Annotated in this window: 49 protein-coding genes (1 of these 49 running past the window's edge); 16 read left to right on the top strand and 33 right to left on the bottom strand. The window is 62.5% G+C overall.

Going from position 1 to position 57,671, the window contains the following annotated elements:
* From ACGKZZ_RS11685 to ACGKZZ_RS11640, 10 genes are all read right to left on the bottom strand, one after another.
* Positions 1–439, bottom strand: partial view of an HNH endonuclease gene (locus ACGKZZ_RS11685; protein WP_411223748.1) — the 5' portion only. Its footprint begins 146 nt before the window's first position; the window shows 439 of its 585 coding nt (coding positions 1–439); its start codon is at positions 437–439; the stop codon falls past the left edge of the window.
* A 168-nt stretch (positions 440–607) separates the two neighbouring features.
* The gene (locus ACGKZZ_RS11680; RefSeq protein WP_411223747.1) at positions 608–1,879 is read right to left on the bottom strand and encodes a LysM peptidoglycan-binding domain-containing protein; all 1,272 of its coding nucleotides are present in this window, start codon (positions 1,877–1,879) and stop codon (positions 608–610) included.
* 323 nt (positions 1,880–2,202) lie between these two features.
* The gene (rarD, locus tag ACGKZZ_RS11675) at positions 2,203–3,153 is read right to left on the bottom strand and encodes an EamA family transporter RarD (protein WP_411223746.1); all 951 of its coding nucleotides are present in this window, start codon (positions 3,151–3,153) and stop codon (positions 2,203–2,205) included.
* A gap of 34 nt (positions 3,154–3,187) precedes the next feature.
* Entirely contained in the window at positions 3,188–4,078 is an 891-nt protein-coding gene (locus tag ACGKZZ_RS11670; protein WP_411223745.1) for a dihydrodipicolinate synthase family protein, read from the bottom strand.
* A gap of 163 nt (positions 4,079–4,241) precedes the next feature.
* Positions 4,242–4,850, bottom strand: a complete 609-nt coding sequence (locus ACGKZZ_RS11665) for a superoxide dismutase (protein ID WP_411223744.1) — start codon at positions 4,848–4,850, stop codon at positions 4,242–4,244.
* A gap of 122 nt (positions 4,851–4,972) precedes the next feature.
* The gene (locus ACGKZZ_RS11660) at positions 4,973–5,545 is read right to left on the bottom strand and encodes a sarcosine oxidase subunit gamma (protein WP_411223743.1); all 573 of its coding nucleotides are present in this window, start codon (positions 5,543–5,545) and stop codon (positions 4,973–4,975) included.
* A complete protein-coding gene (locus ACGKZZ_RS11655; RefSeq protein WP_411223742.1) occupies positions 5,538–8,555 on the bottom strand; it encodes a sarcosine oxidase subunit alpha family protein in 3,018 nt (1,005 codons plus the stop codon). The genes ACGKZZ_RS11660 and ACGKZZ_RS11655 overlap by 8 nt, the downstream gene beginning before the upstream one ends.
* A gap of 67 nt (positions 8,556–8,622) precedes the next feature.
* A complete protein-coding gene (locus ACGKZZ_RS11650) occupies positions 8,623–8,952 on the bottom strand; it encodes a sarcosine oxidase subunit delta (protein WP_411223741.1) in 330 nt (109 codons plus the stop codon).
* A 36-nt stretch (positions 8,953–8,988) separates the two neighbouring features.
* Positions 8,989–9,153 carry a hypothetical protein gene (locus ACGKZZ_RS11645; RefSeq protein WP_411223740.1) on the bottom strand — a complete coding sequence of 55 codons (165 nt, stop codon included), beginning with the start codon at positions 9,151–9,153 and terminating at the stop codon, positions 8,989–8,991.
* 184 nt (positions 9,154–9,337) lie between these two features.
* Positions 9,338–10,582: a sarcosine oxidase subunit beta family protein gene (locus ACGKZZ_RS11640; RefSeq protein WP_411223739.1), complete on the bottom strand. Its 1,245-nt coding sequence runs from the start codon at positions 10,580–10,582 to the stop codon at positions 9,338–9,340.
* Between the two features lie 172 nt (positions 10,583–10,754).
* On the opposite strand from ACGKZZ_RS11640, the gene ccmI reads away from it, so the two are divergent.
* The 3 genes from ccmI to ACGKZZ_RS11625 are packed head-to-tail and all read left to right on the top strand — an operon-like array spanning position 10,755 to position 12,744.
* Complete coding sequence (gene ccmI / locus ACGKZZ_RS11635) at positions 10,755–11,996, top strand: c-type cytochrome biogenesis protein CcmI (RefSeq protein WP_411223738.1); 1,242 nt, start codon at positions 10,755–10,757, stop codon at positions 11,994–11,996.
* A 5-nt stretch (positions 11,997–12,001) separates the two neighbouring features.
* Positions 12,002–12,478, top strand: a complete 477-nt coding sequence (gene ruvX / locus ACGKZZ_RS11630; RefSeq protein ID WP_411223737.1) for a Holliday junction resolvase RuvX — start codon at positions 12,002–12,004, stop codon at positions 12,476–12,478.
* Positions 12,475–12,744, top strand: coding sequence for a DUF1289 domain-containing protein (locus ACGKZZ_RS11625; protein ID WP_411223736.1), 270 nt, complete (start codon positions 12,475–12,477; stop codon positions 12,742–12,744). Before ruvX ends, ACGKZZ_RS11625 begins: the two co-directional genes overlap by 4 nt.
* A 167-nt stretch (positions 12,745–12,911) precedes the next feature.
* Here the strand turns inward: ACGKZZ_RS11625 and ACGKZZ_RS11620 are convergent, their stop codons facing one another.
* The 4 genes from ACGKZZ_RS11620 to ACGKZZ_RS11605 form a co-directional block, all read right to left on the bottom strand.
* Positions 12,912–13,361, bottom strand: a complete 450-nt coding sequence (locus tag ACGKZZ_RS11620) for a hypothetical protein (protein WP_411223735.1) — start codon at positions 13,359–13,361, stop codon at positions 12,912–12,914.
* Between the two features lie 111 nt (positions 13,362–13,472).
* The gene (locus ACGKZZ_RS11615; RefSeq protein ID WP_411223734.1) at positions 13,473–14,579 is read right to left on the bottom strand and encodes a calcium-binding protein; all 1,107 of its coding nucleotides are present in this window, start codon (positions 14,577–14,579) and stop codon (positions 13,473–13,475) included.
* A 315-nt stretch (positions 14,580–14,894) separates the two neighbouring features.
* Positions 14,895–15,893 (bottom strand): tRNA dihydrouridine(20/20a) synthase DusA, encoded by a 999-nt coding sequence (gene dusA / locus ACGKZZ_RS11610; protein ID WP_411223733.1) that lies wholly within the window; start codon positions 15,891–15,893, stop codon positions 14,895–14,897.
* A gap of 267 nt (positions 15,894–16,160) precedes the next feature.
* Positions 16,161–17,204, bottom strand: coding sequence for a trypsin-like serine peptidase (locus tag ACGKZZ_RS11605; protein WP_411223732.1), 1,044 nt, complete (start codon positions 17,202–17,204; stop codon positions 16,161–16,163).
* A 158-nt stretch (positions 17,205–17,362) separates the two neighbouring features.
* Between ACGKZZ_RS11605 and ACGKZZ_RS11600 the strand changes: the two genes are divergently transcribed.
* The 4 genes from ACGKZZ_RS11600 to ACGKZZ_RS11585 are packed head-to-tail and all read left to right on the top strand — an operon-like array spanning position 17,363 to position 28,146.
* Complete coding sequence (locus tag ACGKZZ_RS11600) at positions 17,363–24,460, top strand: hypothetical protein (RefSeq protein WP_411223731.1); 7,098 nt, start codon at positions 17,363–17,365, stop codon at positions 24,458–24,460.
* The gene (locus tag ACGKZZ_RS11595; protein WP_411223730.1) at positions 24,441–26,279 is read left to right on the top strand and encodes a hypothetical protein; all 1,839 of its coding nucleotides are present in this window, start codon (positions 24,441–24,443) and stop codon (positions 26,277–26,279) included. The genes ACGKZZ_RS11600 and ACGKZZ_RS11595 overlap by 20 nt, the downstream gene beginning before the upstream one ends.
* Positions 26,276–26,854, top strand: coding sequence for an SCO family protein (locus tag ACGKZZ_RS11590; protein ID WP_411223729.1), 579 nt, complete (start codon positions 26,276–26,278; stop codon positions 26,852–26,854). Before ACGKZZ_RS11595 ends, ACGKZZ_RS11590 begins: the two co-directional genes overlap by 4 nt.
* Positions 26,851–28,146, top strand: coding sequence for a c-type cytochrome (locus tag ACGKZZ_RS11585; protein ID WP_411223728.1), 1,296 nt, complete (start codon positions 26,851–26,853; stop codon positions 28,144–28,146). Before ACGKZZ_RS11590 ends, ACGKZZ_RS11585 begins: the two co-directional genes overlap by 4 nt.
* Before the next feature lie 35 nt (positions 28,147–28,181).
* On the opposite strand, the gene ACGKZZ_RS11580 is transcribed toward ACGKZZ_RS11585, so the two are convergent.
* Positions 28,182–29,084: a LysR family transcriptional regulator gene (locus ACGKZZ_RS11580; protein ID WP_411223727.1), complete on the bottom strand. Its 903-nt coding sequence runs from the start codon at positions 29,082–29,084 to the stop codon at positions 28,182–28,184.
* A 123-nt stretch (positions 29,085–29,207) separates the two neighbouring features.
* Here ACGKZZ_RS11580 and xdhA point away from each other — a divergent pair, with 123 nt between their 5' ends.
* The 5 genes from xdhA to guaD all read left to right on the top strand — a co-directional run bounded on the left by xdhA (position 29,208) and on the right by guaD (position 36,943).
* On the top strand, positions 29,208–30,665 hold the full coding sequence (gene xdhA, locus ACGKZZ_RS11575; RefSeq protein WP_411223726.1) for a xanthine dehydrogenase small subunit: 1,458 nt from the start codon (positions 29,208–29,210) through the stop codon (positions 30,663–30,665).
* Positions 30,666–30,754: 89 nt separating this feature from the next.
* Positions 30,755–33,076 (top strand): xanthine dehydrogenase molybdopterin binding subunit, encoded by a 2,322-nt coding sequence (gene xdhB / locus ACGKZZ_RS11570; RefSeq protein WP_411223932.1) that lies wholly within the window; start codon positions 30,755–30,757, stop codon positions 33,074–33,076.
* Between the two features lie 4 nt (positions 33,077–33,080).
* Positions 33,081–33,896 (top strand): xanthine dehydrogenase accessory protein XdhC, encoded by an 816-nt coding sequence (gene xdhC, locus ACGKZZ_RS11565; protein ID WP_411223725.1) that lies wholly within the window; start codon positions 33,081–33,083, stop codon positions 33,894–33,896.
* 75 nt (positions 33,897–33,971) lie between these two features.
* On the top strand, positions 33,972–35,576 hold the full coding sequence (locus ACGKZZ_RS11560) for a xanthine/uracil/vitamin C permease (protein WP_411223724.1): 1,605 nt from the start codon (positions 33,972–33,974) through the stop codon (positions 35,574–35,576).
* Between the two features lie 65 nt (positions 35,577–35,641).
* Positions 35,642–36,943 carry a guanine deaminase gene (gene guaD, locus ACGKZZ_RS11555; RefSeq protein WP_411223723.1) on the top strand — a complete coding sequence of 434 codons (1,302 nt, stop codon included), beginning with the start codon at positions 35,642–35,644 and terminating at the stop codon, positions 36,941–36,943.
* 11 nt (positions 36,944–36,954) lie between these two features.
* On the opposite strand, the gene ACGKZZ_RS11550 is transcribed toward guaD, so the two are convergent.
* Positions 36,955–37,308, bottom strand: a complete 354-nt coding sequence (locus tag ACGKZZ_RS11550) for a hypothetical protein (RefSeq protein ID WP_411223722.1) — start codon at positions 37,306–37,308, stop codon at positions 36,955–36,957.
* A gap of 213 nt (positions 37,309–37,521) precedes the next feature.
* Between ACGKZZ_RS11550 and ACGKZZ_RS11545 the strand changes: the two genes are divergently transcribed.
* Entirely contained in the window at positions 37,522–38,262 is a 741-nt protein-coding gene (locus ACGKZZ_RS11545) for a Crp/Fnr family transcriptional regulator (RefSeq protein ID WP_411223721.1), read from the top strand.
* A 1-nt stretch (position 38,263) separates the two neighbouring features.
* Here the strand turns inward: ACGKZZ_RS11545 and ACGKZZ_RS11540 are convergent, their stop codons facing one another.
* From ACGKZZ_RS11540 to ACGKZZ_RS11490, 11 genes are read right to left on the bottom strand one after another with little or no spacing between them, the layout of a single operon-like run.
* On the bottom strand, positions 38,264–38,656 hold the full coding sequence (locus ACGKZZ_RS11540; protein ID WP_411223720.1) for a CBS domain-containing protein: 393 nt from the start codon (positions 38,654–38,656) through the stop codon (positions 38,264–38,266).
* Between the two features lie 19 nt (positions 38,657–38,675).
* Entirely contained in the window at positions 38,676–39,599 is a 924-nt protein-coding gene (locus ACGKZZ_RS11535; RefSeq protein WP_411223719.1) for a FoF1 ATP synthase subunit gamma, read from the bottom strand.
* Positions 39,583–41,109 (bottom strand): F0F1 ATP synthase subunit alpha, encoded by a 1,527-nt coding sequence (locus ACGKZZ_RS11530; RefSeq protein WP_411223718.1) that lies wholly within the window; start codon positions 41,107–41,109, stop codon positions 39,583–39,585. Before ACGKZZ_RS11530 ends, ACGKZZ_RS11535 begins: the two co-directional genes overlap by 17 nt.
* A complete protein-coding gene (locus ACGKZZ_RS11525) occupies positions 41,099–41,866 on the bottom strand; it encodes a F0F1 ATP synthase subunit B (protein WP_411223717.1) in 768 nt (255 codons plus the stop codon). Before ACGKZZ_RS11525 ends, ACGKZZ_RS11530 begins: the two co-directional genes overlap by 11 nt.
* Before the next feature lie 3 nt (positions 41,867–41,869).
* Positions 41,870–42,160 carry a F0F1 ATP synthase subunit C gene (locus tag ACGKZZ_RS11520; RefSeq protein ID WP_411223716.1) on the bottom strand — a complete coding sequence of 97 codons (291 nt, stop codon included), beginning with the start codon at positions 42,158–42,160 and terminating at the stop codon, positions 41,870–41,872.
* Positions 42,157–42,858 (bottom strand): F0F1 ATP synthase subunit A, encoded by a 702-nt coding sequence (locus ACGKZZ_RS11515; protein ID WP_411223715.1) that lies wholly within the window; start codon positions 42,856–42,858, stop codon positions 42,157–42,159. The genes ACGKZZ_RS11520 and ACGKZZ_RS11515 overlap by 4 nt, the downstream gene beginning before the upstream one ends.
* Positions 42,849–43,151, bottom strand: a complete 303-nt coding sequence (locus tag ACGKZZ_RS11510; protein ID WP_411223714.1) for an ATP synthase subunit AtpR — start codon at positions 43,149–43,151, stop codon at positions 42,849–42,851. Before ACGKZZ_RS11510 ends, ACGKZZ_RS11515 begins: the two co-directional genes overlap by 10 nt.
* Positions 43,148–43,435 carry an AtpZ/AtpI family protein gene (locus tag ACGKZZ_RS11505; protein WP_411223713.1) on the bottom strand — a complete coding sequence of 96 codons (288 nt, stop codon included), beginning with the start codon at positions 43,433–43,435 and terminating at the stop codon, positions 43,148–43,150. Before ACGKZZ_RS11505 ends, ACGKZZ_RS11510 begins: the two co-directional genes overlap by 4 nt.
* Positions 43,432–43,842, bottom strand: a complete 411-nt coding sequence (locus ACGKZZ_RS11500; protein WP_411223712.1) for an ATPase — start codon at positions 43,840–43,842, stop codon at positions 43,432–43,434. The genes ACGKZZ_RS11505 and ACGKZZ_RS11500 overlap by 4 nt, the downstream gene beginning before the upstream one ends.
* A complete protein-coding gene (atpD, locus tag ACGKZZ_RS11495; RefSeq protein WP_411223711.1) occupies positions 43,839–45,236 on the bottom strand; it encodes a F0F1 ATP synthase subunit beta in 1,398 nt (465 codons plus the stop codon). The genes ACGKZZ_RS11500 and atpD overlap by 4 nt, the downstream gene beginning before the upstream one ends.
* Positions 45,237–45,260: 24 nt before the next feature.
* Entirely contained in the window at positions 45,261–45,824 is a 564-nt protein-coding gene (locus tag ACGKZZ_RS11490) for an HdeD family acid-resistance protein (protein ID WP_411223710.1), read from the bottom strand.
* Between the two features lie 204 nt (positions 45,825–46,028).
* Here ACGKZZ_RS11490 and ACGKZZ_RS11485 point away from each other — a divergent pair, with 204 nt between their 5' ends.
* Positions 46,029–46,463 (top strand): hypothetical protein, encoded by a 435-nt coding sequence (locus ACGKZZ_RS11485; protein ID WP_411223709.1) that lies wholly within the window; start codon positions 46,029–46,031, stop codon positions 46,461–46,463.
* 21 nt (positions 46,464–46,484) lie between these two features.
* Positions 46,485–46,772 carry a hypothetical protein gene (locus ACGKZZ_RS11480; protein WP_411223708.1) on the top strand — a complete coding sequence of 96 codons (288 nt, stop codon included), beginning with the start codon at positions 46,485–46,487 and terminating at the stop codon, positions 46,770–46,772.
* Between the two features lie 58 nt (positions 46,773–46,830).
* Here ACGKZZ_RS11480 and ACGKZZ_RS11475 read toward each other — a convergent pair whose 3' ends face one another.
* From ACGKZZ_RS11475 to ACGKZZ_RS11455, 5 genes are all read right to left on the bottom strand, one after another.
* Complete coding sequence (locus ACGKZZ_RS11475; protein WP_411223707.1) at positions 46,831–48,030, bottom strand: acetate/propionate family kinase; 1,200 nt, start codon at positions 48,028–48,030, stop codon at positions 46,831–46,833.
* Positions 48,023–48,991 carry a bifunctional enoyl-CoA hydratase/phosphate acetyltransferase gene (locus tag ACGKZZ_RS11470; protein WP_411223706.1) on the bottom strand — a complete coding sequence of 323 codons (969 nt, stop codon included), beginning with the start codon at positions 48,989–48,991 and terminating at the stop codon, positions 48,023–48,025. The genes ACGKZZ_RS11475 and ACGKZZ_RS11470 overlap by 8 nt, the downstream gene beginning before the upstream one ends.
* Before the next feature lie 13 nt (positions 48,992–49,004).
* Complete coding sequence (locus ACGKZZ_RS11465) at positions 49,005–50,891, bottom strand: PHA/PHB synthase family protein (protein ID WP_411223705.1); 1,887 nt, start codon at positions 50,889–50,891, stop codon at positions 49,005–49,007.
* A 122-nt stretch (positions 50,892–51,013) separates the two neighbouring features.
* A complete protein-coding gene (ftsH, locus tag ACGKZZ_RS11460) occupies positions 51,014–52,852 on the bottom strand; it encodes an ATP-dependent zinc metalloprotease FtsH (protein ID WP_411223704.1) in 1,839 nt (612 codons plus the stop codon).
* A 119-nt stretch (positions 52,853–52,971) separates the two neighbouring features.
* The gene (locus ACGKZZ_RS11455) at positions 52,972–53,916 is read right to left on the bottom strand and encodes an aminotransferase class IV (protein ID WP_411223703.1); all 945 of its coding nucleotides are present in this window, start codon (positions 53,914–53,916) and stop codon (positions 52,972–52,974) included.
* Positions 53,917–54,093: 177 nt separating this feature from the next.
* Between ACGKZZ_RS11455 and ACGKZZ_RS11450 the strand changes: the two genes are divergently transcribed.
* Entirely contained in the window at positions 54,094–55,353 is a 1,260-nt protein-coding gene (locus ACGKZZ_RS11450; protein ID WP_411223702.1) for a 3-phosphoshikimate 1-carboxyvinyltransferase, read from the top strand.
* Here the strand turns inward: ACGKZZ_RS11450 and ade are convergent.
* Positions 55,343–57,046 carry an adenine deaminase gene (ade, locus tag ACGKZZ_RS11445; RefSeq protein ID WP_411223701.1) on the bottom strand — a complete coding sequence of 568 codons (1,704 nt, stop codon included), beginning with the start codon at positions 57,044–57,046 and terminating at the stop codon, positions 55,343–55,345. The genes ACGKZZ_RS11450 and ade overlap by 11 nt on opposite strands.
* Between the last annotated feature and the right edge of the window lie 625 nt (positions 57,047–57,671).

Below are 57,671 nucleotides of genomic sequence, written 5' to 3'. Positions count from 1 at the left end.
GGCTCTTGGACCCTTTGCGCAGATTGCACGGCGCACACGCGGCAACGACGTTTTCCCATGACGTGATCCCGCCCGACGCGCGGGGCACGACATGATCGAACGTCAGATCGCCGGTTGCTCCGCAATACTGACATTGAAATTCGTCCCTCAAGAAAAGATTAAAGCGCGTGAAGGCCACGCGCTTTTGAGGTTTGACATAGTCTTTCAGCACAACGACGCTTGGAATTCGAAGCGTCATCGAGGGGCTTCGGACCACCTCGTCGTATTCGGCCACGATATCCACCCTGTCGAGGAACGCCGCCTTCACCGCATCCTGCCACGGCCAAAGCGATAGAGGATAGTAGGAAAGCGGCCTGTAATCCGCGTTTAGAACAAGGGCAGGATGGTGCCGCAGCACCGCCGGCTCGCGCACGAATGCCGTTCTAAAATTGCCGTCCATCGAACGTTAGGTCTCCTGATCTGTCTGCCTGTTGCAGCGTCAGGACGGTAGCCCGCCCCGGCGGTCACAGCTCGACTATATATCGCGGAGGGCATCCGACAACCCCCCAAATGTGCAGGTGAATGCACTTGTGATCAGACAGTGCAGTGCACTCTGCCACGCATGGTTTCAATCGGGAATCGCAAAGACCTGACCGGGATAAATCAGGTCGGGGTCTCTGATGCGATCCCGGTTGGCGTCAAACACCCGGACATAGGCCGGACCTTCGCCATAGCGGTCGCGTGCAATGGCCCAAAGCGTGTTGCCCGGTTGAACCGTGACAACCTGCGCGCCGCCGCTGGCGTCAACGGTGGATTCGAGCGTCTCACGGTCGGCGCGTTGGAACGGGCTTTCGACGCGCGATGCGACCTGTCCACTCTGGCTGACGGCATCGATGCGCAGCGTGTAGGTTCCGCTGTCCACATTCGGCAAATCCGCGCGCCAACGACCATCCTCATCGATCTCGGTCGTCAGCACGGGTTGGTTGTCCAGATAGACGCGCACATATTCATCAGCCGCGCCGCGCCCGCTCAAGGTGACCGACTCCGCGCTTTCGTAAGTGATTGCATCAAGCGCGATCTGGTCGATCGTTTGCGGCGTGGTGCCTGCGGATTGCAGCACCTCGACCCCGTCTTGCGTCGACAGGATCACGGCCGGCGCGGACGCATCGCTCTGCGGCGATTCACTGGCACCCCCTGACACGCTGTCAGGGTCGGCGGGATCGTTCCCTGCGACGGCGGCGACGCGCGGGTCTTTCTCGGACTCGGCTGCCGACGGGATTGACGCGTCGGCTTCAGCTTCCGGCTCGCCTTCCATCATCGCCGCCGAACCCGCGGCGATTGTCAGATCATCGGCCAGACCGAAAACCGCAGGGAGGTCGGGCGACGCGACGGAGGGAGAGACAATCACCTGATCCATACTCTCGACCCGCCCGTCATCACCGGAGGACACCAGGCTGATGACACGGGGCGCATCGCTTTTCGGCAGGTCAAGAAATGCCACGAATTTTCCCGCGGCATCCACCACGGCAGAGCTTTTCTCTGCACCATCAACCATCACGAACACTTCGCTCCCACCGGGCGCGGTGCCGGCGATCAGCGCCTGACCGTCCGGGGAGATCCGGACAACATCAAAGCCCGGTGTCGGCGGAATCGGTGTGATGTTCTCGTCTTCGAGCGCATCGGGCGTGACGTCCGCGCGCGGCTCTACCGATGGTCCAGCAGCATCCGGTGATATCCCTTCGCTCCGTTCGACAGATGCGATTTCCGGCGGGACATCTTGCACAGAAGGCGATGGCGCGAACCGTCCGCTGAACGCAAGCGCGACCGCAATCGCTGCCAATGCGGCTGCGCCTCCAAGCATCAGCCCGGACTTTCCATGTGCCAACGCGAATTTGCTCATCACATCCCAGGCGATTGCAGGGCATACGGGAATAAGCCGATGCCGCGGTTGAGCGTCACTACCAACGCAGGTATCACGAGGCAAATCCCATAGCTTTGTCAAGGACAACGCCCATGCGTTCCAAGTGCATCTGTGTCAATTGTGGCTCACGCGCGGGGGCGGATCCGACAGTTGCCGATGTCGTCAAAGCAGAGCGGTCTCTTTGGAAGTGGTCCTCGACGTTACCACCTTGGCGGCAGATCGACCTGCAATCCGAACCGATCTTCCCGCTCGAGATCGGGGGTATTGCACCCATCCGACACGTGCCTGTCGCATCTGCTCGATCAGGGCTTTGCCGATGCCTCGCTGCTTGAACTCGAGGAAACGGCAACCTCGGCTTCGGACACCATCCTGGCCCTCCGACGCGCCTTGTCCTGGCGCACCGCGCTGGAGGAATAAAGCGCCAGTGCCGTCCAGATCAGCGAAAACGCCGCCAGATGAATGGTGCTGAACGGCTCGCCAAAGATCGCGACCGCGACGACGAATTGCAGCGTCGGATTGATGTATTGCAACAACCCCACCGTCGACATCGCCAAACGCCGCGCGCCGTAGGCGAACAGGATCAACGGCGCTCCGGTCACAACACCCGAGGCGCAGAGCAACAGGCTTTGTCGCAAATCGTCGCCGAACGCGCCGCCCTGCCCCAGGTGCAACATCAACAACCAACCCAGCGCAAGCGGCGACAGCAGGAACACCTCGGCGGTGACCGACACGACCGGCCCCAGATCAAGCCGCTTCTTCAACACGCCGTAGAGCCCGAAGGATGCCGCCAGACCCAGCGGGATCCACGGCACGATGCGCAATCCCACTGTCAACGTCAGAACCGCAGCGACCGCCAACCCGACCGCCACCCATTGCAGGTTCGAAAGCCGTTCGCCGAACATCAGACGTCCGAACACAACCGCCACAAGCGGAAAGATATAGTATCCCAAAGAGGCTTCGGTGGCGCGGCCCGAGTGAATGGACCAGATGAACAGGAACCAGTTGGACGAGATCATCACTGCCGCAAGCACGATGATCTTGAGCGAGGCGCGATGCGACACAGCGTGCCACAACGCCGAAATGCGTCCTTGAACAAGCAGAACGCCCGCGAAAAAGAACAACGACCACAATGTGCGATGCGCCAGAACCTCTGCCGGATCAACTCCGACAAGAGCCTTGTAGAAAATCGACGACAGCCCCCACGCGATGCACGCACTCACGAGCGCCAGAACACCTTTTCGGGTATCTGTCATACCAAACTCCTTCGCCGGCATCGGCGCAAACGCCTTACAGCGCGCCCACCCGCTCGAGAACGTGCCGCACGGCATCGACCTGTGCGTCAGACAACGGGGCCTGTGGTCGCGCCGGATCGCCGCAATCGAAGCCTTGCAACTTCAAACCGGCCTTGACCGCACCTGCAAGGTTGAACTTGGCAAACACCTGATTGACCGCCCAAAGCTCTTTCTGAAGCGCCATGGCGTCATCCCATTTGCGCGCCTCGCAAAGCTCGAAAAGGCGCACGCTTTGTTTCGGGATCAGGCAAGACGGACCGGCAAGCCACCCCCGCCCACCGATCAGCATCACCGCCGTGGTGATGTGCGACGAGGCTGCAAACACCCCGATCCTGCCTTCGGTCTGGTTGAGGATCGACAGCAGTCGCCCGGTGTTGGTCGAGGCATCCTTGACGAACAGGATATTGGGATGATGCGACAGCGTGTCGATAGCGTCCAATGACAGATCGGAGCGTTGAAAATTCGGATTGGTATACAGCGTGACAGGCAAATCGGTCGCATCGGCCACTGCGGTGAAATACGCCACAACGCCCGACTCCGGGATGGGAAAATAGGCTTCCATGACAGCCAGGATCCCGTCGGCACCAAGCTCTGCCCATCGCTTGGCCTGCGCGATCGCATCCGGCGTCGTGGTCGCCGCCACGCCGGCAATCACCGGAACCCGACCGCCCGCGGCCTCTATGGTTGCAGAAACCACCCGCTCCTTGGCCGCAAAATCGAGATATGCAAATTCTCCGGTCGAACCCAGCGGCGTGAGCCCGTGCACACCCGCGTCAATCAGATGATGGCAAAGGCGCTTCAAGGCGGCCTCGTCCACCGCTCCGTCAGACGTGAGCGGAGTGGGCAGATACGGCACCACGCCGCGCAGGTTCGTAAGGTCGATCATGGGGTTTCCGTCTCTCTCGTTTCGGGGTCTCTCAAGTGCGCAGATCACGTCATGCCCAAGCGTCAGGGATCAGGCAAAACAAATCTCTCCACAATATGAAAGTCCTATCCGCAAAAAAGCCCCACCGGAAACGGCGGGGCCTTTCTTGTGCCTAGAGTTGCAATTAGGCGTTGGACAGACGCTCTGCCACGTTTTCCCAATCGACCAGATTGTCGAGGAAGTTGGTCAGATACGCCGGGCGCTTGTTCCGGAAATCGATGTAATAGCTGTGCTCCCAAACGTCGCAGCCCAGAAGCGCGGTCTGACCGAAGCACACGGGGTTCACCCCGTTTTCCGTTTTCGTCACCTTGAGCGAGCCGTCCTTGTCAACGACGAGCCACGCCCAGCCGGACCCGAACTGTCCGCCGCCTGCGGCCGAAAACTCTTCCTTGAACTTGTCGACGGTTCCAAAGGCGTCCTTCACGCGGCTTTCCAGATCACCGGGCATCTTCTTCTCGTCGGGGGTCATCATTTCCCAGAACTGGTTGTGATTCCAAAGCTGGCTGATGTTGTTGAAAATGCCGCTTTGCGCCACGGCGTTGGGATCATAGGTGCCCTTGATGATCTCCTCGAGCGATTTGTTCTCCCACTCGGTGCCCTTGATCGCCTTGTTGCCGTTGTCGACATAGGCCTTGTGGTGAATATCGTGGTGATATTCCAAGGTTTCCTTGGACATGCCTTTGCTGGCTAGAGCGTCGTGGGCATACGGAAGATCGGGAAGTTCGAAAGCCATTGGGTGTCCCCCTGTTAGATACGTCAAATTACGCAAGAGCCATTCGTGATGCCGTGATGGCGTAAGGTCAAGCCCGCGCCGCATCGACCCGCATCACTGCGGCCCTCTTCCAAGACAACGCATCAAGATGCGAAATGGTTCACCGCAGAGTTTTCGTCAGCCGCAGCCCTCAGGATACCGAACATGTAGGCCGCAACAGAGCGAAAGCACACCACTCGCGCGCTGCCTGCATCGTCCATCCAGAACGCGGCGGCGACCTGCGCAAGCCGCGTGCGCCGCACCTCGCCCGGCTCGAAACCGCCGGGGCTCATGTCGACCGGCGCGAGCTTGGCCAGAACCTCGCGCAGTGCGCGGCCCTTGAGGCGGAACACCGACCGTGCATCCGAGGTGTTGACCACCAGCGCATGAACATCCGACAGCTTCGCCGCCAGATCATCGGCCAGCTTTTGCGCCTCGTCATAGTCGCAGAGCAAAAACGCCTCGTCCGGCGACATCCAGAGCGCGCCCTTGCCTTCCGCAAAAGCGGTGCCGCGCTGGCCGGGCAACGCGACGCCGAACACGTCTTTGACCGCCCCGGCGATGGCTGTGTCGCCCAGATCACCGCGCAGGGTAATCATGCCCTGCCCGGCCAGTTCCTCGATCTTCACCAGACCGTCGAAGCTCGCGCCGCCAAGCGCCAGTTGCACATCAGACATTCTGCTTTTCTCCTTCGCGGTCAAAGAACACCGGATCGACAATCTTCGCCTCGATCGTGGAGCCATCGCCCTTGGTGAAGTTCAGCACATCGCCCATCCGGTCCGGCCCGTTCAGCACCAGCCCCATCGCGATACCGCGCCCCAGCGTCGGGCTGTGATAGGTCGAGGTCACGCGGCCTTCGGTTGCCGCCTGCCCGTTGGCATTGGTGCCGGGCGCGACCGCATAGGCGCCATCGGGCAGCACCGAGCCGTCGAGCGTCTCCAGCCCCACCAGCTTCCAGCGGCGCGGATCGGTCATGTGGCTGCGGGCTTGCGCGCGTTTGCCGAGGTAATCCTCTTTCTTCTTGGAGATCGCCCAGTTCAGCCCCAGATCCTGCGGAATCACGGTGCCGTCGGTTTCATCCCCGATCATGATGAAGCCCTTCTCGGCCCGCATGATATGCAACGCCTCGGTGCCGTAGGGGGTGATGTTCCACTCTCCGCCTGCATCCAGCAACTTGTCCCAGAAGGCGCGTCCCAGATTGGCCGGCACGGCGATTTCAAAGCTGAGCTCGCCCGAGAAGGAAATGCGGAAGATGCGCACCGGGAAGCCGCCCAGCGTGCCGTCGGCCCAGCCCATGAAGGGCAGCGTCTCGGCGCTCACGTCCATACCGCCCAGTTTCTCAAGCAGCTTGCGCGCGTTCGGGCCGACCACGGCAACCTGTGCGAACTGCTCGGTCGCGTTGACGGTCCAGACCTTCCAGTCCCACCATTCGGTTTGCAGCCATTCCTCCATATGGGCATGGATACGGTCCGCGCCGCCGGTGGTGGTGTGACACAGGAACGTGTCCTCATCGAGCCGCGCGACCACGCCGTCATCGGTGAGAAAACCGTTCTCGGTGCACATGAGGCCATAGCGGCATTTACCGGGTTTCAGGGTGCTCATCATGTTGGTGTAGAGCATGTCGAGGAACTTGCCCGCGTCCGGCCCCTTGACGATGATCTTGCCCAGCGTCGAGGCGTCGAGCAGGCCAAGGCTCTTGCGCGTGGCATTCACCTCACGCTGCACGGCGTCATGCACGCTTTCGCCCTCGTTCGGGAGGGCATAGGGGCGGCGCCAATGGCCGACCGGCTCCCAATGCGCGCCGTGGGCGTCGATCCAGTCATGCATCGGCGTACGGCGGAGCGGCTGGAAGATGCCGCCGCGCGCCTCTCCGGCGATGGCGCCGAAGGAGATCGGGGTGAAAGGCGGGCGGAAGGTCGTGGTGCCGACCTGCGGAATGTTCTCACCCAATGCATTCGCAAGCGTCGCCAATCCGTTGATATTGCTGAGCTTGCCCTGATCTGTCGCCATGCCGAGCGTGGTGTAGCGCTTGGTATGTTCAACTGATTCATAGCCCTCATGCGCGGCCAGTTGTACGTCCGAGACCTTCACGTCGTTCTGGTAATCCAGCCACATTTTCGAACGCAGCTTGTAATCGGCCCCCTTCGGCATCATCCAGACTGGCGCAAGCGCTGCTTCCTCGGGCGCGTCGCCCTGTGCCACGTCGCCTGCCTCGGTCTCAAAGCCCGCGCGCTGTGCTGCACTTCGCCCGGCGGCGGCGGCGTTTTCAAGCACCTTCGCCAGCCCCATTTCGCCATCGGCGCTGCCTGCGGGAATCACGAACGGCTCGCCATCCGCACCGGTCGGCGCGCGGCTTGCGTCGGGGCGGAAGGCGGCCTGCGCCTCGTCCCAGGTCAGCTTGCCGCCGCAATGGGACCACAGATGCACCACTGGCGACCAGCCCCCCGACATGGCGACCGCATCGCAGAAGATCTCCTCCTCGACCGTGCCGTCGCCCGATTGCTTGCCGCAGAGCACGCTGAGCACGCGTTTCATGCCCTTGACCTTGATCACCGCGGCATCGCGCTCGACCCGGATGCCAAGGTCGCGGGCCTTCTCCATCAGTGCACCTCCGCCCTGTGGGCGGGCATCGAGGATCGCAGGCACCTTTTGTCCCGCCTCCACAAGCGCGATCGCGGTGCGGTAGGCATCGTCGTTATTGGTCACGACCACCGTGCGCTCGCCCGGACTGACACCGTAATTGACAAGATAGTCGCGCGCGGCCGAGGCCAGCATGACGCCCGGAACATCATTGCCCGAGAAACAGAGCGGGCGTTCGATCGCGCCTGTCGCGGTGACGATCTGCTTGGCACGGATGCGCCAGAGCCGATGGCGCGGGCCGGGTGTCTGCGGCGCGTGATCGGTGAGGCGCTCGTAGCCGAGCACATAGCCGTGATCGTAGACCCCGGCCCCCATGACGCGATTGCGCAGTGTGACATTCGGCATCGCCTCCAGCGCGGCGACGGTTTGCGCGACCCATGTGTCGGGTTCCAGCCCGTCGATCGTGCCGCCATCGACCGGCGCGCGGCCGCCCCAATGGGCGGTCTGCTCCAGAAGCAGCACCTTGGCACCAGCGCGGCCAGCGCTCAGCGCGGCCTGAAGTCCCGCCACGCCGCCGCCAATGATCGCCACATCCGTAAAGACGTAGAAATGCTCATAGGTGTCGGGGTCGCGGGCTTCGGGTTTGGGTGCCTTGCCGAGACCGGCGGAGTGCCGGATGATCGGCTCGTAGACATGCTTCCAGAAGGCGCGCGGCTGGATGAAGGTCTTGTAGTAAAAACCCGCCGGAAGAAAGCGCGACAGCTTGTTGTTCACCACACCGATATCGTGGTTTAGCGACGGCCAGTGGTTCTGGCTCGTGGCCTTGAGGCCCGCGAAAAGTTCGGTTGTGGTGGCACGCTGGTTCGGTTCCAGCTTGTCGCCCTCGCCCAGATTGACCAGCGCGTTCGGCTCTTCGGAGCCAGAGGCCACAACGCCGCGCGGGCGGTGATACTTGAAGCTGCGCCCCATCAGCATCTGGTCGTTGGCCAGCAGCGCGGAGGCGAGCGTGTCGCCGTCATAGCCGGTCAACCGGGTGTTGTTGAAGCTGAACGCGACCTGCTTGTCGCGGTTGATCAGGCGGCCCTGTGTGGAAACGCGATTGCTCATTGTCAGACCTCGGCGCTGGCGGAGGTGTCGGAGCCTCCGGCGGGGATATTTTCGGCAAGAAGAAAGATCACGCGATGTCCCTCCACTCGAAACCGGGGCGCTTGTCGCGGATCTTTTTCAGCAGGTCTTCGGGAGGCTCAAAGGTTTGGGCACTGTAGGTGCCGAAGACTTCAAGCGTCGCGGTATCGCGGGCGGCGTGAAACCACTTGCCGCAGCCATTGGCATGACGCCAGCGTTCGAAATGCACGCCATGAGGGTTTTCGCGCTGGAAGAGGTAGGTCTTGAACTCTTCATCGCTCGAGCCGGGGCCGAAGCGTTTGAGATGCGCCTCGCCGCCGCCATGCAGCTCGGTTTCCTCGGCGGTCACGCCGCAGCAGGGGCAGGTCAGGAGAAGCATGTCGCGCCTCCCCCGGCCTGTGTTGAGACGCGTGTGTCAGTCGGCAGCAGGTGCCGCTGGTTCAGGGGCTTCGGTTGCCGGTGTCTCGATTGCGGCGGGTGCGTCGGGCGTGGTTGCCACGCCATCACCGTCAGACGTGAACATCCAAATTCCGAGCACGACAACGACGATTGCGACAATGATCCAGACAGTCTTGCCCATGGGCCTCGCTCCTTTTGTTGCGATGCCGTGAGGGTGGGCCGCGCGGCGCGCGTTGACAACAGAGGCACATGGGCCATCGGCAGGGGTTCGCCGGAGGTGTAGGCGGAAACTTGCGACTGGCGGGCTCGGCTCATGGAAGAACGCTCCAATGGACGGGAAAATTGTGGGCGAATGGCAGAAATCATCAATGTGCCACCCCGGCGGCGACGGATTCGTCGATGAATCGGCCTTCGGCGAAGCGGTTGAGGCCAAATGCGTCCGTCAGGGGCGAATGGCCCTTGGCCATCAGTTCGGCAAAACCGAAGCCCGATCCGGGGATCGCCTTGAAGCCGCCGGTGCCCCAGCCGCAATTGATGAAGCAGCCGTCGAGCGGCGTTTTCGACAGGATCGGCGAACGGTCTCCGGTGACATCGACGATGCCACCCCACTGCCGCAGCATCTTGAGGCGCGAAATCATCGGGAAGGTTTCGACCAGCGCGCGCACGGTTTCCTCGATATGGTGGAAGGAGCCGCGCTGGGTGTAGTTGTTATATCCGTCGGTGCCGCCGCCGATCACCATTTCGCCCTTGTCGGATTGACTCATGTAGCCATGCACCGTGTTGGCCATGACGACCACATCCATGCAGGGCTTGATCGGCTCGGACACCAGCGCCTGCAGCGCGACGGATTCGATCGGGAGGCGGAAGCCCGCCATGTCGGCCAGCACGCCGGAATGCCCCGCAACGACGATGCCGAGCTTGTCGCAATCGATCTCGCCCTTGGTGGTGGTCACGCCCTGCACGCGGCCATCCGCCTGGCGGATACCGGTGACTTCGCATTTCTGGATGATGTCCATGCCCATGTCGGAACAGGCACGCGCATAGCCCCATGCCACCGCATCGTGCCGCGCGGTTCCGGCGCGCGCCTGCCACAGTGCTCCAAGAACCGGATAACGCGGGCCGTTGATCTCCATGATCGGGCAAAGCTGCTTGACCCGGCTTGGGCTGATGAATTCGGTCGGCACCCCTTGCAGCGTGTTGGCATGCGCCGTGCGCTTGTAGCCGCGGACCTCGTGCTCGGTCTGCGCCAGCATCATCACGCCGCGGGGGCTGAACATCACGTTGTAGTTCAACTCCTGGCTCAGCGTCTCGTAAAGCGAGCGCGATTTTTCGTAGATCGCGGCGGAAGGGTCCTGAAGGTAGTTCGACCGGATGATCGTCGTGTTGCGCCCGGTATTGCCGCCGCCCAGCCAGCCCTTTTCGATGATCGCGACATTCCTGATGCCAAAGCGCTTACCAAGATAATAGGCGGTGGCAAGCCCGTGGCCACCCGCGCCGATGATGACGACATCGTATTTCTTCTTCGGCTCCGGCCTGCGCCAGGCGCGCTCCCAGCCGGTGTGATGGCGGAAGGCTTCGCGGGCGACGGCAAAGGCAGAATAGCGTTTCATGGGGCGCGACTCGGGGCTAGGTTGCGATGTATGCTATGTGACCTGATACGGTCGGCGTACCGGTACCCTGAACGGCGTATTTCACCGGATTTGCGACATGGCGCTTTGTCACGGGGAATTGCCCTTTTTTCACCGGCCCCGGACCTGTACACGGCGGGGAAACAGTCTTTGGATGATGAACGACATGACGTTTTTCTGGATCGCAACCGTAGGTTTGGCCGTCGCGATGGCAGCACTTCTGGTGTTGGCGCTCATGCGGGGGCAGCGTGACACCGGCCCTGCCGAGGCATTCGACGTGCAGGTTTACCGCGACCAATTGAACGAGGTGGACCGCGATTTGCAGCGCGGTGTTCTGGGACAGGAGGATGCCGCGCGCCTGCGAACCGAGATCTCGCGGCGTATCCTGTCAGCCGATGCCAAGGCGCAATCGAGTGGTAAGGACAGCCGGCAACCGCGTGCACTGGGGGTGGCCACGTCGGCGTTGATCGCGGCGTCCATTCTGGGAGGTGGATTTGGTCTCTATGCGCTGTTGGGGGCACCCGGCTATGGTGATCTGGGCCTGAAATCGAGGTTGGAGATGGCCAAGGTGGCGCGCGAAAACCGCCCGACGCAAGCCGAAGCCGAAGCGCAATTGCCCGCGAGCGGTGATCCCGACGTCGCCCCCGAATATGGCGATCTGGTGGAACGTCTGCGCATCGCCGTCGCCGACCGTCCCGATGACATTCAGGGTCATGTGCTCTTGGCGCGATCCGAAGCGGCAATGGGCAATTTCAGAGCCGCCTACGCCGCACAGCAGCGCGTGCTGTCGCTCAAGGGTGATTCCGCGACCGCATCCGATTACGCCGATCTGGGTGACATGATGGTTCTCGCGGCCGGTGGGTATGTCTCTCCCGAGGCGGAAAACGTGTTTGACGCCGCGCTGTCGCGCGACCGTCAGAATGGTGTTGCGCGGTATTACAAGGGTTTGGCGATCGCGCAGACCGGGCGGCCGGATGTGGCGTTCCGCCTTTGGGACCAATTGTTGCGGCAAAGCGCGGCGGACGACAAATGGGTGCCGCCGATCATGGCGCAGATCGAGGAAATGGCGTTCCGTGCCGGTGTGAACGACTACCAACCGCCCGCGTTCGAAAACGCGCCCGGCCCGAGTGCCGAAGATGTGGAGCAAGCCGGCGACTTGAGCCCGCAACAACGGCAGGAGATGATTCAAGGAATGGTCGATCGGCTGTCGTCGCGCCTTGCGACGGAAGGCGGCCCGCCCGAAGATTGGGCGCGTCTGATCTCGTCATTGGGCGTGCTTGGCGATCAGGCGCAGGCGATTGCGATCTGGAACAACGCGCAGGAAGTCTTTGCCGACAATCCCGAGGCGCTTGAAATCGTGCGCGATGGCGCGCGCGCCGCCGGGCTGTCGATCTGAGCGCGATGATCTACGACGATATCACCGAGTTTGCCGCGGCACTGCCGCCGATGCGGGCCATTGCCGGGCTGGATCTGGGAACCAAGACGATCGGCGTCGCGGTCTCGGACGGAATGCGCAGCGTGGCGACCCCTTTGGAAACGGTGAAACGGCGCAAATTCGGTCTGGATGCGGAGGCCGTGCTGGCACTGTTTGCAGCGCGTGACATCTCGGGATGTGTGCTGGGCTTGCCGCGCAATATGGACGGGTCGGAAGGGCCACGGTGCCAGTCGACCCGCGCCTTCGCGCGCAATTTTGTCGCGCTCTGGAACCGGCCGATCACCTTTTGGGATGAACGCCTCTCCACGGTGGCGGCAGAGCGTGCGCTGCTTGAGGCGGATACGTCCCGAAAACGTCGCGCCGAAGTGATCGACCATGTTGCCGCGTCCTATATCCTTCAAGGCGCATTGGACAGATTGCGCTATATCGGAGCCGGATCGTGACAGACGACAAACAGGAGAAGGACGGCGTCTGGAAACGGGACGAGGTGGAAAGCCCGTGTGTCAGCATCTGCGTGATCCAGCCCGAAAGCCGCTTGTGCGTCGGCTGTCTGCGCACCATCGACGAGATCGGCGCATGGTCGCGGATGACACCCGAGGCGCGCCGCGCCGTGATGGCGGAACTGCCCGAGCGAGAAGGCACATTGACCAAACGTCGCGGCGGACGCGCGGCGCGGCTCAAACAGCGGGCAAGCGGCGGGCGGTCGTGATCAGCGGCTTTAAAGCGCAAGCCTGATGATCCTTGTGCTCTACCTCAGCCCCTTTTTTGCGGGCGCGCGCACGCCGTTAGGGTCGCCGCCGAAAATCGGCAAACGCCCCGCCGGATAGTCGGCGGAGCGCATATATCACAACCTTTGCAAAAGCCTGTAGCGGATCGTCAGTCCAGCTCGAGCACACAGGTGCAGAACTGCCGGGCCTTCCAATGCGCCTTGTCACTCACCGGCACGTTGTAGTGAATCTGGTATTTGTCATCCACGGTGACACAGCAGGCCGTGACCTCGGTCACGCCCTTTGGCACGGATTTACAAAAGTTGCGGCCCAGATAATACATGTCGGGCTGCACATCGGCAGTGAACATCGCTGTGGTCTTGCCGTGCTCGTCCGTCACGCACTTGACCATCGGCGTGCAGGCTGTCTGCTTGGGCTTCGGCGTGGCCAGCGGTTTGCGCATCTCTCGTGGCTCGTCCGGCTCGTCGGGCCTTTCCGGGGTCGTCGGCTTTTCGGGTTTTTCGAACGACGGCTTTTCATAGGTCGGCTCGTCAGGTGGCACATCACGCGCAAGCGCCGGAGCCGCAATCAGAGCGAAAATCAGCAAGGCAAGTCTCATAACATTTCCCTCATGGGACCGCATCTCGCGCGGCACTCTTCTTTATAAAGTTGGCGCGCACCTTCAAAGACCCCGTCTTCAAAAGCGCGCACTCATGTCAAGCGATGCCACTCAGGCAGCCGCCTGCGCAATTGCCACGCTCTCGACGACAAGGATTTGATCGAGCGTCACCGGACCGGCACCTGCTCCAACGATAACAACCGTTTGACCGTTGGCCTGAACCAGAGTGTCGCCAGTGTCTTCATCGGTTTCAAGGCTGATGGATGTATCGGCCGACATGCCCACCGGCACGGACACGATCACCACCTCGTCCTCGGCCAGATCGAACACAACAGGCGCGTTGGATGGATCAACCCAGGTTCCGGTATAGAAGATGTCGCTGCCACCCTCGCCATAGGCCATGTCACCAGACCCCATGTGGATCTCGTCATTGCCCTCGCCGCCAATCAGCGTGTCGGGATCGAGCATGTCCTGCGCTTCGATCGTGTCGTCGGTGTCGCCATCCCAGATGCCGAATAACTGATCGTCGCCCGCGTCACCGTCCATCACGTCCGAACCCGCACCGCCCACAAGGGAATCGTCGCCGTCACCGCCAGCAAGACTGTCATCGCCATCATTGCCGAACAGTGTGTCATTGCCGGCACCCGCAGTCAGGGTGTCATCCCCCAAACCGCCGACCAGCTGGTCTTCGCCGTCGTGACCGTCGATCACGTCGTTGCCGTCGTCACCGAACAGCGAGTCGTTGCCGTGGCTGCCCGACACGATGTCGTCACCGCTTCCGCCCGCGACGAGGTCGTCGCCGCGATTGCCGTTGAGCGTGTCATTGCCTTCGCTGCCGAAGACCTGATCGTTGCCGTCACCGCCCAGAACGCTGTCATCGCCGCCCTGGCCGTCAAGAATGTCGTCACCAGCGCCGCCGCTGATCGTATCGTCGCCGGCTGCGCCCACGATGGTGTCCGCACCGTCGCCGCCCGTGATGCTGTCCGGCCCGTCAGTGCCAAACACCACGTCTTCGGAGGTCACGGGACCATCGCCACCGTCAGCGCCGCCGTCAGAGCCACCACCTTCGGAGCCGTCTTCGCCGTCCGATCCGTCGCCGCCATCACCGCCACCGGACCCACCACCGCTATCGGACTCGTCGTCGTCATCGCCGGAATCGGCGAACACACTGGCGGAGACACCCAAGAGCATCAGGGCTATAATTGCTGCAATTTCCATGGCACGATCATCCCAAGACTACCGAATAGCCTTCAAACTACCCGTCGAGGGCGGCGCTTTCATAAGGAAATCGTTAATTTCAACGATATTGTCCGGGAATACCGAACAGTCGTTTTCCGGCAGGCCTCATTGTTGCGACCCTGGTCCGGGATTGTGGCGGTGCCCTATTTTTGCCGCAACAGAATCGGCGGCAATCGCCTCTCCAGACGAGGCCCTACACCGTTGCATCGACGGATGCTCCACCGTTCAACATCAACTAAAACGATCCCGACCCGCGATGTAAAGTGCAATTGCGCCGGCCATCCGTCGCCAGGATCAGCCAGCCACCCCGTCGGGCTGCTGCATCCGATCAAGCGCCTCGTCCAGAAGGTCCCCCCCCACACCCGGCTTGTTGGCCTGTTCCGAGAGCACACGTCGCCACGTCCGCGCACCGGGTTGGCCGGCAAACAGGCCCAACATGTGGCGCGTGATCTGATGCAATTTTCCACCGGCTGCGATATGCGCCTCGATATAGGGACGCATGGCGCACAACACGGCTTCGCGCGTTTGATTGACATCCCGAGCACCGAAAATGCGGCTGTCCACCTGCGCCAGAACATCCCAGGGCCGGTGATACGCCGCCCGCCCGATCATGGCTCCGGTCATCCCCTGAGCGATCAGCGCTTCGGCCTGCGCCAGCGTTTCGATGCCTCCGTTGACCGACATGGGAAGATCGGGGAACTGCTCTGCCATGCGCAGCACCAGATCGTAATCCAGCGGCGGCACATCGCGGTTTTCCTTGGGTGACAAGCCCTGCAACCAGGCCTTGCGGGCATGAATAATCAGGTAGTCGCAACCGGCATCGCGCACGCGCGAAATGAAGTCGGGCAGAACGTCCTCGGGCGTCTGGTCATCTACACCGATCCGGCACTTGACCGTCACCGGCACATCCACGCTCTCTTTCATCGCCGCCACGCATTCGGCCACCACGCCGGGAGATTTCATCAGGATGGCACCGAACGTGCCCGACTGAACCCGGTCGGACGGACACCCGACATTGAGATTGATCTCACCGTACCCCGCGTCAGCCCCCATCCGCGCGGCCTGTGCCAACTCGTCCGGATCAGACCCGCCAAGCTGCAACGCGACCGGATGCTCCGCACCATCGAACTCAAGCAAATGCACCGCCCCCCCACGCACCAACGCCGGCGCCGTCACCATCTCGGTATAAAGCAGCGCCTGACGGCTGATTTGGCGATGGAAAAACCGACAGTGCCGATCGGTCCAGTCCATCATGGGGGCGACGGACAATCTAGAGTTTTGAAATATTTGCATTTTTCCTGTTCGTTCAAACTCTTGCGGAGCAACGTCGCTGGGCAGGAACACGCCCCGCTATCCCCGATTTCGACGACTCAGCGCACATGATTTGAGCACTATAAGCAAGCTTCCCTCCGGTGGATACCGAGTCCGGAACAGACGCGCGGAGCAAGGGCGAGACAAACCATAGCGGGCTCCTGACATGGGCTCAATTCTGCCCAAACGGCCACTCCGCGCGGATGGTTGAACCGCTCGTCACGAAAATTGCCGGCGCGCGCAGATGCGTCAGGACACGGCCCAGGCCGTCTCCCAGGGGCCAGGTTGCGCGACCGCATCGCCTTCGAACGTGACGCCGGCGTCAACGACGCGGACGTCAGACGCAACTTCAGACGACGGCACCGCCCAGTTGAGCCCGTCCGTGTTGCCCCTGAAGTGCAGACCAACAACGTTGCCCGACACAAGATCGACCACCGGGGACCCCGAATTGCCGGTGAGTGTCGAACTGTCATGTCCAAGCACTCGCCCGGTCTTGCCTTCGAACGTCTTGGTTTCGACCGCGTCGATAAAGCCGGGCGAAATGTGCTTGCTGTCAAATTCGCTGATAATCTCACGCTGGATGTCGACGTTTTCGTCCGGGTTTTTCGAAGGATACCCGACCACGGCGATGCGTGTATCAAGAGCTGCGTCCGCATCCACGACGGACAGGGACAGAGGCTGAACGCCATCCGGCACATCGTCGATCCGAAGCAGGGCGAGATCGAACCACGGGTGCAACATGACGATCTCGATCACGTTTCTTGTGGAAGACGGATCACTGTCCCAACGGTCCTTTTCGCGACAGAAATTGATTCTTGCCGAGTAACCGAACTTGAGGAAATTCCCAATTCCGCGCACCGGCATGGAAAAGATATCCGCCACATGCCGGTTTGTCATGATCAGGTCGTCAGCAACGAGAAATCCGCTTCCATATGATTTGAACTCGGCTCCGGAACTGTATTCGATGCGCCCTGTGGCCTTGCACACCGCTTCAAGCACGCCCTGCGCCGCCGCCTCGTTCAAGGCCAGCCAGAGGGGATGGTCGGTCTGCTCGGGCCTGTTGTTCACCACCGGAATAGCCGGCCTCAACGCGGGCGAAATTATTGAAAACAACACGGTTTGTTCGGTCTCGTCGAGCGGATCACCGGCGCGAACACGCTCGACAATCTTGTTGATCCGGGTGACGTCGAGTCGGCTTTCCCGCAGCATCTTGCGCGAAACGAGCGCGTTCATCGGCCGATCGGAGAGTTTTCGGAGAATGCGTTTTTCGAAGGAAAATTTGCGCTCCGGCATCGTGACCTCCTTGGTGATGATAGAATGAATCTTTGACGCAAAAGCGTCTTCGCGTTAAGATTGCAGGGTAGCACGGACATCAAAAAAAATACATCGAGCAGTTTCAAAATGTGCGCCCAATTTCGGCGTTCATCACCTTGGCGCTCGGAGGTTATTTTATGTTCCGACACTCGCTTGCAGTATTCTTTGCTTTCATTTTTCTTCATATTTCGGCGGCAGTTGCAGTGGCCGCCGAGACCGAAACTCCCTCGCAGCTCGACTGCATTCCCTTGCATGAACAGTTTGCCGATCTGAACCTGGAACGGACGGTTTGCGCGGACGTCGTCGCGCTGGATCAGGTGCTGGTCTACAACCGTTTCGGGTCGTTCAATCCGTACGGCATGATCTATGCGCTCAGGCGCGATGTGGTGTCGATGGACACCGAGCCAGAACTCTACACAGCTGACGCTTGCGACGCCCTTCTGGGGACAGAGGGAGGGAGTGAAATTCTGGAGCCGGGCAAGGTTCGCCTGAAAGATTGCAAGCGACCCCGGCCGCTCACGCTGCGCGCCAATGTCGGCGATCTTCTGCACGTCCGTCTGGACAACCTCCTGCGTGAGGACGCACCCGGAATTTCCAAAACGTTTTGCCGCATTGAGCCGACGGACAAAGGCACTCTGCTGAACACTCTTCGCAGCTGGGTCGCTCGGGGCGACTCTGACCGGGTCGCGCATGGCGAGGCGCTTTGCGAGGAAACCACCGGCGGCGATAAAGAGGATGCCGGTGAGCAGACTGACGAGAGTGCCGACGAGGGCGGCGACTGGCCCCGCACAAGGGGTGTCAACTTTGCGATCCAGGGTTTGCGGGCGGTAACCCCCGAGGGCGGCATCGCAGATGATCGCTGCGTCGGCTTGCGACCAGTGACGCACGGTGACCCCGTCGATTGCTATTACGCCGTATTGCGCGAAGGCCCCTACTTTCTCGCGTCCACCGCTGCACCGGCGGGCGGAGAAGGCGACGGAGGGTCGCTGACCCACGGGCTTTTCGGCGCGGTGGTGGCCGAACCGACGGGAACGCAATGGTACCGCAGCCAAGTCACCAAAGCCGCTTTCGACACCGTATGGAACGTCAGCCGGTTGGACGATGGCCGACTGGAAGGCGTGGCGGACGCGGGCGAGATGGCCCCTTACGAAGCGCTGGATCCGGACACCGGAATTCCGATCCTCAACATGCTTCGCGACCATCAGGGCGGTGCGTACGAAATTGTTCACAGCGATCTGAACGCGATCATTCACCGTGCCCCCGGATACGGCGGCGACTCTGGTGAAGAGGGCATCGTTTACCGTGAATTTTCGGTATTTTTCCACGACGAATTGAAATCCTTTGTGACCCGCAACTACGAGGAGCTTGGCCTGTTCGCCGAAGGGCAGTTGGCCGGGGTCAAGGACGGTTTCGCAATCAACTACGGGGCCAGCGGCATGGGCGCGATGGTCGTTGCCAACCGCAAAGGCATCGGCCCTGCGGCGGATTGCGTCGAGTGCCTCTATGAGGAGTTCTTTCTGACGTCATGGGCCAACGGAGATCCGGCGCTTCTCGAACAGTTCAGCGACGATCCGTCGAATGTCCATCACTCCTACCTGAACGATCCGGTCGTCTTTCGGAACTTCCATGCCGGACCGAAGGAAACGCACGTCTTTCACCTGCACGCGCACCAGTGGTTCGGCGGCAATGATACGAACCGCGGTGCCTATCTCGATTCCCAGACGGTCGCGCCGCAACAGGGGTTTTCTTATCGCATTTATGGCGGCGGGATGGAGATTTACCGGCGTGGCCAGGAGGGTGAAGCCGGATGGTATGACACGCTCGGGTCGGGCAACCGCAACAGGACGGTGGGCGACTCGATCTTTCATTGTCACCTCTATCCGCATTTCGCCCAAGGCATGTGGGAGTTGTGGCGCACGCATGACACGCTGGAGGACGGCAGCCGCAAGTTGCCCGATGGCCAGTGGGAACCGTCGCTGGCGCTTGCCGAGATGACGGAAGAAGTGCGCAATCTGAGCCGGCCGGGTTCGGTCGATCCGATAACCGGTGCATGGAACGCTCCGGCAACCGATGCGGACGGCGACCCCGCCGGACGCCAGCTTGGCACTCCGATCCCGGCTGTCGTCCCCCTGCCCGGTCAGGCGTGGCCGGTGTTGCCGACCTATGGCGAGCCGGACGCGCCGGGCGATGGGCAGACGGTCGATGCGATGCCGGGCTATCCCTTCTACATCGCCGGTCGTCCCGGCCATCGCCCGCCCCAGCCACCGATGGACCTGGCCCGCGACACGGACGCTGGCGACGAATTCCTCGACGGAGGGCTTCCGCGGCATGTGGTTGCGTCCGGTGAACGCAAGTTCCCGTTCGAGATTCCCGATCTTTCCCCGCTTCCGACTGCCGAGAATATGACGGATGCACAAAACGGCGGTATTAAAACGTTGCGCGAGGTTCGCCAAGAGCAAGTCGTCGCCAAGGCGCTGGCGCTGGGGGACATGTCGATGAAGATCGACACGATGAGCCTCGATCTTCTGGACTATGACGGCACGCCGCTTGAGCGGGCCGCGATGGCGTTTCATCATGACGGCACCGGTCTGACACTGAAGGCCGCAGATGGATCACCGTCGATCTATGACGCGGTGCTTGGCGGCTACACATCGCCGGGCGGCATCTATGCCGTGAACGGCGCACCCGGCAAACCCGGCGCGCCCTTCGCCGACCCGTGCGGCGCACCGGACATGTTCGGCAATGTCACGGAGGCGGAAAACTCCTACACCCATCAAGGCCGGACCGTCTTTTTCGTTGACGGAGATGTTGACCTGTCCAGCACGGTGATCGCCGAAGCAGATCGACAGGAAGCGACCGCGCTGGAGGTGACGCATTGGGTCAGGCGGCTGAACCCGGACGCCAAGCCAGAGGACCGTCCGAAACTTTACACCGTCGACGCCGATGGCGTGCAGATCGAAATAACCGGTCCGATCCAGATCTCGGAAGCCGATCCACTGGTCGCGGGAACGAGCCTTGCCGGTGTCTTTACCGCCGATCCCGCAGTCGTCGGTTACCGGCGCTATGAAGCGTCGGCGGTGCAGCTCGATCTGGTGACGAACCGCGCCGGATGGCACGACCCTCAGGCGCGTATCAACGTGCTTACCAAGAATTCAGGTGGTTACAAGGACAACGGGCCTGCCAGCGCTGGCCGGATTTCACCGAAGATCAGCGCCAGCGAAGAGCCGTTTTTCTTCCGCGCCACATCGGGTGAATGTATCGAGTTCCGGCACACCAACGAGTTGCCGAAAGAGCTCGAGCTTGATGATTTTCAGGTCAAGACGCCAACCGACACCATCGGCCAGCACATTCATCTGGTGAAGTTCGACGTGACCTCGTCTGACGGTTCCGGCAACGGGTTCAACTACGAGGACGGCACCTTCGCGCCCGACGAGATCGCGCTGCGTATCTGCGCGGCCAAGAATGGCGGCATGAGCACCAACCCCGAGCGCCCGCCATCCGCGTTGGAACTGCGCGAGGTCGATGGGTTGTGCGTCGAGACAGACGGCGTGTGGCACGTATCGGATAGCTACAAGGACATCTGGCGCAAGGAGCTCCAAGCCGCCGAGAACCGCAAGCTGTTTCAGACCACGGTGCAACGCTGGTTCGCCGATCCGATCCTGAGCGCCACGCGCGCCGATGGCGATGGTGACGACGGCGGTTTGTCGGATCGAACGTTGAAGACTGTGTTCAGCCACGACCATTTCGGCCCCTCCTCGATCCAGCAACACGGCTTCTACACCGCGCTGGTGATCGAGCCTCAGCGCTCGCAGACCTGCCCGGCGGACAGCAGCGGAACAGGCGACGGATGTACCGTTCAGCGCAATGACCGCGCTCTGGTTGTTGCCGACGAGCGCGACGTCGGCGCGCGCAAGGTGATCTTCGACGAAGATGTCACCGACAGGTACAACGCCTCGTTGATCGACCCGGCGGTGGCAGCCTCGCTGAACGGCAGCGCCAGCATCGAGGACCGGACGTACCGCGAATTCGCGCTTGCCGTCGCCGATTTTGCGCTTCTTTACGACCCGCGCGACCAACTCGCGATGACCGATTTCGACGCGGCGCTGACCGATGGCGAAACCGGCCACAGCTTCAAGGGTATCGGCACACTGGTCTGTGAGGCGACGTACCAATCCGACGCCCAGAAACTCGCGGACATTTGCGGGTCGGCGATCGAGATGGACGAGACAGTCCCAAGCGCGAGTTTCGCGCCTGCGGGCAACGCACCTCCGGCCTGGATCGCGATGGGACGGCCCGGCGATCTTGCCGAACATGACACCAGCCCCGGAGCGGAAATCACCGCGGCCGAGCGGGACGGATTACGCGACCATATGGTTGCCTACCGGCAAAAGGCGGCAGGACATGTTCCCGGTGACACCGCGCCGCTTGCCAAACCCGTCGTCGCGCCGCAACGCCCCGAGAGTATTTCGGTCGATCATCACGACCCCTATCTGGTGAATTACCGTGGAGAGCCGATCCCGCTGCGGATCGGTGACAGCGGCGAGGGCGACGATTGCGCTCTGAAGGCACCCGAGGATTGGGTGTCGGATCTGGAGGCCGGCGTGACGGAGACCTGTACGGTGCGCAAGCAGCGCACCGGGGCGGCTGGCGATATGGCCAACGTTTTTCTGTCACAAGTGCATGGCGAACCGGCAACACCGGTGTTCGAGAGCCTCTCTGGCGACAAGATCCAGTTCCGCCTGATACAGGGTGCGCAGGAAGTGCAGCACACCTTCACGCTCGAAGGCTACACATGGCCGCGTCACATCGACCAGTCATTCCCGGCGGGCGGCCAGGTCATTGACGACATCACGCCATCCGGCACACTGACCCACGCCTGCGCGCGTCTGGACGAAGCACGGAGCGGACGCCCGGATCAGTATTCCACGTGGCTACGTCTGGGACCGGACGCCTTTGCGGATGCCGCCAACAGGGACTACTGGAATGCATACGAAGTGTTTCTTGCCCAGTGCTTTAACGCAACGGGCCGCATTCCCGCACAGGAAGTGGGCATCTCCGAGCATTTCGAGTTCCAGAGCGTCTTTCGGCAGGAAGCAGGCGGTCTTGAGGCGGTCTCCATCGCGGATCGTGATGACCTCAGAGAGCAGCCATCGGACACGCTGTTTCACTTCGGGTCGGTCGATTCGTTGTGGAATGGCGCTTGGGGGTTGTTGAGGATTCACAAGAAAGCCCCCGAATCCGGCATCTCGGCGCTCGCGGGCGGGCGCGAAGCTGTCGTCGGCCCAGACGCCTTTCCACCGACACAGGTGTTTGGCTGCGCAACCGACGCCCCGCGCATCTATGCCGCCGCCGTCGCCATCGAAGCCAGCACGGTCTTTGGCCAGCTTGCCGAGGCCGGCGACTGGGGCACGCCCTACGGTCCGGGCCACTATGATCGCAACGGCCTGTTCCTGGCTTTGGTTGATCCCCGAAGGTTACTCGCGCCAGATGCGCCCGAGAGCGTAACGCCGACGGACCTGACCAACACCGCGCTTTGGCAAGACATAAAGCTGTCGACCATCAGGGACGCGATCACCGACACCTACGCGCGACCCGAACCGTTTGTCCTGCCGGTGAATGCCGGTGAATGCGTCAAACTGGCCGTCCTGAACGCGCTGCGCGACACCGGCGAAGGCGACCCGAGCGGGCTTTGGGATGATCTCGGCGATGCGCGTATGCCGCCGATCGTTCCCTTGAACGTTGAACCGGTCTGGGAGCAAACGGGCGGCCACGGCAATCAACCGAAGATTTTTGATCAGACGGAGACCGTGAACATCCGTCCCTCCTCCCGTCTGGCGCTGAGCTTTCCGCTGCCGGTGCTCAACCATCGTCAGAACGTGGCCATGCCCTTCGGCGGCAACGGAACCTGGGCACTTGCGGGGATACCGTTCGCAGGAGACCCCGAACTGTCGCTCTGCGCGACCGAGGGAAGCGGCGGTGCACCGGGGGCGTGTTTTGACGCTCCACACGAACCCCGCAAGAGCCAGATCGAACTTTTGACATTCTATGCCGGTCGCGCCTCGGCCCCGAAGGATCTGGATTTCGATCCGCTCGGCAAGGTATCCGGGGCATTCGGGCCCGCCCTTGAATCAGCGGATGCCGACTGGACACAGATCAGGCTGGCGGCCGAAGCCGCAGGTTTTGTGGCCTTCGGTCAAATCTCGCTGAGCGAACAGCCAGACGCGGTGTTCAGCGTTGCCGGGCGTCCGGTGGACATCGGTGTGATTGTGAACGCGACACCTCCGCAACAGGTGATGCGCAACGTCCTGCCGGTTGATCGGCACCCGGCGCTTCAAGCCCTGCTAGACGGCCTGACCGAAACCGCGCAGGCCGAGATCGGGGAGGCCGTTCATTTCATTCCCTACGCCTATGGCGCTTTGCCGATCAAATCCATGGGCGACATCGTGGGGCACGTCGCGCACGGTCTTTTCGGTTCCATAAACGTCATGCCGCAAAGCGCGGCACTTTTGGGCGGGCAAACGAAAACGGAAATTGCTCCGGATCACTTCATTGTCACGCCCAGCGCGTCGGATCCCGTCTGGACAAGCAAGATCGAGACGACGCTTGGCGGTGCCTCACACCCGATCCGCCAGTTCACCCTGTTCTGGCAGGACGGGCTGAACCTGCGCGACAGTGACACCCAGGACCAATTCAACGGCTTCCTGCCCCCCGGCGATACCATCGCGACCTTGCCGGATCTGGTCGCTGAATGCGAGGTCTGCGACGACAGCTACGATCTCGGGGATCAGGGTGTGAACTATCGCAGCGCAAGCTTTGCGCGGGAGTTGCGCGGCCAGAACGGAAATGGCGATACGGTCGAGCGTCACTACAATCTGAACGCGCTGGATTTCGCAGACGGGGTGTTCCGCGCGAGCGCCGCGACACCGGTCCTTCGCGCCGAGGCCGGAGAGGAGGTCGTGATCCATCTCGTCCACCCCGGCGGACGGGCACGGCAGCGGGCCTTCGTGACCGTCGCGCAGGATTATGATGACCTGTTCCCCGGTTTCGGCTTTCCACATTCCGCGCTGCTTGCGCCGGGGAAATCGACCACGGCATCGGTAACGGAAACCATGCGTGAGGGCTGTTACGTGTGGTTCGATGGCCCGCTGCATCTTCGCTCCGGCGGGACATGGGGGCTGCTTGACGTGGTGCCGGCAGGAAGTATCGGGGACGCCGATGTGTCTCATTGCGAATAACAAGCTGCTGACTGTCGGTGTTGTTGTCGTCCTTGCCTTGCAGCTATTGTTCCCCGAGGGGCTCAAGGCGCAGGAGGCGCGGGCAAGCCTTGCCGCCGAGCTCTCGTTCTTTGACCACGCAACGCGCCGAAGCATACGCCCCGCTGACGGCAAGCCGATCGGGCTGCGCGTCGAACTGACCGATGTGACAACCGGGCGCGCGCCCCGCGGCCTGACACTGGCGGGATGGGTTCGGACAAGATCACCGCGCAACACCGGCTGCGAAGCGGCAGCGCAGGCGTTCCGGGTGACAGCGCAACCGGCACTCGGCTCGGTGGATTTGAATGGCATCCTTGCCGTCACATTGAACGAGGATGCCAGCGTGGGTGTCATCGATCCCAAGCTGAACCTCCAATCCTCCAACATGATCGCCGCTGCAAAGCTTGACACGTTTCCGTCAGCCATGACCGTCGATCCCAGAAGCTTTCGCGCCTTTTTCGTGACAGAGGGCGAAAGCGGCATAACCTCCCTCTCGCTTTTGACCGGCAAGACAACGCGGCATTTCGAGACCGGATCGGACCTGGCCACCATTCTCGGCAGCGAAAACGGTGGCCTTTGGGTCGGACGGGCGGACGGTCAGATATTTCCATTCGACAGCCCGAACGCCCTTCGCCGCGTCGGTGAGGGCGCCATTTCCTTGCGCATGTCGGCAGAACCCGAAAGCGCGCTGATGGCCGCATTCGCGTCGGCGGGCGGTCTGCTCATCTTTGACGGGGCGACGGGCAGTCCCATCCTCGCCCTGCCCAAAGCGGAAGCGGTTGTCGATCTTGCCGTATTGGCGGACGGAGCGGTAATCACACTGCCCATCGGCGCAGATAGTGCGCATGTCATCTACCCGGACGCTCCGGGCAATCCGGTCGAAATACCGCTCGGGTTCAGCGCGCAGCGTATCGTTGCCAGCCCAAGCGGTCGCCATGCCATCGCCTATACACCCGGCCAAGCCGCGGCCGTCGTGATCGACGTGGCGCGGGCCGAAGTGGTTCAGCCTCTGGAATTGACCAGAAGCGTGCTGAGCGAGGTCACCTTTACCGATGCCGCGGCGTATCTTCTGAGCCTCGATGGCGGGTTTGTCGGATTGATCGACCTGCGCTCGGTGGCGATCGGGAAACCGGCGCAGATCCTCAGGGTCGATCTTGCCAGAAAATCCAGCAGGCCGCTTGAAAATGGCGGCCTGCTCGTTCCTCTCTGGCCGTCGCCACAGGTCATTGCGGTGTCGCCAGAAGCCCAGACCGGCTGGCTCTTGCACGACGATCACGCGGTCGGGGACATGCCGCCGATGAACTCGATACGTCTGCGCGGCGGTGTTCCCGCGCGTGTCGCCGTCGTCGACCGGAGCTTCCGGGAGGTCGAACCGGGCGTCTTCGAGACGGTCGCGCTGGTTCAGGGTGGTGATCATGAACTGGTGCTGACGACGGGTATCGGCGGTTTGTCCGTGTGCCTTGGGTTCGCGGTACGCGGCGCATCCGATCAGCCCGGCATCGAGGTGATCTCTCTCAGTCTTGATCGGACCGAAGGCAGGATCGCCGCCGGTAAGGAGATCGACATCTCGGCGGTCTTTCGCGACAGCGCGGGCAGCATCATCCCTGTGCAACGCGCCGAATTCCAGATGTCCAGTCTTGCCTCGTCCTGGTCCGACAGAACAATCGCCCGCAGCGCGCCGGACGGCTCGCTCAGGGTGCGTGTCCGCTTTCCCCATCCCGGTCCGTTCGCGCTCCAGCCCGTCGCCCTGCCGGAGAACCTTTACCTGCAAAGCCCGGTCCTGCTTGAGGTGTCACGATGATCTTTAAAACCGCAACTTTCGCCGCACTTGCAGTCGCCCTGATGACGCTCGGCGGTTTCGGGCTGATGGCGGTCAACAACACAGGGCCGGAAAATTTCAGCGAGACAATGATCGACCTGCCCGATGCCGAAATGCAGGACGCGTCGTCCAACACGTTCCGTCTGCGGGGCGACATCGAACAGGATGCGCTGGTCGTGATCAACTTCAGCTACACGACGTGCAATTCGATCTGTCCCTTGGGCAATCAGATACTCCAGTTTGTCGATGTCCGCCGGGCCGAGGTGACGCGCCCGGTCCACCTGCTCACCATCACCATCGACCCCGCAAGCGACACGCCGGAAAAGATGCGCAGCGCAGCCGACGCATTCGACGCCAGCCGGAACTGGCATTGGCTGACCGCCTCGCCGGCGGTCATCTCGGACATCCTGACGGCAGCGGACGCGAATGTGACGGATATCGAGTTTCACGATCCGATCTTCCTTGTCGGTGAGATCAGTTCGGGCCGGTATTTCCGCTCCCTTTCGATGCCGAGCGCCGATGAATTGATCGCGATGCTTGGCCATTTCGATACATGAAACGCCTCTGGGCGGCGGTGCTCGTCAGTCTATGGTCGGGTCCGGTCACGGCCGATACAGATCAGGCCGGACGCGCCGTTTTCGAGGGTCTGCCAAACGCGTCAGGTCATGTCCTGATAGGAAGCGACACGGTCCCGACGTCGCGCTTTCCCTGCCGGTCCTGCCACGGTCGCGATGGGCAAGGCGGCACAGAGGGTGACGCCCCGGCGATCGACTGGACCTCACTGGCGCAACCGGTGGCGACGCGGCCCGGCTACGACGCCACATCCTTTGCGCGCCTGCTTGCAACGGGAAAAACGCCCTCCGGACAAGACGTCAGCCGCCTGATGCCGCGCTACGCGCTCGACGAACCCACCGTGCAATCCCTGATCGCGCATCTGTCGGCACTGACGGCAGAGCAGACAGCGGGGATTCACCCGGACAGGATCGTCTTCGGCGTTCCCCTTGCCAATCACGATGCGGGGCGTGGCGACCTCCTGATCCGGGCTCTCGAAACGGCCCTTGCAGAGGCGATGCCGGCAAACGGTCTGCATGGAAGACGGATTGCGATACGCGCGCTGCAAGGGGACGCCGCGTCGATACTTGAACAGGCAAAGACCGAGACCATCGCCGTCATGTCCCCGCCGCCGTCAAGTGGCCTTGACCGTTCGCTTTTCACAAACGCCGGCGTCCCGGTCATCTTTCCGATAGATGCGGTCTCCATGACCGACGATCCGGCGCTGGTTCAGAGTTTTTACGCCTCGCGCGAACGGGTGCTCGACCTCCTCCTTGCAAAGGCCGTCGCAGACGGGTGCGACCGGATCGCCGTGGCAGCAACACCCAAGGAGGAAGAGGCGGAAATCCGGTCCCGTCACACCTCACAGGACATGTCCGACAGGATATCATCAGAAGGATCCGCAGACTGCGTTCTGATCTCGGGAAAACTCGTCGCGCCCGATGTTCCTGCCTCCGTCGAAAGGCTCTACGTCGCATCCGGTGATCTAGGCGACCTTCATACCAGTCTCAGCAGTTTTCGCGGAACCATCATCGTCGGTCGTCACGAGGCCGCTGCGTTGACACTGGCCGCAGCCAGGCAGATCGGATCGCTAGACGCGCACGCCATGGTGATCTCTGCCACCCTTCACGACGCTCTTGCAAATGCCGGACGCGACCTGACACGCGCCAGCTTGATCTCGGAGATCGCCTCCATGTCCAAGCCGGATCTGGGACTGGCGTTTTCAAGCACCACCCCTGCCGCGTCGGGCAACGTCGTCTTTCAAGTGTTTGAAACCGGACAGAAAATCCCACCATAGCCGTGGCGGAATTTCATGACCAATGGCGGTTCCGATCATCCGCGCGAGAGGCTCGCGCGGCACCGATCCAGCAGAAAATCTATGAACAGGCGCACCTTGTTGTCCTGCAACCGCCGGTGCGGGTAAAGACAACCGAACATCGCAGGCTCCGGCGGCGTTTCGGGCAGGATTTCGACCAAAGCCCCGGATTTCAGATGTGTCGCGACATCGAATTTCGGTTTGTTGATGATCCCGCGACCGGCAAGGGCCCAGCCTGTCAACACATCGCCATCATCGGAATCGTAACTTCCGGACACATCCATGCGCTTGGGGCCTTCGGCGGTGATCAACGTCCAGAACCATTCCGGCGACCTGGGATAGCGCAACAGCAGGCAATTGTGTCGCGCAAGGTCACTCGGCACTTGCGGAACGCCGCGTTTTTCAAGGTAGCTTGGCGCGGCGCACAAGATACGCGGTGTGTCGAGGATCTTGCGCAGCTTGAGGTTTGAATCCGGTGGCTTGCCGATGAACAGCGCCACATCCAACCCGTCTTCCAGCAAGTCGACCTTGCGATCCGACAGCCGCAACCGCACCGAGACCTCTGGATACCGGTCAACGAATTCGGGGATGATTGGCGCGACCAACCGCTTTCCGACACCCAGCGGCGCGGTCACGTGGACGGTCCCGTGCGGGTTCTGCGAAAAATCGGAGATCGCGGCTTCGGCGTCTTCCAGCGATTGCACCACGAGCCGGGCGTGGTCATAGAACGCGCGGCCCACCTCGGTCGGGGACAGCTTGCGCGTGGTGCGGTTGAACAGGCGTACATCAAGGCGACGCTCCAGTTCCTTGATGCGGTTGCTGGCGACGGCAGGCGTCAGCCGCAAATCACGCCCACCGGCGGTGATGCTGCCAAGTTCAACCACCCGGACAAACACCTTGAGGCTTTCGAGATAGGGCATTCGGCCATCCGATTATCAACGATTCGTTGAAATAGCATACGCGACTGCGCTGTTTTTCGACTGCCCATTCTTCGTCATAAACAGGCGACCGCCGCTTTTCCCGGCGCGGTGAGGGAGAGAGACATGACAGCCAGATCCGAAATCCGCTTCGTCTTGAACGATCGTGACATCACACTGACCGATGTCGGCGCCAGCGACACGTTGCTCGATTTCCTGCGCATCGACCGCCGGCTGATGGGCACGAAAGAGGGCTGCGCCGAAGGCGATTGCGGGGCCTGCACGGTTCTTGTCGGGCGCCTGCAAGACGGCGTATTGCGCTATGAACCGGTGAACGCCTGCATCCGGCTGACCGCGTCGCTCGACGCCTGTCATGTCGTGTCGATCGAGTACCTCTCCGGCACAGACGGCAAGCTGCATCCTGTCCAACAGGCGATGGTCGATCACCACGGCAGCCAGTGCGGATTTTGCACTCCGGGCATTGTCATGTCGCTCTACGCGCTCTGGATGAAAAACCCCGACCCCACCGAAACCGAGATCGAAACCGCGCTTCAGGGCAATCTGTGCCGATGCACCGGCTATGAGCCCATCATCAAGGCGGCCAAGGCGGCCGTCACACTTGGCAGCCCGGCGAACGATGCGCTGACGCTTGAACGCGACGCGATGACGGCGCGTCTGGCTGAACTGAAGGATGGCCGCCGGGTTGACGTCTCGAAAGGTGCCAGCCGCTGCATCCTTCCGGCGTCCGTCGACGATCTGGCAGAGGTTCTGCTGGACACACCCGATGCGACACTCGTTGCCGGCGCCACGGATGTCGGCCTGTGGGTCACGAAATTCCTGCGCGACATCTCACCGGTCGTGTTCTTGAATCACCTTGACGAATTGCGCCAGTTGACCGTGACCGAAGACACCATCCGGATCGGCGCGTGCGTCAGCTACACCGACAGCCGCGCCGCGATGGCCGCGGATTATCCGCAACTCGGCGCGTTCTGGGATCGTATCGCGGGATGGCAGATCCGCAGCATGGGAACGATCGGCGGCAACATCGCCAACGGCTCGCCCATTGGCGACACACCGCCCGTTCTCATTGCACTGGGTGCCGAAATCACCCTGCGCAAAGGCGCCGCCCGGCGCACCATGCCGATCGAGGCGTTCTTTATCGACTACGGCAAGCAGGATTTGGCGACAGGCGAGTTTCTCGAAAGCATCACCGTGCCGCGCCCGGCCAGCACGTCCCTCTATGGTGCCTACAAAATATCCAAACGCCGGGATGAAGATATCTCGTCGGTCTGCGCGGCGTTCAACATCAGTGTCGAGCATGGCCGCATCACCAACGCGCGCATCGCGTTCGGTGGCATGGCGGCGACTCCGAAACGGGCGGCCCACGCCGAAGCCGCGCTGGTCGGCTCTGACTGGAGCGAAGCGAGCCTCTTGAAGGCGGCCAACGCTCTGGGCGACGATTTCAGCCCGCTGACAGACTGGCGGGCATCCTCGGAATACCGCCTGCAAGTCTCCAGGAACCTCTTCCGCAGGTTCTGGCTCGAGCAGCAAGACGGCGACGCACCCGTGCGGTTGACCGCGTAATGGAGGACCATGAGATGAGCGAAGATCAAACAATCGCCGCGCCGCTTGAGACAAACAAGCGCAAGGACCCGCCCGTCGCCCAACAGCTGATGCGCGCCGATCAGGAGCGTGACACGATCAAGGGCGGCGTCAATACCGACCTGCGCCACGACAGCGCCATCAAACACGTCACCGGCCGTGCCGAGTATTGCGATGACATCGCAGAACCCGTCGGCACGCTGCACGCCTATCTCGGTCTGTCGACCCGCGCCCATGCCCTGATCCGCGATCTGGATCTCGGTGCCGTGCGAACAGCGCCGGGTGTCGTAGGCGTGTTGACCGCCACCGATATTCCCGGTGTCAACGATGTCTCGCCCACCGGGCGCAGCGATGAACCGATCTTTGCCGAGAACAACGTCGAATTCTGGGGCCAGCCGATGTTCGCGGTGATCGCCGAAACCCGCGATGCCGCGCGCCGCGCCGCCAAACTGGCGCAGGTCACCTATGAAGACCTGCCGCACGCGCTTGACCCCGAAGCCGCGCAGGAAGCCGGCATGGGCTATGTCACGCCGCCCCTCACCCTCAAGCGCGGCGACACGACCAAGGCGATGGCGACAGCGCCCCACCGGATCAAGGGCAAGCTGCGCGTCGGCGGGCAGGATCACCTCTATCTGGAAGGCCATATCGCCTTTGCCATCCCGGGCGAGGACGAGGACGTGACAGTCCATTCCTCGACCCAGCACCCCAGCGAGGCGCAGCATATGGTTGCGCATGTACTGGGCGTTCCCTCCAACGCCGTCACGATCAACGTGCGCCGTATGGGCGGCGGGTTCGGCGGCAAGGAAACCCAGATGAACCTCTTCTGCGCGGTGGCCGCCGTTGCGGCCAAGAAATGGAACCGCGCGGTGAAAATCCGGCCCGACCGAGACGACGACATGTCGGCGACCGGCAAGCGGCATGATTTCGTGATCGACTACGAAGTCGGCTTTGACGATAACGGCGTCATACAGGCGGTAACCGGCGAATTCGCCGCGCGTTGCGGGTTTTCTTCCGATCTCTCCGGCCCGGTCACCGACCGCGCGCTGTTTCATGCGGACAACGCCTATTACTACCCCAACGTCCTGCTGAATTCGCATCCGATGAAGACCAACACCGTGTCCAACACCGCATTCCGCGGCTTTGGCGGGCCTCAGGGCGTTATCGCGGCCGAACGGATCATGGAAGAGATCGCCTATCACCGCGGCGTTGACTCTCTGGACATCCGCAAGCGCAATTTCTATGGCGACGCGGGCCGCGACGTGACCCCCTATCACCAGACGGTCGAAGACAATATCGCACCGCGCATCGTAAAGGAGCTGGAAGACAGCTCTGATTATCAAGCCCGTCGCCGCGCAGTACTCGACTGGAACGCCAGGGGCGGCACGATCCGCAAGGGCATCGCACTGACGCCGGTGAAATTCGGCATTTCCTTCACCGCGACCTGGTACAATCAGGCGGGTGCCTTGCTACACATCTACTCTGACGGGTCCATTCACCTGAACCACGGCGGAACCGAGATGGGTCAGGGTCTCAACACCAAGATCGCCCAGGTCGTCGCGGATGCGTTTCAGGTCGATGTCGACAAGATCAAGATCACCAAAACCACAACCGAAAAGGTGCCCAACACTTCGGCCACCGCAGCCTCGTCAGGCTCGGACCTCAACGGCATGGCGGCGCAGGACGCCGCGCGCCAGATCAAGGAACGCCTGGTCGATTTCGCCGCCGAGCGCTGGCAGACCGACGCCGCAAACGTCCGGTTCATCGCCAATGCCGTTGAGATCGGCACCGAAACCGTCCCCTTCGCCGACTTCATCCGCGAGGCGTATATGGCGCGCGTTCACCTGTCGGCGGCAGGCTTTTACAAGACACCGAAAATCCACTGGAACCGCGACACCGGGAAAGGCCGCCCGTTCTACTATTTCGCCTATGGCGCGGCGTGTTCAGAAGTATCCGTCGATACGCTGACCGGCGAATACCGGGTAGAGCGTACCGACATCCTGCATGATGTGGGCAAGTCGCTGAATCCGATCATCGACAAGGGTCAGGTCGAAGGTGCCTTCATTCAGGGCATGGGCTGGCTCACCACCGAAGAACTCTGGTGGGACCAGAAGGGCCAATTGCGCACCCACGCGCCCTCGACCTATAAAATCCCGCTGGCGTCGGATCGTCCGCGCGTCTTCAACGTCGAACTCGCCAAATGGTCGGAAAACCACGAACACACGATCAAGCGGTCCAAGGCCGTAGGCGAGCCGCCGTTCATGCTGGGGATTTCGGTGTTCGAGGCACTGTCACACGCAGTCGCCAGTGTGGCCGGTTACAAGACCTGTCCACGCCTTGACGCCCCTGCCACGCCGGAACGCGTCCTGATGGCAATCGAGCGTTTGCGGGGGTGATCGAATGCACCTCGCTCAATTCTTCGCCGCGCATCGGAACGTGATCCATGTCCGCCTGACCGAAGTGCGCGGCTCGTCTCCGCGCGACGCGGGGGCCGAGATGTTTGTCGCCATCGACGCGGCGTATGAAACCATCGGGGGCGGGCAGCTTGAATACATGGCCATCGACAAGGCCCGCGCCTTGCTGCGCAACGGCTCCGACACGGAGCGGATGGACGTTCCGCTCGGGCCGGAAATCGGCCAATGTTGCGGCGGCCGGGTTGTTCTGACGCTGGAGCGGATGAGCGAAACGGATCGCAACCAAGCCGTCGCCGCAGACACACGGCAACGCGCCGATTTACCGAGTGTCTTTATCCTTGGCGCCGGGCATGTTGGCCGCGCGCTTGCCGCGTTGTTCCAGCATCTGCCGGTGCGGTGCATCCTCATCGACAGCCGCGCCGAAGAACTGTCGATGTGTCATGCCGACGTTGAAAAGCGCCAGTCGGTGATGGCCGAAGCGGATATTCGCCACGCCCCTGCGCGCAGCGCCTTTATCGTGCTGACCCATGACCATGCGCTTGATTTCCTGCTAACATCGGAAGCGCTGGATCGCGGCGATGCTGCCTATGTCGGGCTGATCGGCTCTGCCACCAAGCGGACGAAATTCGCGCGGTTTCACAAGGATCATTCGTCGCGCTCGGGCAGCGCCGGCCTGACCTGTCCGATCGGAGCCTCCGCCAGCCGCAACAAGCGCCCCGAAGTGATCGCGGCACTGGTTGTGGCAGAGGTGATGACCGCGCTGACCGCACCGGCGCACAGCTTCGCGTTGGCGGAAAATTAACCAAGCACAACGCAATCCACACAACCGCCAGGAAGAGCGGCGTGGGCACCGATACCTTAAGGGAGGAAACCCGAAATGTCAGACACGACCTACAGTTACCAACTCTTTAAAAGAAGTGATTTCAATGCCTTCTGGGCGTTGTTCACCGACAACCTCGTCAATCTCCTGATCCTGTCTGGCGTGTGCCAGTTTGTCTTTCAGATGCCCGCAGACATCGTGTTCGGGCGCATCGTTCCGGGCGCCGCCATGGCCATTCTTGTCGGTGTGGCGGTCTACACGCTGATGGCCAAATGGACCGCCAACCGGCAGGGCAAGGACGTCACCGCCCTGCCCTACGGCATTTCCACGCCGGTGATGTTCGTCTATCTGTTTGGCGTCATCGGCCCGATCTACTGGGCGACGAATGATCCCGTTCTGGCCTGGCAGGTCGGCATCGGCGCGGGCTTTATGGGCGGCATCGTTGCCGCGATGGGCGCGATCGTCGGTCCGTTCCTCAAGCGGATCACCCCGCGCGCAGGCATGTTGGGAACGCTCTGCGGCATCGCGCTGGTGTTCATCGGATCGGTGCCGCTGGCCGAGATTTTCGAGCATCCGATCATCGGCTTTACATCGCTGCTGTTCATTCTCTGGGGTCTCATCGGCCGTTTCCGCCTGCCGGGCAACGTGCCTGCCGGTCTTGTTGCCATCGCCGTCGGCACGATCATCGCGGTCTTTCTGGGAAAGTCCTCGTTCAGCACCGAAGGCATCGGATTCTATCCGCCGATCCCCTATTTCGGTGACATGATTGCCGGCATTCAGTACCTGTTCGCCAATCCCGAACTGTTCCTCGTGCTGATCCCGGTGCAGATCTACAACTTCATCGAAACCATGAACAACGTCGAATCCGCCGAAGCGGCGGGCGACCACTACCCTGTCGGTGTCTGTCAGCTGACCGATGGCGCAGGCACCATGATCGGCGCGTTGTTCGGCTCGCCCTTCCCGACCACGGTCTATATCGGGCATCCCGCCTACAAGCGCCTTGATGCGCGCGCGGGATATATCATCGGCGTGGCGCTTGTGATTGCGGCGGCCGCCTTCCTTGGTTTCCTGTCGTTCCTCGCCGGACTGATCCCGATTGCGGCAGCAGCGCCGGTTCTGGTGTTCGTCTCCGTCAGCCTCATCACCAACACCGCCTTTGCCGTGAAACCTGCACATATGGCGGCGGTTGCCTTCGCGATCCTGCCCCACATCTCGGCCTTCCTGATCACCAAATGGGGATCGTTGATGAACGCGATGCGCTCGGTTGGTGTTGAAGGGTTGCCGGCCCTCGGAGACAGCGAGTTGACGGCTGCCCTGTTGATGGAAGGCGCGCATTACGAAGGCCACCTGGCCCTGTCTCAGGGGGCCATCATCACCGGCCTTGTCTGGGGTGCCATCGTCGCCGACGTGATCGACGGACGCTTCAGATATGCCGGCGGCTTCGCCATCGCTGCGGCCATCATGTCCTCTGTCGGCATCATTCACAGCTACACGCTGCAAATGCCGCAGCTTGACGGGATCACCCTGGGGTATCTTGTGATCGGTGCCTTTATGATCCTTTATCCGATGTTCGCGCCCAAGGAAGACCTCGATCATCGCATCATCGTACCGGACGAGCCGGATTTCCTTGATGACGACTCCCCGGCGCTGGATCGGGCATAATGCAAAATCGGCGCGGCGGTTCGTGACCGCCCGCCGTTCCCCTCTCTCCCAAAGGCAAAGAACCCATGACCGATACCCTGCTGCGCGGACGTCTTCTCACCTTCCACCGCGAACCTCTGGGTGCCGAAGACACCGAGGCTTACAGCTTTATCGAAGATGGCGCGATCCTGATGCGCGATGGTTTGATTGCCGCGCAGGGCGCCTACCCGGACCTGTCGGAGTCAGCCGACGGTGTTCCTGTCACCGACCATCGCCCACATCTTCTGATAGCCGGTTTCATTGATCCGCACATCCACTTCCCGCAGGTTCAGATCGTGGCAAGCTGGGGCCGCCAGCTTCTTGACTGGCTGAACGGATATACGTTTCCCGCCGAGGCGGAATACTGCAATGCGCAACACGCCCGCGCGATGGCCGGACGGTTCTGCTCGTTGCTCACCGATCACGGCACCACGACGGCGGTTGCCTTCTGCTCGTCGCACAAAACGTCCGCCGAAGCGCTCTTCGCCGAAGCCTCCGATCGCAACATGCGCATGATCGCCGGCAAGACGATGATGGACCGCAACGCGCCCGACAATGTGCTGGACACGCCGCAGACGAGCTATGACGACAGCAAGGCTCTGATCGCCGCATGGCATGGCAAAGGCCGCGCGTCCTACGCCATCACGCCGCGCTTCGCGATCACCTCATCGCCCGAGCAACTGGAAATGGCCGGCAGCCTCGCGTCCGAACATCCCGAGTGCTACATCCAGACCCATCTGTCCGAGAACCATGACGAGATCGCGTTCACTGGCGAACTTTACCCCGACGCCCGCGACTATCTGGATGTGTACGAAACCTACGGCCTGCTGGGCCGCCGCACCTTGCTGGGCCACGCCATCCACCTGACAGAGCGCGAGATCGGCGCGATTGCGCAAAGCGGCGCACATCCGGTGTTCTGCCCGACCTCAAACCTGTTTCTCGGCAGCGGCCTGTTTGACGATGCCGGACTGCGGGCGCGCGGAATTACCAGCGGCATTGCCACGGATATCGGCGCGGGCACCAGCTATTCCATGCTGCAAACGCTGAACGAAGGCTACAAGGTGCTGCAACTCCAGGACCAGAGCCTGCACGCTCTGCGGGCTTTCTACTGGATCACCCGTGGCAACGCCGACGTGCTGGGGCTGACCGACAAGATCGGCACGCTCGATGCAGGAACCGAAGCTGACGTTGTGGTTCTCGACTCAGCAGCAACCCCGGCGATGGCCCTGCGGATGGAAAAGGCGCACTCCCTGTCAGAGGAATTGTTCGCCCTGCAAATGATGGGCGACGACCGAGCCATCGTGCAGACATACGTCGCGGGCGTACCCCGGAAGGGCGTTGAGGCATAAGCGGGACGTGATCACTGCGGCAGCGGTCTTTGCGCCGAAATCGCACAAACCTTACCCGCACTTGCATCGCAGTGGCCCGCTTCGACCGGTCGGATGTCAAACCCGTCCTCAAGTGACGTGCCCTTCACACTGACCAGATAATGCCACTTCAGATCCTCCGGACCATGGCCGTGCTCGTAGGGCGACACGGCCAGGTCGGTCTCGCCACAGCGCATCGCCTCGATCTGCTCTCCGGCGCCGCTCAGGATTTGCCCGACGACATCGGCCCGCGCCATGCAATCTTCCAGCGAGTCCGTTTCGGTTAGAGCCAGTTGCATGGCGCCACCTTGGCCAAGTGTCAGGATGATGAGGATCGTTTTCAGCATGTGGCATCTCCAAAGGGGTCTCGCGGGCTTTGTGCCGCAGGGGCCAGACTGCCGGACACTGGCGCGGGGTGCTTGGACACAGATCAAACTTCCATAGAAATCGCATGGATGTCAGACTATCGGCGGAACTCCGCGCATGTGCGAATTCGCGTTCCTGCGCAGCCCCTTGCGTTACATTAGACTCGATCCAGCCATCATGTCCGGGGCGGTCTCATGCCATTACAAGAATTGTCGGCCATCAACGCGGCGACAGACGCAAGCTATCCGTCCATCGTCGATGAGTATCTGGCGCTGTGGCCGCAGCATCTGACCCTTCAGGCGGCAAAAGGGAAAATGGTCACTCAGGAGGGAGACCATGCCGACCATTCGATCCTCTTGCTCAGCGGCTGGATGGCGCTCAGCAAATCCTTGCCCGATGGCGGCACACAGATCATCGACATTATCCTGCCGGGCGATTTTGTCCTGCTGGGCGCGACAATCGCGCCCGTGGCCGCCTGTTCGGTCGAGGCGCTGAGCGATGCAAGCTACACAATCGTCAAACCCGACCGGGCCAACGGTCCCGATCCGGTCATGGCGCGGATGAGGTTGCTCATGGCGGCGGTTCTCGTCACCACGCAGGCCCGCACCGCCGAACTCTTGCTGCGGTTGGGCAAAAGCAGCGCTGCCAGTCGGATCGCTTATGCACTGATCGAACTCTACACCCGTCTGGAGCCGCTCAACCTCGCCCATCGCGGTCGGTTCAATCTGCCGATGACACAACACAAGATCGGCGAGTTTGTCGGCCTCAGCAACGTCCATGTCTGCCGCACCATGCGCCGCTTCGAACGGGCCGGAATCATAACGAATCTTGACCATCAGGATATCGTCATCAACGACCTGTCCGCCCTGGCCGAAATCGCAGAGATCGACCTCGACGTCTTCCGCCGGGAAATCCTGCTGCGCCGGCCGCAATAGGCTATCGCATCTCCACAATCTCGCCCAGCGTCTGACCGGCGATTTCCTCGCTGGCATCGTTCGCGATGTCGCCAAGACTGATGATCCCGACAAGCGCATCCTCGGCGTCAAGCACCAGCAGACGCCGCAGGCGCAAATCGCCCATGCGGTTGGCGACCTCCTGAATGGTCTGGTCGTCGCGGCACGTGGCGACCGATCTGGTCATGATTCCCGCCACAGAGGTGTCCGAGCGCACCCGAGGGCACCAACGGGTGACGATATCGCGGTCGGTCACCACGCCGACAAGCTGCCCACTGTCGCTGACAGGCACAATGCCGATGTCGAGCTTGCTCATCAGCGCCGCAACCGCGCGCACCGAGGTGTCCGGGGTGACGGTCGTTACAGGTTTGCGCATTATGTTTCGTACCAACATCTCATGCCCCTCCCGAGCGGTGGCTGCCGTCATCGGTTGCGGTGGTCGTTCGACGGTCATGTTTGAGCGCCTCGAAGCCGATGATGACGTCTAGTAATTCGGTTGTGATCTCGCTCTGTCGCAGCGACCGCATGTCGCCGGTCAGCGCCTCGAGCCGGTCGTCGATCGACCGCTCGGCCTGTTGCATCCGCGCCAGACGCGCCGCGTTTTCGGTCACCAGCGCCTCGGCGGCGGCGCGGAAAATGCCGGCGAACAGATAGGCACGGATCAATGCCGACAGGAGTTGCTCCGGCGGCAATCGGAAGACCGGCAGGCTGCGCGATGACCACGCGCGCTGGGACAGCGATTTGACCAATTTAGCGTCGAACGGCAAAAGAGCTTGAAAAACCGCGCTTTGCTGCCCGTGGCTCATGCGCTGCATGAACACCAGTGACACAGCCGCAGCGTCCCCATCCTTGGCGGCGCGGATCGAATCCAATGTCGTGATCAGCCGCCCTGACAGACGGCCCAGCCCATCGACGCTGGCCGGAGGCATCAGCGTCGTTTCCGGCACGATGTCCTGCCCGTAAAGCGCGTCTTCCATCTGCGCGCCAACGCAGATCACCCGACCGGGCCGCGCCGTGAGCGCGCGTGTCACCTCGAGCGCGACAATTTCGTTGTAATTGCCGCACAAGCCGTGATCGGACCCAAACGCGATGACGATATGAGGGCCGTCATCAGGCGTGTCCGATGGCAGCCCGCCTTGCGCGACGACATAGCCATGCAGCCCGTCCAGAACGGTCTGGCGGTAGCCGTCGATGGCCTGCGCGGCCTGCTCGTATGGCAGGGCGTTGATGGCCGACATGGTCTTCATCGTCCGCACGATCCCGCGGATGCTGCGCATGGTGCCGGTGCGGCGCGTCAGGACTTCAAGCGTCTGGGTCATCGCCCGCCTCCGCCTCGTCAATCGCCCGGCGCGCAGCCGTGAGAACCGCCGCGCGTTGCGCATCGCTCAATGCTTCATCCTTCGCGATACTTTCCGCCAGTCCGTGATCGTCCTCGGCCACGCTTTGGCGCACGGCCTGCATCGCGCGAACGGCCCTGGCGTCGTCCATATTGTCCAACACCCCTTCCATCGCGCCAAGCAGCACCGCCAGCTGTTCATTGGCCGGGATCGGATCGCGTTCTGGCTGGCGCAGCGCCGCGCGTACGGCCGCGCCGCGGGCCAGCCGCGCCCGCGTGGTGTCGTCAAGCCGGGTGCCGAACCGCGCGAATTCCTCCAGTTCCTCGAACTGCGACAAGGTCACGCGCAGGTTGCCCGCCACCTCGCGGAACGCCCGCGATTGCGCCTTGCCACCAACGCGGCTGACCGACACGCCAAGATCCACAGCCGGAAACTGGTTGCGCCGCACAAGACGCGGGGAAAGGTAGATCTGCCCGTCGGTGATCGAGATCAGGTTCGTCGGGATATAGGCCGACAGGTTCTCGGCCTGCGTTTCAACCACCGGCAATGCCGTGATCGACCCGTGACCTTCGCTGAACTGTCCCGCGCGTTCAAGCAGCCGTGCATGGACGTAAAAGATGTCACCGGGAAACGCCTCGCGTCCGGGCGGGCGGCGCAGCAGCAGCGACAATTCGCGGTAGGCGTGGGCGTGATGGGTCAGATCATCCAGCACCACCAGCACATCGTGCCCTTTGGCGGCAAAGCTCTCGGCGATGGACATGGCGGCGTAAGGCGCGACATAGGCCAGACCGGGCGGATCCTCGTCACCGGCGGCAACGATCACGGTGCGCTCCATCATGCCGCCGTCACGGATCGCGCCGATGACCTTGGCGACTGCATCGCCGCGCTGTCCGATGGCGCAATAGATGCAATGCACGCCTGTCTCGCGCTGGTTGAGGATCGCATCGACCGCGATCGAGGTCTTGCCGGTCTGCCGGTCCCCGACGATCAACTCGCGCTGGCCCAGCCCCACCGGAACCGCCGCATCGACCGCCTTCAGCCCGGTCGCCAGCGGACGCGCCACCGCGCGGCGGTGCCGGATGGCGGGCGCTTCGGCCTCGACAGGCCGCAGTGGCGCGGCATCAAGCGGCCCCAGCTCGTCCCGGGGGCGGCCCAAGGCATCGACAACCCGGCCCAGCAAGGCCGGACCGACCGGCACGCTGGCGACACGGTTGGTGCGGCGCACATCCTCGCCCGGACACACCCGCTCCGACGGGCCGAGCAGGACCACGCCCAGCCGATTGGGCTCCAGATCAAAGACCACGCCCTGCACGCCGGAGGCAAACTCCAGAACCTCGTCCGACAAGGCGCGCGCCAGCCCGGTGACGATGGCCACGCCATCCGCCACTTCGCTCACACGCCCGATCTCGCTGATGCGTGGATCAGGTGCCGGGCTCTCAAGCAGCGCCTGAAGCAATCCGGATGTGCCGGTCAATGTCAGGTCAGGCCGCATCCGACACCTGCCCTTCTGATCCGCCCTCGGCCAAGGCGTCCAGCTTTGCGTCCAGCCCGTCGAGATAGCTGTCGATGTTCCAATCCACCTGCGCCGCCCCCAGCTTGAGGCTGAGGCCGCGGGCCATCTCCGGATCGGTCTTGAAGCGCAAGTCAACGCCGGGCAATATCCGCGCCACGGCATCGCGCAACAGGGATTGCGTCTCTGTCGGCAGCGCGTCGCGGGTGAAGGCGACGGCATCGCTGGTGTCTTTGGCCGATTGCGTCAGCTCGGCGGCTATAGCCTCCAGCTGTGCCGCGCCCTTGGCGACGATCCTCTGCTCGAGCGTTTCATCCGCCAGATCGGCGAGCGCCTTGCGGGTCAGGTCCAGCAACGCGGCCGCGCCGGTGCGGTGCAGTTCAGCCCGAACATCCTGTTCGGCCTTTTCAATGTGGCGCGCGCGTTCCTGTTCTTCGGCCAGCAACCGCGCGCGTGCGTCCGCGAGAAGCGCCTTGCGCTCGTCGTCGGCCTTTGCCCGTGCCGCATTCAGCACGTCCGCACGGCTGGCGCTCAAAGCGGCGATCTCGGCCTGATACTCGGCCTCGCGCGCGTCTGCGTCTTCGCGGATGCGCGCCGCCTCTCCCATGCGGGCGGCAATCTCGGCCTCGCGGGCGTCGATCCCGTCAAGGATCGGGCGATAGAGAAACCGTTTCAGCAACCAGACCAGAACCAGGAAGTTGAGGATCTGCGCGCCGACCGTGATCCAGTCGATCGACATGGCTTATCCCCCCACACCTTGCCCCGCAGCCTCGATTGCGGCGTTCCAGAACGGGTTGGCGAAGATCAGGATCATGGCGACGACGAAACAGTAGATCGCCGTCGACTCGATCATCGCAAGGCTGACGAACAGGGTCCGCGACAGGGTCGAGGCGGCATCGGGCTGTTGCGCGATCGCGCTGAGAGCCATGGCCGCCGCGCGCCCTTCTCCCAAGGCCGGTCCCAACGCGCCGAACGACACGGTCAAGCCAGCGGTAAAGATGGAGATGGCGGCGATGATCGAAAGATCGGTCATGGCATGTCCTTTCTGGAAACGGATGTATCGGGCGGCGGCGTTGCCGTGGCCGACGAGATGTAAACGGTGGCGAGGATGGCGAAGATGTAGGCCTGAATGACGCCTGTCAGCAGCCCCAGCATGTCCATCAGCACGGGAAAGAAGAACGGCGCGATACCGAGCAGGATCGCCGCGATGACGGCGCCGCTCATGATGTTGCCGTAAAGGCGGATCGCCAGCGATATGCCGCGCGATATCTCACCGATGACGTTGAACGGCAGCATGATCGCCGACGGTTCGATATAGGTTTTGAGGTAGCCGCCGATCCCCCGGTTGCCGATACCGAACAGCGGCACCGCCACCAGCACCGAGAGCGCCAGAGCGGCCGTTGTGGAGAGCGACGCGGTCGGCGTGTCGAACCCCGGCACGACCGTCAGCAGGTTGGCGGTCACGATGAACAAAAACAGCGTGCCGACAAAATAAAGGATACGCGGGTCGCGATGCTGGGTGACGTCGGCAATTTGCCCGACGATGCCGTTCACAATCACTTCAAGTGCCGTGCGCCAGCGGTTCGGCGGCACATCGGGGCGCAGGTTGCGGGTGACAAGCGCCGAAACGCCCGTCAGCAGCGCCATGATGATCCACGTATTGACGATGGTGGCGTTGATCGCAACGCCCCACAGCGTGAAGATCACAACCTCGTCCGGTGTCAGTTGCACGGCGCTGCCTCCTTTGAGCGTGGCAGGCGGGCGATGACAAGAATGCCGAAGCGGGTCGCCAGAAAGGCGACCACGAACCCGGCAAGTGCCGACGGCCCCTGACCCGCCACCAGCCAGCCGACGCCCAGCAGCGCCGCGATCCTGACCGCGGCACTCAGCAACAGCACCGGAGTGGCATGATCCGAGCGCAAGGCAAGCCGCAGCCCGTAGGCAAGGCCTGCAAAGAACAGCGCCGCGGCCACGGCTCCCGCAGCCGCGCCCAGCCCGACAAGTGTCCAGTCCAAAACGATCATTTCCCGTCTCCTTCCTTGCCGATCCAGCCCCAGGCAATCGCCGCGCCCAGAACGACGCCGGCAAGCAACAGCGCCAGCGTCCAGGAAAACTCCTGCGGCGCGACGCGATCGAGCCAGAGCCCGAGCAACGCACCACCCACCGTCGGCACGGCAACCGACCAGCCAATCATGCCGAACGTGCCAAAGCCGCGCAGCGGGCTTGGCCCTGGGTCGTCGCGCGCCGTCTTCATGCGCTTTGCATGATGGCCGATGCGGTTGGCGCGGTCGTCGTCGTCATCCGTCATGGCTGCACCTTTCTGAGGCTGGCAAAGCGGCGCACCATGTCCGCCTCCAGCCGCGACAAGGCCGCACGCGCCACCCGCTCCTCGTCCTGAAGCGATGCAAAGCTGTGCGCGACCGTGTCTTGCAGACTGTCCAGATCATCGCTCTCGACCGCCCGGCGCACTGCGATTTCAACGCGGTGGCCCTTCTTGACCAGCACCCCCTCGTCGATGCCGAAGATGCGCTCCTGCCCGTCCGTCTGGGTCAGCAAGAGCACCGAAGGCACCAGAGCGGTGACAAAATCGACATGGTTCGGCAGGATGCCGAACGCGCCGTCCGCCGCCTCTGCGCGCAGTCGCGTGGCATCCCCCTCGAAGAGGACCGAGGATGGCAGGCGCAGGTACACCTGCATCTCCGACGCCGTGCTCATGCCGCGTCCTCCTTGAGATCGGACAAGCCGCCGATCATGTAATACGCGCTTTCGGGATGATCGAACGTGGTCTGCGACAGGATCGCTTCGCACCCCTCCAGCGTCTCGTCGATGGGCACCAGCCTGCCCGTCGTGCCAGCCGAGGCACCGACGGTGAAAAACGGCTGCGTCAGGAACCGCTCCAGCCGCCGTGCCCGCGCCACCACGGCGCGGTCATGCGCGGACAATTCCTCGATCCCCAGCATGGCGATGATGTCGCGCAGATCCTCGTATTCCGCCAAGGTCCGGCGCACCGCGCGCGCGATGTCGTAATGCCGCTGGCCCACCACGCCGGGCGTCAGCATCACCGAGGTTGACGCCAAGGGATCGACCGCCGGGTACAGCCCCTCGGACGCCCGCTTGCGCGACAACACGACCGAGGCCGACAGGTGCGAAAAGATATGCGCCGCCGCCGGGTCGGTGAAATCATCCGCAGGCACGTAAACCGCCTGGATCGACGTGATCGCCCCGCTGCGCGTTGAGGCGATGCGCTCTTCCAAGGCCGCCAGTTCGGTCGCCAGGGTCGGCTGGTAGCCCACACGGCTTGGCATCCGCCCCAACAGCCCCGAGAGTTCCGATCCTGCCTGCACGAAGCGGAAAATGTTGTCGATCAGCACCAGAACGTCCTGCCCGCGCGTGTCGCGGAAATACTCGGCCATGGTGAGGGCAGATTTGCCCACCAGAAACCGCACGCCCGGCGCTTCGTTCATCTGGCCGAACAGCATCACCATCTGGTCACGCACCCCGGCCTCGCCCATCTCGCGCCACAGCTCTTCGGCCTCGCGCGACCGCTCGCCGATGCCGCAGAACAGGCTGACGCCGTGATGGTGTTCGACCGTGTTGTGGATCAATTCGCTCAACAGCACGGTCTTGCCGACACCCGCCCCCCCGAACAGGCCGGTCTTGCCGCCGCGTTCGATGGGGGACAGAAGGTCGATGGCCTTGATGCCGGTTTCCAGCACCTCGGCGCGCAGCACTCGCTCCGACAGCGGCGGCGGCGCGCGGTGGATGGTGTGGCGGTCCTCGCCCTCGGGCGGCGGCAACCCGTCAAGCGGCGCCCCGAACATATCGAGCATCCGGCCAAGCACAGCCTCGCCTACCGGAACGGTGATCGCCGCACCCGAATTGGTGACGCGTGCGCCCAAGCCCAGCCCGCGCACCGGTGCGAGCGCGATACAGCGCACCACGCCATCGCCCACGATGGCGGCGACCTCCATCGGCACGTCGCCCGCATGCAACAGCGTTTCGATCTGCGGACAACCTTTGGCAAACGCCACATCGACGATCCCGCCGCGAATGGCAGAGATGGTGCCGCTCGGCAAGCGGTCGGTCCCGGAGTTTACGATCTCGGCCATATGTCAGGCTCCTACGTGACCGCTTTAGATCGGATGTGACGACGGAAGGTCGATCTTGCGCAGACGAAAGGCCAGAAACAGGAACAGAACGCCAAACGCGATGGCATAGATCCCGATCAGCCAGATCACCGAGATCAACCCGGCGGCAGGCATCGCGATGAGCAATCCGCCAAACAGGATCGACAGTACGCCGCTCAGGATCAAAATCCACTCGCCGGTGATTTCCTTGCGAATCTGGAACGCCAGAACGATCCGCAGCAATCCGCCGATCACCGCCCACGCGGCGATAAACATCAGCAGAACGATCACCGTCACACCGGGCATGAGCAGCGTCAAGAGGCCGAACACGATACCCAGGATCGATTCCAGAACCAGCGGCCAGACCCGTCTCATCCTGTCGCGGTATCGAACCGCGTCGATCAGGCCGAAGATGCCATCCACCAGAACATATGCCCCGAGCAGTAATGTCAGCACAGAAACGGTCAGTGCCGGCCACATGAATGCAGCCACACCAAAGGCAATCGCCGCGAGGCCGCGCAACAGGAAAACCCACCAACTTCGTTGTAACAACTCCAGAATTGGCTCCATGAGACTCACTCCTAATCAATAAAAACGTGCAATGATGCCTTCTGTCTATCCCGCCCCCGGCTTTCGACATTAACCGCAGTTAAACATGACGCGGCGGCGCTTTGCCGATCACCGAGAGCCGAGGTTGACGGGGGTTAATGCGCATAGGACGCAGGGCGTGCATATTTGGCTCAAGCGAAACGCTCTCAATGGAAGGAATTCGATATGGCTGGAGTGAAATACCAAAATCTGAGTACCGCGCAGGATAATGCCCTCAACGCCGCGCAGGTGATGTTCAGCATGAACCCGGCTTATACGCCTCACGTGACCCGTTTCTGGGAAGCGCAGGACCATTTTCTGAAAGAGACCGAAAAATACATGGCGTCATGGTTCCAGCGTCGCCACGAAGCGACGCAAGCCGCGTTGGAAGCCGCAACCGAAGCCGCCGACGAGGACATGCGGAACCCTGCAACGGCGATGAAAACAATCACCGACTGGCAGACGCATTCCATGGAACGGATGGCGGAAGACATCACGGAACTGGCCGACCTGATGACGCGTTGTGCTTCAATCTGGTCTGAAAACGAGACCGAGGCGGTCGAGGAAACGGCCGAGAACGCAAACCGCGCAACCAAGGGTGCGAAATCGACAGCCGTCTGATCCAGAACAAAGGAAGCGAACATGGACAACAAGCAAGACTACCAAGCCAAGCTGAACGCCCAGCTTGATGAGTGGAAAGCAGAGATCGCCAAGCTTCAGGCCAAGGCCGAAGCGGCTGGCGAAGAGGCCAAGGAAGACTATCGGGAGGCTGTCGACGGGCTGCAAAAGCGCCGCGAGACACTGAAAGTGCAACTGCGCGAGATGGCCAAGGCGCAAGACGCCGCCTGGAAGGACATCAAGACCGGCGCGGATGCCGCTTGGGATGATCTTGAAGTCGCGATGAAACGCGCCTGGAGCCGCTTCACCTGACGCCAATCCCGCAAGGTTTCAATGACAAGGCCCCGGCACATCCGGGGCCTTTTTTTTGTCAGGTCGCTATCCGCCCCAGCAACGCCGACGCACTCTGGGCCAGCACCTGCTCCTCGTCGGTGCGCAGCATCCAGACCGGCAGGCGGCTTTGCTCCGTCGTCAATCGCGGGCCGTGCGTATCATTGGCCGCCACATCAAGTTCAGCGCCCGCCCAGCGGATCTCATTGATCAACCGCGCGCGCAGTGCCGCGATATGCTCTCCCATGCCGGCGGTCAGAACCACGCCATCGACCCCGCCCAGCGCGCCCATCAAAGAGCCAAACGTGCGCCCGAACCGGTAGACAAAGAAATCCACCGCCTCTTGCGCCTCGGGTCGGTCGCTGGCGAGAAGATCGTTCATCTCGCCACTGATATCCGACACGCCGAGCATCCCCGAGCGTGTGTAGAGCATGTCACGCACCGCTTCCGGGCTGTGCCCCCGGTCGATGATCAGATGAAGCACCGCACCGGGATCGAGCGCGCCACTGCGCTGTCCCATCGGCATCCCGTCAAGCGCGGTCAGGCCCATCGTCGTGGCGATGCTCCGCCCCGCGTTCAGGGCGCACATGCTCACACCATTGCCAAGATGCGCGACGATCACCCGCTTGTCCGCGATCTCGGGGCAGGACTGGCGCAACGATCCGGCAATGGACTCGTAGGACAGGCCGTGAAATCCGTAGCGCAGGATGCCATCCTCTGTCAGATCGCGCGGCAAGCCATAAAGCTGCGCCAGTCGCGGCTGGGTCCGGTGAAACGCGGTGTCGAAACAGGCGATCTGCGGCACGCCGGGATAATGGTCCCTCAGCTTGCGGATCGGGCGCAGGTTGTGGATCTGGTGGCTGGGTGCCAATGGCGCGAGCTCCGCAAGGCGCTCCAGCACCGCGTCCGTCACCTCGACCGGAGCGGCGAACTCCGCGCCGCCATGCACGACGCGGTGGGCAAAGCCGGCAATCCGGCCCCCTTGCGCCACATCGTTCAGCCGCTCGACCATGTGTTCGAACGCACGACGATGCGCCGCCTCAGGGCTGTCCGGCGTGCCCAGCGCGATTTCGTCGTGCGCGCCGGTCACCAGATCACGCTCGCTCGCCACCATGTCGCCGGTCAGGCCACGGATCGACAGCCTGCGGATCACCTGAGGCGCGCCGCCGCCAAGCCGGAACACCCCGCACCGCAGGCTCGACGATCCGGCATTCATCGTCACGATCAAACCGTCAGCCATTAACGCTGGCCTTCTCCCGGTTCGCCGCCGCGACAAGACGCACCAGCGCCGCCGACGCGCATCGCTGGTCGACCGTGTCCGACCGGCTGGTCAGCGCGACCGGGACCGCCGCGCCCATGACGATGCCAGCGGTTTCCGCATTGGCCAGATAATCCAGATCCTTGACCAGAATGTTACCCGACACCAGATCGGGCACGATGAGAATATCGGCCTGCCCGGCCACATCCGATTTGATGCCCTTGATCGCCGCCGCCCTGGGCGAGATCGCAAGATCCATCGCCAGCGGACCATCGACATCGGCCCCCTTGATCGTGCCGCGATCGGCCATTTTGCAGATCGCAGCGGCAAAGATCGTCGATTCAATGTTCTCGTTGATGTTCTCGGACGCCGACAGAAGCGCAACCTTGGGCCGCTCGATGCCCAGCGCATGCGCCAACTCGATCGCGTTGGCGGTGATGTCGCGCAGGGTGCCGAGGTCGGGGCGGATGTTGATGGCTGCATCCGACACGAACAACAGCCGGGCATAGCTTGACACATCCACCGCAAAGACGTGGCTCATCCGCCGCTTGGTGCGCATCGCCTTTTCCGAGATGATCTCCTGCATCAGAACCCGCGTTTTCAACGCACCCTTCATCAGCCCGTCAACCCTGCCCTCCACCGCGAGCGCAACGGCGGTCTTGGCCGACTGCTCGGGCGTTTCGGTGTCGATGACTTTCGTCTCGCCCAGCTCGACACCGGCCTCTTGCGCGGCCTGACGGATTGCGTCTTGCGGTCCGACCAGAACGGCTTCGATCAGACCGCGGCGCTGGCTTTCCAGCGCCCCCATCAGGCTTGGCCCGTCGACCGGATGGATCACGGCGATCCTTACCGGCGCGGCGTCATGCGCCATCTGCTCGAGCCGGTCGAGACGGTCGGGCCGCCATTCCCCGCCCGCTTGCGGGTGTGTTGCTGGTTCTGTCATTCTGGCCGTTCCTTCAACGTTGAAAGACATAGGTGCCCGGTGCGTCGCTGGACGGCAAGCCCCGGCTTTCGGCAAGTCCCATTTTCGGCGGCTTTGTGGCCGTGCCGGATTGCTCCTGTAGCCAATGCACCAAATCGACCCACCATGACCCGTCCTTCATCGGCGTCTGCGCAAGCCAGTCCTCGGGCGGAGTATAGGCATCTCCGTCACGCGCATGCGCGATCTGGTAGCTGCGCCCCTTGTGGCCCGGTTCGCTGACAATGCCTGCGTTATGCCCGCCAGACGTGAGCACGAAGGTGATGTCGGTGTCCGACAGCAAATGCAGCTTGTAAACCGACTGCCACGGCGCGACGTGATCGCCCGTTGTCGACACGCAGAACACCGGCACCTTGATATCGCTGAGCGCCACCGGCTTGCCGTCAACCTCGTACTGGCCTTGCGCCAGTTCGTTGTTGAGGAAGATGTGGCGCAGATATTCGCTATGCATCTTGTAGGGCATCCGCGTCGCATCGGCGTTCCATGCCATCAGATCGAACATCGGCTGACGCCGGCCCATCAGGTATTCATGCACATAGCGCGACCAGATCAGATCGTTCGAGCGCAAGAGCTGGAAGGCGCCCGCCATCTGCTTGGTATCGAGATAACCCTGATCCCACATCATGTGCTCAAGGAACGAGACCTGGCTTTCGCTGATGAAGAGTTGCAATTCGCCCGGATCTTCGAAATCGGTCTGCGTGGCGAACAGCGACATCGTCTTCAGCCGGTCGTCACCATCACGCGCCATCTGCGCCGCCTTGGCCGACAAGAGCGTGCCACCAAGGCAATAACCAACGCCATGAACCTTGGTGTCCGGCACGATCCCGTTCACCACTCCCAGCGCCTCATCGACTGCTGCCAGATACTCTGCCATCCCCAGATCGCGGTCGCCCGCATCCGGATTGCGCCAGGAGATCATGAACACGGTAAAGCCCTGCTCGACCAGATAGCGCACCAGCGAATTGTGGGCCGACAGATCGAGGATGTAGTATTTCATGATCCACGCCGGCACGATCAGGATCGGCTCTGGCGCGACCGTTTCGGTTTGCGGCGCATACTGGATCAGCTCCAGCAAGTGTGATCGCCACACCACCTTGCCCGGCGTGACCGCCACCTCTTGCCCCGGCTGGTAGTCTTCCGCCCCCACCGGCGGCTGGCCCGACATCGTGCGCTCCCAGTCCTCGATCAGGTTCTGCACACCCCGAACAAGGTTGACACCGCCCTCGCGCGCGGTGTGGGCGATCACTTCCGGATTGGTCCAGAGCCCGTTGGACGGTGACATCATGTCGAGCATCTGGCGGGCCGCAAAAGACACCACCCGTTCATCACGGCGCGACATGCCGTCGATGTTGTTGGTCGCGTGGTACCACCATTGCTGGGTCAGCAGGAAACTCTGGTAGAGCAGATTATACGGCCAGCGCTGCCATTCCGGCGCATCAAAGCGCTTGTCGTAATCCAAGGGCAGAATACACGGCGCCGCGCTGCCGTTCAGGGCGTGCATGCTTGTCGCGGTGGCAAAGCGCGCGGCCTTGCGACCGGCTTTTTCCACCAGTCGCAGCTGCTTGCCAGGCGATCCGGCCAGATGAATCCACCAGTTGAAAAAGCTCGATGACAGACCGTAGGGCGTGATCCCGAGCGTCAAGCGCGCCAGATGCGCCTTGATTGCATGATCCAGCGTTTCGGTGCTGTAATTGTCCGGCACCGTCTCGTTACAGCGCAAGCGCAGTTCCGGCGACATCGGATCGCGCGGCGTCCGCTCGGATGTTGCGGGTGGTGTCGCAACCGGAGCCTCGGGCACCGATTGGGTCGGCGCGACGGTCTTGCTCTTGGATTTCGACTGCGGCTTCCTCTTGGCGTCAGCCATGACTTGTCCCTTTCCGGCATCGCCGGCCCAACGCGCAGTCGGACCGGTATCTCGATTCAACCCGTTCCTAGACCGATGCGTCCGCGCGCACATTAACGACGGTTAACCACGCAATGCACACGTCACTCAGCCTGAACAGCCCGCGTGTCTTCGCCGCGCATATCGCCCGCGACCTCGCGCAGCGCCGCCTCGTCCAGGGTTTCCAGATCAAGCAGCTTTTCAGCCGTTTCGTCCAGAATATCCCGATGCGCCGTGAGGATCTGCATCGCCTGGTCAAACACCTCCTGCAACACGTCCCGCACCGCGCGGTCCATCGCCTCGGCCGTCGCCTCGCTATAGCTGCGCTCGACATAGCGCGGGGTCTGGCCGTTCAGGAAATTGGATCGCTCGGCCTCGTAGCTGACATTGCCGAGATCGGCGTCCATCCCGTAACGCGCCACCATCGAGCGCGCGATATCGGTCGCCCGCGCCAGATCGTCGGCGGCGCCTGTGGACAGGTGATCGAACACCAGCTTTTCCGCAGCGCGCCCACCCATGAGCACCGCGATCTTGTCGCGCAATTCGCGTTCGGTCATCAGGAAGCGGTCCTCCGTCGGCCTCTGGATCGTGTAGCCCAGCGCTCCGATGCCGCGCGGAATGATCGACACCTTGTGAACAGTGTCCACTCCCGGCAGCGCCATGCTCACCAACGCATGTCCCATCTCGTGATACGCCACGATCCGGCGTTCGCGCGGATTGATCAGCCGGTTGCGCTTTTCCAGACCGGCGACGATGCGTTCGATGGCGTGGGTGAAATCCGTCATCTCGACCACATCGGCCCGTCGGCGTGTTGCCAAAAGCGCGGCTTCGTTCACCAGGTTGGCCAGATCGGCACCGGAAAAGCCGGTGGTCAGCGCGGCGATGCTGTCCAGTTCCAACCCCTCGGCCAGCACGATCTTCTTCAGATGCACCTTCAGGATCTGGATTCGCCCCTTGCGGTCAGGACGATCGACCAGCACCTGCCGATCGAACCGCCCCGCACGCAACAGTGCCGGATCAAGGATCTCGGGACGGTTGGTTGCAGACAGCAGCACAACGCCCTCGCTCGGATCAAACCCGTCAAGCTCTGACAGAAGCTGGTTCAGGGTCTGCTCGCGCTCGTCATTGCCGCCCTGGATCGCGCCGGTGCCACGGGCGCGCCCCAGCGCGTCCAACTCGTCGATGAAGATGATTGCCGGAGCCGCAAGCCGCGCCTGCTCAAAAAGATCGCGCACCCGCGCCGCGCCGACGCCAACAAACATCTCGACAAATTCGGACCCGGAAATGGAATAGAACGGCACCCCCGCCTCCCCCGCCACGGCTCGCGCCAGCAACGTCTTGCCGGTGCCCGGAGGGCCGACCAATAGAATGCCCTTGGGCATGCGTGCGCCAAGACTGCCATAGCCTGCGGGATCCTTCAGAAAGTCGATGATCTCCTGTAGTTCGGTCTTGGCCTCATCGACGCCCGCAACGTCGGCAAAGGTGACCTTGGTGTCTGTCTCGACATAGACCTTGGCCTTGCTCTTGCCGACCGACATGAGCCCGCCAACGCCTTGCCCGCCGCCCATCCGGCGGATTGCGAACATCCAGATCCCGACAAAGAACAGCGCCGGCAGAACCCAGGACAGCAGCGTGGTGAACCAGGTGTTCTCAACCGCGCCGGTATAGGTCACGTCCGTTTCGCTCAGTCGGTCGGCCAGATCGGGCGACACTGCGGTGGTGACAAACCCGGTCTTACCGTCCTGCGGCTCTGCGAAGGTTCCCTTGATCGTGTCCGAGCCGACGATCACCTCCTGGATCCGTCCCGCTTCGAGGTCTCGCACGAAGGCACTGTAGGGGATGGCCTCGATGGTCTGGCTCTGCACCCACAGATCGCGGATAAAGACAACGCCCATCACCGCGAGCAGGATGTACCAGACGTTGATTTGTGTTTCGCGTTTCATGCCGGTGCTCCGATGTGGCCAGATGGCTTCCAAACGGCAGGTTAGCGCACGCGGATCCGAGATGTATTGATACGGGTCAACATCACGCCAAGACCGTCAGCACCACGGTCGCGTAAGGTTCACTCCGTCAGCGCGGCAGCCTGCCGGGCGATATCCTTGGCGATGGCCTCGTGATAGAGCGCGCGCAGATGCGTGGTGAGCGGACGCGCCCCGGTGCCGATCTCCTTGCTGTCGATCGACGCGACCGGTGTCTGCGCCCCGAACGATCCGGTCAGGAACGCTTCGTCGGCGGAATAGGCCTCATAGAGCGAAAAGTTCTTTTCCCGACACGGAATGCCATTGGCGCGGCACAGCTCGATCACGTTGGCGCGGGTGACGCCGTTCATGCAGTAATCTCCCGTCGATGTCCAAACCTCGCCCTTGCGCACGATGAAAAAGTTGCACGCGTTGGTGGTGTTCACAAACCCGTGCGGATCAAGCATCAGCGCCTCATCCGCGCCCGCCGCCTCGGCCTGCATACAGGCGATCACGCAGTTGAGCTTGGAATGGCTGTTGAACTTGGCGTCCTGGGAATGCGGCAAGCCCCGCACCTGCGGCACCGACGCCAGTCGGATGCCGTGGCTTTGCAAACTGTGGGCCGGTTTCGAATGCTCCATGATGATCACCAGCGTCGGACCGGACCGCGACAGGCGCGGATGCTGGAACGGCTTGTCCTTGATCCCGCGCGTCAGCATCATGCGGCAATGCACATCGGTGGTCATCCCGTTCGCCTCGGCCGTCATGCGCAACGCCTCGGCAACGCTCGCACGGTCCATGCCGACGTCAAGGCCGACCGCATGGCAGCTATCGAAAAAGCGATCCATATGTGCGTCGAAAAACGCCCAATGCCCGTCGTACAGCCGCATCCCCTCCCACATGCCGTCGCCCAGCAGGAAGCCGGAATCATAGACCGAGACCTTCGCCTCATCGCGGTGAAACAGTTCGCCATTGATATAGATCCGGATATCGCGGTTGCGCGCATCCTCTTCGGCGTCATGTGTGGTGTGGCTGGTGTCTGTGGTCATCGCTTTGCCTTATCCCTGCGCAGGACCGCGCGCGCTCATTAGGCCGTCTCGCTCCGGTGCGGTCAAGCAGCGTCCTGAAGGCGGTCGCCCGATCAACGACGTGCTCCGAGACTTTCCGATTGCGACCTGCGGCAAATGCCGTAAACCCACCCCGACCATCCGCCCGGAGCCGCGACCATGACCCTGCCGATTGCCACGATCACCCCCGTCACTACACCCCTGACCGGAGAGGTCACCTTGCCGGGGTCGAAATCCGTCACCAACAGGGCGCTGCTTGTGGCAGGGCTGGCACGCGGCACCAGCCGCTTGAGCGGCATTCTGCGCAGCGATGACACCCGGTACATGATGACCGCCCTGCGCGCGATGGGTGTGGAAATCACCGAAACAGACGAAACGACGGTCAGCGTGACCGGAACCGGCGCGCTGCGCCCCGCGTCAGAGCCGCTGTTTCTCGGCAATGCCGGAACCGCCATGCGCTTCCTCACCGCCGCTGTTGCGCTTGTGGACGGCACCACAGTCCTGACAGGCGACGAGCACATGCAGAAACGCCCCATCGCGCCGCTTCTCGACACGCTGCGCGCAATCGGTGTCGATGCGACCGCGCCGACCGGCTGCCCGCCTGTCACGGTGCACGGCACAGGCCGCTTCCAGCCCGGCGAGATCGAGGTGAGCGGCACCCTGTCAAGCCAGTATATCTCGGCCATCATGATGCTCGCCGCGATGGGCGACGCGCCCACCCGCATCCGCATCGGCGGTGGCAAGATCGGCGCGGTCGGCTATCTTCACATCACCGCCGCCGTCATGCGCGCCTTCGGAGCGCAGGTGGACTTTCCGTCGGACGCCGAGATCACGATCCAGCCCACAGACTACACCGCGACCGATTACGCCATCGAACCCGACGCCAGCGCCGCCACCTATCTCTGGGCCGCCGAGGCGCTCACCGGCGGGCGGATCGACATCGGCACCGCGCCCGAGGACATGAACCAGCCCGACGCCAAGGCGCACGCGATCATCGCCGCTTTCCCCGACATGCCGCCCGAGATCCACGGCGCCCAGATGCAGGACGCCATCCCGACGCTGGCCGTTCTGGCCGCCTTCAACAATACCCTCGTCCGCTTTACGGGCATCGAGAACCTGCGCGTCAAGGAATGCGACCGCATCGCCGCCGTGCATCAAGGGCTGACGCGGATCGACCCCGATCTGGCAAGCGTCGAAGGCGACGACCTGATCGTCCACGCCCGCCCCGATCTGGCCGGGAAAACCCGCGACTGCCTGATCGACAGCCATGCCGACCACCGCATCGCCATGAGCTTCGCCCTCGCCGCGCTGCGCATTCACGGCGTCAAGATCGAAGACCCGGATTGCGTCTCCAAGACCTTCCCCGCCTACTGGCACGTGCTACGCAGCCTTGGCGTAGAGGTGGAGATCACGCGATAATCTCGAACTTCACCACATCGACCATCCCCCGGTCGGTGATCTTGAGCGCCGGAATGACCGGCAGCGCCAGAAAGGCCAGTTGCAGGAACGGCTCGTTCAGCGTCACGCCCAGCCCCCGCGCGGCGCGGCGCAGCTGTTCCAGCGATGCGCGCACCGTCTCGAACGGCTCAAGGCTCATCAGCCCCGCCACCGGCAGCGCCAGTTCCGCCAGAACCTCGCCGCCCGACGCGACGACAAAGCCGCCCTCGATCTCGCCCAGCCGGTTCGCCGCCAGCGCCATGTCCGCGTAATCGACCCCGACGCAAGCGATGTTGTGATGATCGTGGCATACGGTCGAGGCAATCGCCCCGCGCTGCAACCCGAACCCGCGCACAAAGCCCGTCGCGATATTGCCGTTTTTCCCATGCCGCTCGATCACCGCGATGCGGATCAGATCGCGCGCCGGATCGGGGCGCTTGTCGCCATCCTCCACCGCGATGTCCTCGCGCAGATGTTCGGTGAGGATCTTGCCCTCCATGATCCCGATCACATCCGTCTCCGCCTTATTGGCCCCGCTGCGGAAATCCTCCGCCTCCAACGCGCGCGCATGAACAGATCTCCGCGCCACCGGCGCCACCGTGCCGCGCGCCGCGAAGGCTTCCGCCGTCGCCTCGACCCCGCCACAGAACACCGCGCGCACATCGCACGCCTCCAGCGATCCGACCGCGACGATATCTGCGCGCTTGCCCGGCGCGATCAGCCCGCGATCCTTCAGCCCGAACGCCTCCGCTGCCGACAGCGACGCGGCGCGATAGGCCGCCAGCGCTGGCGTTCCCAGCCCGATCAGCGTGCGGATCATGTAATCCAGATGCCCCTCCTCACCGATATCCAGCGGATTGCGATCATCCGTGCACAGGCACATATACGGGGCGGTGCGCTCCGTCAGCAGCGGTTGCAGGGCGTGCAAATCCTTGGAAACCGACCCCTCGCGGATCAGCACCCGCATCCCCTTTTGCAGCTTCTCGCGCGCTTCCTCGGCGGTGGTCGCCTCATGCTCGGTCGAAATTCCGGCGGCGATATAGGCGTTCAGATCGCGCCCCGAAAGCTGCGGGCAATGGCCGTCGACATGGCCGCCCTCAAACAACCGCAGCTTGTCCATGACATCCGGGTCGCGGTGTATCACGCCGGGATAATTCATGAACTCGGCCAGCCCGATCCCCGAAGGATGCCCGCGCAACTCCGCCAAGTCAGCCGCCGACAACGCCGCGCCCGCCGTTTCCATATGGGTCGAGGGCACGCAGGAGGACAGCTGCACGCGGATGTCCATCAGCGTGTGTTCACTGGCGCGCTGGAAATAGCGGATGCCCTCAGCGCCGATCACGTTGGCAATCTCGTGCGGATCGCAAATCGCCGTCGTCACCCCATGCGGCGCAACGCAGCGATCGAATTCGAACGGTGTCACCAGCGAGCTTTCGATGTGCAAATGCGTGTCGATGAAGCCCGGAACAAGCGTCAGCCCCGACAGGTCGCGTGTCTGCACGCCCTCGTATGCGGCGCAGGTTCCCGCAATCATGCCATCGCAAATCGCCACATCGCCCTCGAGCAGGGCACCTGTCACGAGGTCGAGGGTTCTCGCCCCACGCAGAACCAGATCGGCGGGCGCGTCCCCGCGGCCAACCGCAATGCGGCGTTCGAGACCATCCTTGCCAGTCATACAATTTCCCTTGCGATCGTTCCGGACGTGACGTTATCCCAGACCACTGTGTCGGACCACAGTGGAAATTAGCGCTAACAACCCTGAGGCGACCCCACAAAGGCCCGGACCCGCCTGAGTCGCCACTGGCGGATCATGCGCGACAATAACGGCATACGATGGCATACCGGTTCACTATGTCACACCTTCCGTTTCGGTAACGCTGCGGCCCCGACAGGTCACAGGTACCCGATTTGAGCCTTTGCGCGCCGGATCAAAATTTGAGACTTTTGAGGACGTTACGTTGCGTCCTGTTAAATATTTTTCAGTTTTGCATGGATTATTGCAAATTTTTTACAGCTAAGTGCATGTTTTACAAATACTTATTTATTTGTTTTCACATTCCTCTATGATCACGACAAGTCGCGATAACACCGAAGTGATCGCAGTCTGGAGCGCCTGATCTGCATCGGGCGATGAGAGGGAGTTTGAAACCGATGACTGACAAATCCAACACCGACACGACGACAGGCCTCTACCCGCCATCCTCCGACATCGTATCGAACGCGCATGTTGATGCGGCGCGGTACGAGGAGATGTATGCGCGTTCGGTGTCCGAGCCCGAGGCGTTCTGGGCCGAGGCGGC

Origin of the sequence: Marivita sp. S2033, assembly GCF_046592965.1 — a bacterium.
Classification (GTDB): Bacteria; Pseudomonadota; Alphaproteobacteria; order Rhodobacterales; family Rhodobacteraceae; genus Marivita.
Note: the sequence above shows the minus strand (reverse complement) of the source record. Positions and strands in the feature narration are given on the sequence as shown.

Bases quoted from the DNA above. Each gene is read 5' to 3' on its own strand.
- ccmI (WP_411223738.1), top strand. From the start codon at position 10,755: ATGATGAACGACATGACGTTTTTCTGGATCGCAACCGTAGGTTTGGCC.
- ACGKZZ_RS11465 (WP_411223705.1), bottom strand. From the start codon at position 50,891: ATGGCTGACGCCAAGAGGAAGCCGCAGTCGAAATCCAAGAGCAAGACC.
- ACGKZZ_RS11505 (WP_411223713.1), bottom strand. From the start codon at position 43,435: ATGACGGATGACGACGACGACCGCGCCAACCGCATCGGCCATCATGCA.
- rarD (WP_411223746.1), bottom strand. From the start codon at position 3,153: ATGACAGATACCCGAAAAGGTGTTCTGGCGCTCGTGAGTGCGTGCATC.
- ACGKZZ_RS11535 (WP_411223719.1), bottom strand. From the start codon at position 39,599: ATGACCCAGACGCTTGAAGTCCTGACGCGCCGCACCGGCACCATGCGC.
- ACGKZZ_RS11550 (WP_411223722.1), bottom strand. From the start codon at position 37,308: ATGCTGAAAACGATCCTCATCATCCTGACACTTGGCCAAGGTGGCGCC.
- ACGKZZ_RS11455 (WP_411223703.1), bottom strand. From the start codon at position 53,916: ATGACCACAGACACCAGCCACACCACACATGACGCCGAAGAGGATGCG.
- ftsH (WP_411223704.1), bottom strand. From the start codon at position 52,852: ATGAAACGCGAAACACAAATCAACGTCTGGTACATCCTGCTCGCGGTG.
- ACGKZZ_RS11450 (WP_411223702.1), top strand. From the start codon at position 54,094: ATGACCCTGCCGATTGCCACGATCACCCCCGTCACTACACCCCTGACC.
- atpD (WP_411223711.1), bottom strand. From the start codon at position 45,236: ATGGCCGAGATCGTAAACTCCGGGACCGACCGCTTGCCGAGCGGCACC.
- ACGKZZ_RS11640 (WP_411223739.1), bottom strand. From the start codon at position 10,582: ATGAAACGCTATTCTGCCTTTGCCGTCGCCCGCGAAGCCTTCCGCCAT.
- ACGKZZ_RS11585 (WP_411223728.1), top strand. From the start codon at position 26,851: ATGAAACGCCTCTGGGCGGCGGTGCTCGTCAGTCTATGGTCGGGTCCG.
- ACGKZZ_RS11600 (WP_411223731.1), top strand. From the start codon at position 17,363: ATGTTCCGACACTCGCTTGCAGTATTCTTTGCTTTCATTTTTCTTCAT.
- ACGKZZ_RS11560 (WP_411223724.1), top strand. From the start codon at position 33,972: ATGTCAGACACGACCTACAGTTACCAACTCTTTAAAAGAAGTGATTTC.
- ACGKZZ_RS11655 (WP_411223742.1), bottom strand. From the start codon at position 8,555: ATGAGCAATCGCGTTTCCACACAGGGCCGCCTGATCAACCGCGACAAG.
- ACGKZZ_RS11595 (WP_411223730.1), top strand. From the start codon at position 24,441: ATGTGTCTCATTGCGAATAACAAGCTGCTGACTGTCGGTGTTGTTGTC.
- ACGKZZ_RS11510 (WP_411223714.1), bottom strand. From the start codon at position 43,151: ATGATCGTTTTGGACTGGACACTTGTCGGGCTGGGCGCGGCTGCGGGA.
- ACGKZZ_RS11680 (WP_411223747.1), bottom strand. From the start codon at position 1,879: ATGAGCAAATTCGCGTTGGCACATGGAAAGTCCGGGCTGATGCTTGGA.
- ACGKZZ_RS11645 (WP_411223740.1), bottom strand. From the start codon at position 9,153: ATGGGCAAGACTGTCTGGATCATTGTCGCAATCGTCGTTGTCGTGCTC.
- dusA (WP_411223733.1), bottom strand. From the start codon at position 15,893: ATGCAAATATTTCAAAACTCTAGATTGTCCGTCGCCCCCATGATGGAC.
- ACGKZZ_RS11545 (WP_411223721.1), top strand. From the start codon at position 37,522: ATGCCATTACAAGAATTGTCGGCCATCAACGCGGCGACAGACGCAAGC.
- ACGKZZ_RS11470 (WP_411223706.1), bottom strand. From the start codon at position 48,991: ATGACAGAACCAGCAACACACCCGCAAGCGGGCGGGGAATGGCGGCCC.
- ACGKZZ_RS11615 (WP_411223734.1), bottom strand. From the start codon at position 14,579: ATGGAAATTGCAGCAATTATAGCCCTGATGCTCTTGGGTGTCTCCGCC.
- ACGKZZ_RS11580 (WP_411223727.1), bottom strand. From the start codon at position 29,084: ATGCCCTATCTCGAAAGCCTCAAGGTGTTTGTCCGGGTGGTTGAACTT.
- ACGKZZ_RS11670 (WP_411223745.1), bottom strand. From the start codon at position 4,078: ATGATCGACCTTACGAACCTGCGCGGCGTGGTGCCGTATCTGCCCACT.
- ACGKZZ_RS11475 (WP_411223707.1), bottom strand. From the start codon at position 48,030: ATGGCTGACGGTTTGATCGTGACGATGAATGCCGGATCGTCGAGCCTG.
- xdhB (WP_411223932.1), top strand. From the start codon at position 30,755: ATGCGCGCCGATCAGGAGCGTGACACGATCAAGGGCGGCGTCAATACC.
- ACGKZZ_RS11620 (WP_411223735.1), bottom strand. From the start codon at position 13,361: ATGAGACTTGCCTTGCTGATTTTCGCTCTGATTGCGGCTCCGGCGCTT.
- xdhC (WP_411223725.1), top strand. From the start codon at position 33,081: ATGCACCTCGCTCAATTCTTCGCCGCGCATCGGAACGTGATCCATGTC.
- ade (WP_411223701.1), bottom strand. From the start codon at position 57,046: ATGACTGGCAAGGATGGTCTCGAACGCCGCATTGCGGTTGGCCGCGGG.
- ACGKZZ_RS11520 (WP_411223716.1), bottom strand. From the start codon at position 42,160: ATGACCGATCTTTCGATCATCGCCGCCATCTCCATCTTTACCGCTGGC.
- ruvX (WP_411223737.1), top strand. From the start codon at position 12,002: ATGATCTACGACGATATCACCGAGTTTGCCGCGGCACTGCCGCCGATG.
- ACGKZZ_RS11590 (WP_411223729.1), top strand. From the start codon at position 26,276: ATGATCTTTAAAACCGCAACTTTCGCCGCACTTGCAGTCGCCCTGATG.
- ACGKZZ_RS11660 (WP_411223743.1), bottom strand. From the start codon at position 5,545: ATGTCTGATGTGCAACTGGCGCTTGGCGGCGCGAGCTTCGACGGTCTG.
- ACGKZZ_RS11540 (WP_411223720.1), bottom strand. From the start codon at position 38,656: ATGCGCAAACCTGTAACGACCGTCACCCCGGACACCTCGGTGCGCGCG.
- ACGKZZ_RS11605 (WP_411223732.1), bottom strand. From the start codon at position 17,204: ATGCCGGAGCGCAAATTTTCCTTCGAAAAACGCATTCTCCGAAAACTC.
- xdhA (WP_411223726.1), top strand. From the start codon at position 29,208: ATGACAGCCAGATCCGAAATCCGCTTCGTCTTGAACGATCGTGACATC.
- guaD (WP_411223723.1), top strand. From the start codon at position 35,642: ATGACCGATACCCTGCTGCGCGGACGTCTTCTCACCTTCCACCGCGAA.
- ACGKZZ_RS11530 (WP_411223718.1), bottom strand. From the start codon at position 41,109: ATGCGGCCTGACCTGACATTGACCGGCACATCCGGATTGCTTCAGGCG.
- ACGKZZ_RS11500 (WP_411223712.1), bottom strand. From the start codon at position 43,842: ATGAGCACGGCGTCGGAGATGCAGGTGTACCTGCGCCTGCCATCCTCG.
- ACGKZZ_RS11490 (WP_411223710.1), bottom strand. From the start codon at position 45,824: ATGGAGCCAATTCTGGAGTTGTTACAACGAAGTTGGTGGGTTTTCCTG.
- ACGKZZ_RS11485 (WP_411223709.1), top strand. From the start codon at position 46,029: ATGGCTGGAGTGAAATACCAAAATCTGAGTACCGCGCAGGATAATGCC.
- ACGKZZ_RS11665 (WP_411223744.1), bottom strand. From the start codon at position 4,850: ATGGCTTTCGAACTTCCCGATCTTCCGTATGCCCACGACGCTCTAGCC.
- ACGKZZ_RS11525 (WP_411223717.1), bottom strand. From the start codon at position 41,866: ATGTCGATCGACTGGATCACGGTCGGCGCGCAGATCCTCAACTTCCTG.
- ACGKZZ_RS11650 (WP_411223741.1), bottom strand. From the start codon at position 8,952: ATGCTTCTCCTGACCTGCCCCTGCTGCGGCGTGACCGCCGAGGAAACC.
- ACGKZZ_RS11480 (WP_411223708.1), top strand. From the start codon at position 46,485: ATGGACAACAAGCAAGACTACCAAGCCAAGCTGAACGCCCAGCTTGAT.